General features: G+C 72.2%; 44 protein-coding genes (1 of these 44 cut by a window edge). 17 read left to right on the top strand and 27 right to left on the bottom strand.

What is annotated here, in order from left to right; genetic code table 11:
* Positions 1 to 40: 40 nt before the first annotated feature.
* Positions 41 to 781: a PIG-L deacetylase family protein gene (locus ABD299_RS05350; protein WP_344259280.1), complete on the bottom strand. Its 741-nt coding sequence runs from the start codon at positions 779 to 781 to the stop codon at positions 41 to 43.
* A gap of 193 nt (positions 782 to 974) precedes the next feature.
* Here ABD299_RS05350 and asnB point away from each other — a divergent pair, with 193 nt between their 5' ends.
* From asnB to ABD299_RS05320, 6 genes are all read left to right on the top strand, one after another.
* Positions 975 to 2798: an asparagine synthase (glutamine-hydrolyzing) gene (gene asnB, locus ABD299_RS05345; RefSeq protein WP_344259278.1), complete on the top strand. Its 1824-nt coding sequence runs from the start codon at positions 975 to 977 to the stop codon at positions 2796 to 2798.
* Positions 2795 to 3799 (top strand): PrpF domain-containing protein, encoded by a 1005-nt coding sequence (locus ABD299_RS05340; protein WP_344259277.1) that lies wholly within the window; start codon positions 2795 to 2797, stop codon positions 3797 to 3799. The genes asnB and ABD299_RS05340 overlap by 4 nt, the downstream gene beginning before the upstream one ends.
* A 101-nt stretch (positions 3800 to 3900) precedes the next feature.
* Positions 3901 to 4626: an SDR family oxidoreductase gene (locus tag ABD299_RS05335; RefSeq protein ID WP_344259275.1), complete on the top strand. Its 726-nt coding sequence runs from the start codon at positions 3901 to 3903 to the stop codon at positions 4624 to 4626.
* Between the two features lie 17 nt (positions 4627 to 4643).
* Positions 4644 to 6224, top strand: coding sequence for a class I tRNA ligase family protein (locus ABD299_RS05330; RefSeq protein WP_344259273.1), 1581 nt, complete (start codon positions 4644 to 4646; stop codon positions 6222 to 6224).
* 120 nt (positions 6225 to 6344) lie between these two features.
* Complete coding sequence (gene mshA, locus ABD299_RS05325; RefSeq protein ID WP_344259306.1) at positions 6345 to 7577, top strand: D-inositol-3-phosphate glycosyltransferase; 1233 nt, start codon at positions 6345 to 6347, stop codon at positions 7575 to 7577.
* A 321-nt stretch (positions 7578 to 7898) separates the two neighbouring features.
* Positions 7899 to 8168 (top strand): hypothetical protein, encoded by a 270-nt coding sequence (locus ABD299_RS05320; protein ID WP_344259271.1) that lies wholly within the window; start codon positions 7899 to 7901, stop codon positions 8166 to 8168.
* A gap of 86 nt (positions 8169 to 8254) precedes the next feature.
* Here the strand turns inward: ABD299_RS05320 and ABD299_RS05315 are convergent, their stop codons facing one another.
* The 10 genes from ABD299_RS05315 to ABD299_RS05270 all read right to left on the bottom strand — a co-directional run bounded on the left by ABD299_RS05315 (position 8255) and on the right by ABD299_RS05270 (position 17024).
* On the bottom strand, positions 8255 to 8677 hold the full coding sequence (locus ABD299_RS05315) for a Fur family transcriptional regulator (RefSeq protein ID WP_344259269.1): 423 nt from the start codon (positions 8675 to 8677) through the stop codon (positions 8255 to 8257).
* Positions 8678 to 8781: 104 nt separating this feature from the next.
* The gene (locus ABD299_RS05310) at positions 8782 to 9837 is read right to left on the bottom strand and encodes a helix-turn-helix transcriptional regulator (protein ID WP_344259267.1); all 1056 of its coding nucleotides are present in this window, start codon (positions 9835 to 9837) and stop codon (positions 8782 to 8784) included.
* Between the two features lie 100 nt (positions 9838 to 9937).
* The gene (locus ABD299_RS05305; protein WP_344259265.1) at positions 9938 to 10819 is read right to left on the bottom strand and encodes an SAM-dependent methyltransferase; all 882 of its coding nucleotides are present in this window, start codon (positions 10817 to 10819) and stop codon (positions 9938 to 9940) included.
* A 151-nt stretch (positions 10820 to 10970) separates the two neighbouring features.
* On the bottom strand, positions 10971 to 11477 hold the full coding sequence (locus ABD299_RS05300; RefSeq protein ID WP_344259263.1) for a GNAT family N-acetyltransferase: 507 nt from the start codon (positions 11475 to 11477) through the stop codon (positions 10971 to 10973).
* A 112-nt stretch (positions 11478 to 11589) separates the two neighbouring features.
* Complete coding sequence (locus tag ABD299_RS05295) at positions 11590 to 12465, bottom strand: M56 family metallopeptidase (protein WP_344259261.1); 876 nt, start codon at positions 12463 to 12465, stop codon at positions 11590 to 11592.
* Positions 12465 to 12830, bottom strand: a complete 366-nt coding sequence (locus ABD299_RS05290) for a BlaI/MecI/CopY family transcriptional regulator (protein ID WP_344259259.1) — start codon at positions 12828 to 12830, stop codon at positions 12465 to 12467. Before ABD299_RS05290 ends, ABD299_RS05295 begins: the two co-directional genes overlap by 1 nt.
* 61 nt (positions 12831 to 12891) lie before the next feature.
* Positions 12892 to 13173 (bottom strand): metal-sensitive transcriptional regulator, encoded by a 282-nt coding sequence (locus ABD299_RS05285; RefSeq protein WP_344259257.1) that lies wholly within the window; start codon positions 13171 to 13173, stop codon positions 12892 to 12894.
* A 106-nt stretch (positions 13174 to 13279) separates the two neighbouring features.
* Positions 13280 to 15556, bottom strand: coding sequence for a heavy metal translocating P-type ATPase (locus ABD299_RS05280; protein WP_344259255.1), 2277 nt, complete (start codon positions 15554 to 15556; stop codon positions 13280 to 13282).
* 144 nt (positions 15557 to 15700) lie between these two features.
* Positions 15701 to 16648, bottom strand: a complete 948-nt coding sequence (locus ABD299_RS05275) for a hypothetical protein (RefSeq protein WP_344259253.1) — start codon at positions 16646 to 16648, stop codon at positions 15701 to 15703.
* Positions 16649 to 16757: 109 nt separating this feature from the next.
* A complete protein-coding gene (locus tag ABD299_RS05270; RefSeq protein WP_344259251.1) occupies positions 16758 to 17024 on the bottom strand; it encodes a heavy-metal-associated domain-containing protein in 267 nt (88 codons plus the stop codon).
* A 103-nt stretch (positions 17025 to 17127) separates the two neighbouring features.
* Between ABD299_RS05270 and ABD299_RS05265 the strand changes: the two genes are divergently transcribed.
* A complete protein-coding gene (locus tag ABD299_RS05265) occupies positions 17128 to 17700 on the top strand; it encodes a cellulose binding domain-containing protein (RefSeq protein WP_344259249.1) in 573 nt (190 codons plus the stop codon).
* On the opposite strand, the gene ABD299_RS05260 is transcribed toward ABD299_RS05265, so the two are convergent.
* Both ABD299_RS05260 and ABD299_RS05255 read right to left on the bottom strand, forming a co-directional pair.
* On the bottom strand, positions 17585 to 17953 hold the full coding sequence (locus ABD299_RS05260; RefSeq protein ID WP_344259247.1) for a B12-binding domain-containing protein: 369 nt from the start codon (positions 17951 to 17953) through the stop codon (positions 17585 to 17587). The two genes, ABD299_RS05265 and ABD299_RS05260, sit on opposite strands and share 116 nt — an antisense overlap.
* Positions 17950 to 19542, bottom strand: a complete 1593-nt coding sequence (locus ABD299_RS05255; protein WP_344259304.1) for a PP2C family protein-serine/threonine phosphatase — start codon at positions 19540 to 19542, stop codon at positions 17950 to 17952. The genes ABD299_RS05260 and ABD299_RS05255 overlap by 4 nt, the downstream gene beginning before the upstream one ends.
* A 385-nt stretch (positions 19543 to 19927) precedes the next feature.
* Here ABD299_RS05255 and ABD299_RS05250 point away from each other — a divergent pair, with 385 nt between their 5' ends.
* A complete protein-coding gene (locus ABD299_RS05250) occupies positions 19928 to 20974 on the top strand; it encodes a LacI family DNA-binding transcriptional regulator (protein WP_344259245.1) in 1047 nt (348 codons plus the stop codon).
* A gap of 33 nt (positions 20975 to 21007) precedes the next feature.
* Here the strand turns inward: ABD299_RS05250 and ABD299_RS05245 are convergent, their stop codons facing one another.
* Complete coding sequence (locus ABD299_RS05245) at positions 21008 to 24103, bottom strand: glycosyl hydrolase (RefSeq protein WP_344259243.1); 3096 nt, start codon at positions 24101 to 24103, stop codon at positions 21008 to 21010.
* Positions 24104 to 24497: 394 nt separating this feature from the next.
* On the opposite strand from ABD299_RS05245, the gene ABD299_RS05240 reads away from it, so the two are divergent.
* From ABD299_RS05240 to ABD299_RS05225, 4 genes are all read left to right on the top strand, one after another.
* Positions 24498 to 25820 (top strand): ABC transporter substrate-binding protein, encoded by a 1323-nt coding sequence (locus tag ABD299_RS05240; RefSeq protein WP_344259241.1) that lies wholly within the window; start codon positions 24498 to 24500, stop codon positions 25818 to 25820.
* 34 nt (positions 25821 to 25854) lie between these two features.
* Positions 25855 to 26805 carry a carbohydrate ABC transporter permease gene (locus ABD299_RS05235; protein WP_344259239.1) on the top strand — a complete coding sequence of 317 codons (951 nt, stop codon included), beginning with the start codon at positions 25855 to 25857 and terminating at the stop codon, positions 26803 to 26805.
* Positions 26802 to 27713, top strand: coding sequence for a carbohydrate ABC transporter permease (locus ABD299_RS05230; RefSeq protein WP_344259237.1), 912 nt, complete (start codon positions 26802 to 26804; stop codon positions 27711 to 27713). The genes ABD299_RS05235 and ABD299_RS05230 overlap by 4 nt, the downstream gene beginning before the upstream one ends.
* 78 nt (positions 27714 to 27791) lie before the next feature.
* Positions 27792 to 29216 (top strand): GH1 family beta-glucosidase, encoded by a 1425-nt coding sequence (locus ABD299_RS05225; RefSeq protein WP_344259235.1) that lies wholly within the window; start codon positions 27792 to 27794, stop codon positions 29214 to 29216.
* 58 nt (positions 29217 to 29274) lie between these two features.
* Here ABD299_RS05225 and ABD299_RS05220 read toward each other — a convergent pair whose 3' ends face one another.
* From ABD299_RS05220 to ABD299_RS05170, 11 genes are all read right to left on the bottom strand, one after another.
* Entirely contained in the window at positions 29275 to 30522 is a 1248-nt protein-coding gene (locus ABD299_RS05220; protein WP_344259233.1) for an ATP-grasp domain-containing protein, read from the bottom strand.
* Positions 30519 to 31490 carry an ATP-grasp domain-containing protein gene (locus tag ABD299_RS05215; RefSeq protein ID WP_344259231.1) on the bottom strand — a complete coding sequence of 324 codons (972 nt, stop codon included), beginning with the start codon at positions 31488 to 31490 and terminating at the stop codon, positions 30519 to 30521. The genes ABD299_RS05220 and ABD299_RS05215 overlap by 4 nt, the downstream gene beginning before the upstream one ends.
* Before the next feature lie 97 nt (positions 31491 to 31587).
* Entirely contained in the window at positions 31588 to 32817 is a 1230-nt protein-coding gene (locus ABD299_RS05210) for an ATP-grasp domain-containing protein (RefSeq protein WP_344259229.1), read from the bottom strand.
* Positions 32814 to 34163, bottom strand: a complete 1350-nt coding sequence (locus ABD299_RS05205) for an MFS transporter (protein ID WP_344259227.1) — start codon at positions 34161 to 34163, stop codon at positions 32814 to 32816. The genes ABD299_RS05210 and ABD299_RS05205 overlap by 4 nt, the downstream gene beginning before the upstream one ends.
* Positions 34160 to 35494, bottom strand: coding sequence for an ATP-grasp domain-containing protein (locus ABD299_RS05200; RefSeq protein ID WP_344259225.1), 1335 nt, complete (start codon positions 35492 to 35494; stop codon positions 34160 to 34162). Before ABD299_RS05200 ends, ABD299_RS05205 begins: the two co-directional genes overlap by 4 nt.
* Positions 35495 to 35567: 73 nt before the next feature.
* Complete coding sequence (locus tag ABD299_RS05195; protein WP_344259223.1) at positions 35568 to 36881, bottom strand: ATP-grasp domain-containing protein; 1314 nt, start codon at positions 36879 to 36881, stop codon at positions 35568 to 35570.
* Positions 36882 to 37000: 119 nt separating this feature from the next.
* Positions 37001 to 37621 (bottom strand): mycothiol-dependent nitroreductase Rv2466c family protein, encoded by a 621-nt coding sequence (locus tag ABD299_RS05190; RefSeq protein WP_344259221.1) that lies wholly within the window; start codon positions 37619 to 37621, stop codon positions 37001 to 37003.
* 19 nt (positions 37622 to 37640) lie between these two features.
* On the bottom strand, positions 37641 to 39308 hold the full coding sequence (locus tag ABD299_RS05185) for a class I adenylate-forming enzyme family protein (protein WP_344259219.1): 1668 nt from the start codon (positions 39306 to 39308) through the stop codon (positions 37641 to 37643).
* A 71-nt stretch (positions 39309 to 39379) separates the two neighbouring features.
* Positions 39380 to 40294: a prephenate dehydrogenase/arogenate dehydrogenase family protein gene (locus tag ABD299_RS05180; RefSeq protein ID WP_344259217.1), complete on the bottom strand. Its 915-nt coding sequence runs from the start codon at positions 40292 to 40294 to the stop codon at positions 39380 to 39382.
* Positions 40295 to 40356: 62 nt separating this feature from the next.
* Positions 40357 to 42453 carry an aminodeoxychorismate synthase component I gene (gene pabB, locus ABD299_RS05175; protein ID WP_344259215.1) on the bottom strand — a complete coding sequence of 699 codons (2097 nt, stop codon included), beginning with the start codon at positions 42451 to 42453 and terminating at the stop codon, positions 40357 to 40359.
* Entirely contained in the window at positions 42450 to 42779 is a 330-nt protein-coding gene (locus ABD299_RS05170; RefSeq protein ID WP_344259213.1) for a chorismate mutase, read from the bottom strand. The genes pabB and ABD299_RS05170 overlap by 4 nt, the downstream gene beginning before the upstream one ends.
* Before the next feature lie 288 nt (positions 42780 to 43067).
* On the opposite strand from ABD299_RS05170, the gene ABD299_RS05165 reads away from it, so the two are divergent.
* Positions 43068 to 43235 carry a hypothetical protein gene (locus ABD299_RS05165; RefSeq protein WP_344259211.1) on the top strand — a complete coding sequence of 56 codons (168 nt, stop codon included), beginning with the start codon at positions 43068 to 43070 and terminating at the stop codon, positions 43233 to 43235.
* A gap of 10 nt (positions 43236 to 43245) precedes the next feature.
* On the opposite strand, the gene ABD299_RS05160 is transcribed toward ABD299_RS05165, so the two are convergent.
* Positions 43246 to 46299, bottom strand: a complete 3054-nt coding sequence (locus ABD299_RS05160) for an AfsR/SARP family transcriptional regulator (protein WP_344259209.1) — start codon at positions 46297 to 46299, stop codon at positions 43246 to 43248.
* A 326-nt stretch (positions 46300 to 46625) separates the two neighbouring features.
* On the opposite strand from ABD299_RS05160, the gene ABD299_RS05155 reads away from it, so the two are divergent.
* Positions 46626 to 47612, top strand: a complete 987-nt coding sequence (locus ABD299_RS05155; RefSeq protein ID WP_344259207.1) for a hypothetical protein — start codon at positions 46626 to 46628, stop codon at positions 47610 to 47612.
* A gap of 11 nt (positions 47613 to 47623) precedes the next feature.
* Entirely contained in the window at positions 47624 to 51517 is a 3894-nt protein-coding gene (locus ABD299_RS05150) for an amino acid adenylation domain-containing protein (RefSeq protein WP_344259205.1), read from the top strand.
* Between the two features lie 106 nt (positions 51518 to 51623).
* On the opposite strand, the gene hisC is transcribed toward ABD299_RS05150, so the two are convergent.
* On the bottom strand, positions 51624 to 52709 hold the full coding sequence (gene hisC, locus ABD299_RS05145; protein WP_344259203.1) for a histidinol-phosphate transaminase: 1086 nt from the start codon (positions 52707 to 52709) through the stop codon (positions 51624 to 51626).
* A gap of 307 nt (positions 52710 to 53016) precedes the next feature.
* On the opposite strand from hisC, the gene ABD299_RS05140 reads away from it, so the two are divergent.
* Positions 53017 to 55011, top strand: coding sequence for an FAD/NAD(P)-binding protein (locus tag ABD299_RS05140; protein ID WP_344259201.1), 1995 nt, complete (start codon positions 53017 to 53019; stop codon positions 55009 to 55011).
* On the top strand, positions 55008 to 55864 hold the 5' portion of the coding sequence (locus ABD299_RS05135; RefSeq protein ID WP_344259199.1) for a nitrosuccinate lyase. 634 nt of this gene lie beyond the right edge of the window; 857 of the gene's 1491 nt are visible here — the first part of the coding sequence; its start codon is at positions 55008 to 55010; the stop codon falls past the right edge of the window. The genes ABD299_RS05140 and ABD299_RS05135 overlap by 4 nt, the downstream gene beginning before the upstream one ends.

Here is a 55864-nt window from a genome sequence, read left to right as displayed (position 1 = left end):
GCCGGCCGGAGCACTCCGGCCGGCCTCTCCCGCGCTTCCGTCAGGCGGTGCTCACGATCTGGAAGGCCTCGGCGAGCCGGCCCTCCGGGAGTCCGGCCGCCCGGGCATGCTCGGCCAGCCAGCGGCGCAGCAGCCCCGCGAGATCGTCGAGGTGCGCGGTCTGCGAGGTGTGGATGCGCAGCGCCTCCACCTTGCGGCCGAACTCCGGTGTGACATCGACGAACTGATTGGGCGAGGGCCCGGTCATCAGCCAGGTCTCCGGGACGATCCAGGGGGCGAGCTTCTCCTCGCGCAGCAGTTCCGGGTAGGCGAAGGGGTTGCGGGCCTCCGGGTAGATGGCCCGCAGCGCGGCGTCGCCCACCGCGCGGTGGTCCGGGTGGGTGTCGGCGATCCGGGCCCAGTTGATCTCCGGGCTGGGGATGACGGCCCGCTGGGGCCGCACCCTGCGGATGACCCGGCACAGGTCCCGTCGCAGCTCGGGCCCGGCGGTCACCTGACCGTCGGGATGGCCGAGGAAGACCACTTCGTGCACGCCGGTGTGCTTGGCCGAGTGCGTCTGCTCCGCGCGGCGCAGATCGGCCATGGCCTGCCGGGGCAACTGCTCGTCGTAACCGCCCGCGTCGCCGTCCGTGACGATGCAGTACGTCACACGGGTCCCCTGGGCGATCCACCGCATGACGGTACCGCTGACGCAGAACTCGATGTCGTCCGGATGGGCCGCCACGACCAGCAGACTCTCGGGCGCCCCGCGGTCGGGCCTTCCGGTTCGGGAGTCGTCCATGCCACCAGCGTCGGACGCGGTCCGGAGGGCGGCAAGGTGTGGACGGTGGCGTAATGACGACATGACACTTACGCGTCAATCAAAGAATTGGTACCGTCAAATAACTGTGCGAACAAGCTCTGTTGCCCGGTTCGTCCACTGCTCCGGCCGGGCGCCACCGGCATCCGACTCCTACGGCCCCTGGAGTGACACCGTGTGCAGGATCTTCGGCACCATCGCAGCCACGGCGACCCGTCGCGAACTGGACGCGGTCTCCGCACGACAGCGCCACGGCGGCCCGGACGCGCACCGGGTGATCACGGGGCGGGGGTGGTCCCTCGGGGCAGGCCGGCTCGCCGTGACCGATCCGGCCGGCGGCGCGCAGCCCTACCGGCTGGACACCGCGCCCGGCATCGCCGTGGTACTCAACGGTGAGATCTACAACCACCGCGACCTGCGCCGCCGCCTCGCCGGCCGCGGCCATGTCTTCCCCGACTCCTGCGACGGCAGCGTCCTGCCCGCCCTCTACGCGGAGCACGGCGCGGACTTCGCCAGGCACCTGGAAGGGATGTTCGCGGTGGCCGTCATCGACCTGCGCGCCACGCCCCGCCTGGTGCTGGCCACCGACGACTACGGGATGAAGTCCGTCTACCTCCACACCACCCGCGCCGGCGGGGTGTACTTCGCCTCCGAACTCTCCGCCCTGCTGGCCTTCTCCCGGGTGCCGGCCGGCATCCGCCCCGAGGCCCTGGACGAACTGCTCTCCACCAAGGTCTGCCTGGGCAGCCGCACCGCCCTGCGGGGCATCCGCAGTCTCCCGCCCGGCACCACCGCCGTGGCCGACGCCGACGGCACCGGGCTCCGCCTGCGCCGCCGGCGTCCGGCGGCGCCGTCGCCCGCTCCGGGCGGGCTGCGCCCCGCACTGCGCCGCGAGGTCCGCCGGCTGGCCCGCGCCGACGTCCCGGTGTGCGCCCTCACCAGCGGAGGTCTCGACTCGGGGCTGGTCACCGCGCTCGCCGCGGAACGCGCCCGCGAGAGAGGCGAGCGGCTGCACAGCTTCCACCTGACCTACCGAGGTACCTGGCCGGCCGCCGAGGACGCGTTCGCGCGTTCCGTGGCCGCGCGCAGCGGCACCGTGCACCACACCGTCCGGCTCGACCCGGCCGACTTCGCCGAGCTCCTGCCGCGTACCGTCTGGCACCTCGGGCAGCCCAATGCCGACCCCATCACCCTCAGCACCTACGCCCTGTTCCGTGCGGTGCGGCAGGAGGGCTTCACGGTCGCTCTCACCGGGGACGGTGCGGACGAGCTCTTCGCCGGATACGCCCGCGTCGGCGCCGCGCTGCGGGCGCCCGCCGGCGACGGCTGGGTCCAGCCCTACATCGACTCGCTCGCCGCGGTCCCGGCGCCGCTGCGCCGGGTCCTCTACACCCCCGAGTACCGCGCCTTCCTGGCCGAACGCGGCAGTGTCACGGACCGGATGGCCGACCGGCTCCGCGGTGCAGGGGAGGACCGTCTGGACGTCATCGGCGGCTTCGAGACCTCGCAGCGGATGCCCGCCTACCATCTGCGCCGGCTCGACCACCTCAGCATGGCCTGGGCCGTGGAGACCCGCATGCCCTTCCTCCAGCCCTCGGTCGGCGCCTTCGCCCGGACTCTTCCCGGATGGGCGAGGACCGGCAAGAAGGCACTGCGCGGGGCGGCCGGTGAACTGCTGCCCCCGGAGGTTCTGGCCCGCCCCAAGCAGCCCTTCACCCTTCCGGTGACACACATGCTGGCCCCCGGCAGGCCGCTCATGGAACTGGCCCGGATGATGCTCGCGCCCGAGCGCATGCGGGCGGGCGGACGGCTGGATCCCCTGCGCGTCACCGGACTCCTGGACCGGCAGGGCCGTACGCCGTCCGCCGAGGCGGCGATGGCCATCTGGACACTGCTGGTCAACGAGCTGTGGGAACAGGAGATCCGTGCCCTGCGTCCGGCCCCGCTGCGCCCGGCGCCGGTGGAACGCCCCAGGGTGCCGGTGGGAGTGCCGGCATGACCACTCAGGTGGCTGCCCGGATCGCTGTCGCCGACGGGGCTCCCTGCCCCACCCTCGTTCTGGACCGCCACCGGCTGCCCCGGGAGGAACCGGCCCTGCGCGCCGAGCTCGCCCGGATCCGCAGGTGGCTCCTGCGGACCGGTCGCGGTCACGTCATGAAGTTCGCTCTGTGTTCCGCCTCGGACCGCCCCGGCTACGACCTGGAGTACCGCTTCGTCCAGTGCCTGCCCGGCCGGGCCCCGCACTTCGACCACCGCAGCCGTTGCGGTCACTCCCTGCTGGCCGGTGTCGTCGCGACCCTCCCCGGCACCACGAGATCCCGGCGGGTGCGGGACGGTGCGGCGGATGTCCACTGCGAGCCGGGCCCCGGGGGCTCGTGGAGCCTGCAGTACGCCCGGCTGCCGTCCCCGCCGCTGACCCGCCTGCTGCCGACCGGCAGTGGGACGGACCGACTGCGCACACCCGAGGGAGACCACGAGGTGTCCCTGGTCGACTTCGGCAACCCCTACGCCTTCGTCGCCGCGGAGAGCCTCGGTCTCGGCTCGGCCCGGGAGCTGTACGGCGCCGGAGCGGAGAGCCTGGGCCGGCTCAGGAGCCTGCGGGCCGCGGCCGCGCGCGCCCTGCGGTGTCCCGAGGACGGCGCACTCCCCAAGATCGCCGCGGTCGGTGCCTGGGAACCGGGCCACCTGACGGTCCGGTCGGTGACCGGAACCGGCTGGCACCCCACGCTCGCGGTCACCGGCGCGGTGTGCCTGGCCGCGGCCGTGGCCGCCGGGGACGTGGCCGGATCCACGGTGCCGGGCCGACTGGCCGCCCGCACCGGCTGCGGTCCGGTGGCACTGCGGCTGCGCACCGCCCGGGACACCGTCACGGTGTCCGCCGTCACCGGCAGGTCGCCGGCCGGGGAGACCTGCCTGCGTGCCGTGGGCGTCGGCCCCAAGCGGGCCCGGGTCCTGGAGGAGATCACGGAGCCGCTCTGGCGCACCCGCGCCAGTGCGTGAACCCGACACCGGAATCCTCTCCCGCATTCCCCGGAATCTGCCACTGTGGTGTGCACGATGACGTGTATCGACCACGGCCGGCAGTGGGGAGAACAACGCGGATGAAACTTCAGGATCTGCGTGTGGTGGTCACCGGCGCGTCGCGGAAGTACATCCGCGCACTCGCGATCGGATTCGCTCATCTCGGGGCCGAGGTATATGTCTCGGCGCGCACCGAGCAGGCGGCGGAAAAAGCCAGGGACGAGGTGGTCGGATCAGCCCGCGGCCGTCTGCACACATTCGGCTGCGACCTGAGCCGGCCGCAGGAGATCAGAGAATTCGCCCGGCGGGTGGGGGACCGCACCGACCGGGTCGATCTGCTGGTCAACAGCGGTGCCCGGTGGCTGGAGGGGACGGGCTTCGAGTCGGCCTCCGACGAGCGGATCGTGGAGACGATCGGCTCCACAGCCAGCGGAACCGTCCTGGTCGTCAAGCACTTCCTGCCGCTGCTGAAGGTGTCGCCCCGGCCCGACATCGTGCACATGATCCCGGTCGGCGAGGACGCCCGGCAGACACTCGCGCACGAGGCGTTCCACGCCGCGCGCAGTGCCCAGACCGGTTTCGCCGATGTCCTCGCCCGTCGGCTGAAACCCTTCGATCTCAGGGTTTTCTCCTTTCACCCCCCGGACTTCTCGGCGGCAGCCCCGCTGCACGCGGGAAGCGACGGCGACGCGGCCGTAAGGGCGCCCGGAGAGCCCACCACGCAGGCATTGTTCGAATGCATCGTCTACGCCATAGAGCAGCCCCGCGACTGCTTTGTGCGGTCGTTTCATTTCGAGCCCCGGTAGCATCGAGGAGCTCCCGCATGGATTCCCATCTCTGGATCACCACGACACCGCCGGCGGCGCACGGCGAACTCCACATCGGCCACCTGGCCGGTCCGTATGTCGCGGCCGACGTCATGCGCCGCTTCCTGCGGGCCGACGGCGAGCAGGTCACCTCCACCACGGCGATCGCCGGCCACACGGGCTCGGTGGAACTGCGCGCGCTGCGCCACAACCGCAAACCGGCCGAGGTGGCCGAGGGATACACCGAGGCCATCGGTGCCGACTGGCAGCACGCCCGCATCGAGTTCGACTCCGTCGTGCAGCCCGCCTCCGACCCGCGCTACCGCCACTGGCTGCAGGAGCTCTTCCTGGAGTTGTACGCCGATGGCGTCATCACCCCCCGCGCAGGACTGCTGCCGTACTGCGCGCCGTGCGAGCGGTGGCTGCACTCGGCCCACGTCTCGGGGACCTGCCCGCACTGCGGGGCGGGCTGCGACGGTGGCATCTGCCGCACCTGTGCCCGGCCCAATGACGGAGGGGACCTCATCGATCCCGTGTGCGCGGCCTGCGGCACCGCCGCCCGGCCGCGACGCTGCCGTCGCCTTCATCTCGCCCTGGAGTCCTTCCGGGAACACCTGACCGGACACTGGGCCGGTGCCGCGATGCCCCCGAGGATGGCGGCGCTGTGCGAAGGGCTCGCCGACGACGGGCTGCCCTTCCTCCCGGTCGGGCACCCGGGGGAGTGGGGCGTTCCGGTGCCCGTCGAAGGGTTCTCCGGCCACCGGATCGACGCGTGCTTCGAGGCCGCGGCCGTCCATCTCTACAGCTGGGAGGCCGGCGGCCGGCCGTTCCCGGAGCGCAGCGTCCATTTCTGCGGCTTCGGGCACTCCTTCTGCCAGGCGGTGCTCTTTCCCGTGCTGCTCGTCTCGCGAGGCCTGAAGCTGCCCCAGCGTTTCTGCGTCAACGAGCTCTACCGGCTGGACGGACAGGCGCTCTCCACCGGAGCCCGGCACGCCGTCTGGGTGCTCGATCTGCTCACCGAGTACGGTTCCGACGCGCTTCGCCGGCACGTCCTCCAGGCGCGCCCCACCGGGCGGGCCACCGACTTCCACCGGGGTGAGCTGGAACAGACCCGCCGACTGCTCGACGGCACCTGGAACCATTGGCTGAACGGGCTGTTCGCCGCTGTCCGGGAGGAGTGCGACGGACTGGTCCCCGACGGCGAGCCGGGTGGCTCCGGATGGCAGACGCTGCGGTCCCGGCTCGACCGGACCGTGGACGAGCTGCGTGAGACCTACGGCCCGGATCATTTCGATCCACGCAGAGCGGTGGCGCTGCTGGACGAGGCCGTCGTGTCGGCCTCCGACTTCGGGCATGTCAACGCGCACGGGCGCGGGCGGCCCGGCGGAAGGCCGGGGCACCGCTCGGCGCTGCTGGCCCAGCTCCACGTGGCTGCCGCGCTGGCGGCGTGGGCCTGGCCCGTGATGCCGGAAGGGGCCGGCCGGCTGGCCGCCGCGCTCCGCCTGCCGGCCGGCGAGCCCGTGCGGGCCGGGGCACTGGAGGGCCCGGCACCCGGTACCCGCATCGTCCCGCCCCCCGGTCCTGTGTTCGGCATCTGAACCGACGTCCCCCGCAGTCCGCCGCGTGCCTCAGCGCCGTGAGCCCGCGGCGGGGGCGGCACGCGGCCTTCTCCCCGAGGAGTCCACGTGTCCCTTGCCACCCGCCCGCTGCGCGTCGCCATGCTGACTGTCCACACCTCGCCGCTGCACCAACCAGGCACCGGTGACGCGGGCGGCATGAATGTCTACATGGTCGCCCTATCCCGGTGCCTGGCCGAACTGGGCGCCAGCGTCGACCTGTTCACCCGGTGCCGGGGGGAGGGCCGGCCGCCGGTCGTCCCGCTGGCCCCCGGCGTCCGGGTGCGGCACATACAGGCCGGCCCCAGAGGGCCGCTGCCGAAGGAGGAACTGCCTTCCCGGCTGACGGAGTTCTCGGTCAGCCTGCTGCGTGACGTGTGCCGGGACGGAGAGCGGCCCTACGACGTGGTGCACTCGCACTACTGGCTGTCCGGGCAGGTGGGACGGGTGGCGGCACGGCACTGGGGCGTGCCGCTGGTTCACACCATGCACACGCTGGCCCGGGTGAAGAACGGAGCGCTCGCCGACGGCGACCGGCCGGAGCCGGCACACCGGGTCGGCGGGGAGCACCGTGTGGTGCGCGCCGCGGACCGGCTGATCGCCAACACCGAGGCGGAGGCGGAGGCGCTGCGCGGGCTGTACGGTGCGGCGCCCAGGCGCACCGAGGTGGTCCGGCCCGGCGTCGATCTGCGGACGTTCGGGCCGGGGCCCGGGCGGGAGGCGGCGCGCGTCCGGCTCGGCCTCCCGGCGGGCGCGTTCGTTCCGCTCTTCGCCGGCCGCATCCAGCCGCTGAAGGCGCCGGAGGTGCTGCTGGAGGCCGTCGCCGAGCTGCTGGCCGTGGATCCCGGGTTGCGGCACCGTTTGGTCGTTCCGGTGATCGGAGGGCTGAGCGGCAACGGCACGGCCCGGCCCGAACGCTGGTACAAGCTGTGCGCCCGCCTGGGCATTCTGGATGTCGTCCGCTTCGAGCCGGCTGTTCCGCAGGATCTTCTCGCCCTGTGGTACCGGGCCGCCGACGTCGTGGTGATGCCCTCGCGCAGCGAGTCGTTCGGCCTGGTGGCTCTGGAGGCGCAGGCGTGCGGGACACCGGTGCTGGCCGCCGCGGTGGGAGGCCTTGCCACGGCGGTCCGCGACAATGTGACGGGATTCCTGGTGCAGGGGCACGACCCGCGGGACTACGCGGCCCGGCTGCGGCTGCTGGCCGGGGATCCGGAGCTGATACGCACCATGGGCGTGGCGGGGACGCGTCACGCCGCCCGGCTGAGCTGGCGTGTCACCGCACAGCGGACGCTGGAGGTCTACCGGGCCCTGCGCGGTGCTCCGGAGACTCCGTGAGCGCGAGGGAGGGCAGGGGCGGCGGCACGCCCCTGCCCCGGTGGCCTGCCCCACCCTGGAGGTCAAGGGGCGCCACCGGGAAATTCTAGCAGCAAAATTGGCTGACCCAAATATATGTAGGTGTCAAACGTCATGTGCGCGCGGAGGGTGCCCCCGGAGTGGCCGGATTCCCGGCCGAGTGTCGGGTGTGCGCCATGGCATGTCCGCGACTTATCGAGGCATGGATTCCGACGGGTGGATGCGAAATCATTCAAATGTCTTCGGGAGATCCCGGCGGCACGGGACCGGAAGACGAAGTCATCCATTCCACCTGGAGGAATCATGTCGTTCAACTCCGCACAGACCGGCTTCCGCCCCGTTCTCCGCCGTCTTGCTCTGGCGACGGCCCTGTGCGCCGCGGTGGCCGTTCCCGCCGGCGCCTACGCGGCCGAGAAGGCGTCCGGTCCGGCCGGTGGGCAGGTGCTGGACAACGACTGGCCGGCCAAGGGTGACGCGCGGGCCGAGGGGGGCAACGACTGGCCCGCCAAGGGCGGGACGTACGCCGGCGGCGACAACGACTGGCCGGCCCCCCCGGCGTCCGCCGGAGCGTGAGGCCCGGGCGGCGGACCGTCCGCCGCCGGGGCGGGAACATGGGTGCGGCTCCCCTCCGGGGGAGCCGCACCCATATCCGTTTCCGTTCAGTTCTTGCGGCATTCGGGACAGGTGCCCTTGTAGATCAATTCGCCCTCGTTCACCTTCCATCCGGAAAGGCCCTTCCGGGGCGGGGAGGGGGCGATGGCCTCCACGTTCGCGACCTTGCCGCACCGCGTGCACAGTGCGTGGTGGTGCGGACGTCCGGCGATTTCGAAGACGGCCGGCCAGCCGGGCCGCTCGAACTTGGTGACGAGGCCTGTCTCCAGAAAATTCCGGAGCATGTCGTAAACCGCCTGACTCGTGAGGGTGCCGAGATTCCTCCGCGCCTCCTCGGTGATCGATTCGACATCGAGGTGGGCCTTCGCGGCCAGGACCTGCAGAACCTCCAGCCGCGGGCCGGTCACGCGAAGTCCGACATCGCGGAGCTGCTGGATCACCGCTTCACGGTCCGCCGTCTCCCGAGCCATGTCCCCGCAATCTGGTCAAGCCAAAACAACTGCAGCATCATACATGCTGCGACGCCAAAGAAGGATCCTCGCGGGCCGGTGGCGCGAGTGCGACGGGGTGCCGGTCAGGCGAGCCAGCCCTTCTGCGCGGCGCGGACTCCCGCCTCGAAACGGCTGGACGCGCCCAGATCGTGCATCAGTTCGGAGATCAGGCGGCTCACCGTGCGCAGCGAGACGCCGAGGCTGCGGGCGATCTTCTCGTCCTTCATGCCGGAGGCCAGCATCCGCAGCGTCGCGCGCTGCTGCTCGGACAGTCCGTCCCCGCCCAGCTCCGGCTGGTCGTTCTCCCCGTAGGGCACCGCGGTGTGCCAGCAGTACTCGTACAGGGCCAGATAGGAGCGGACCAGTGCCGGTCCGGAGGCCAGGATGGCACCCGTGGGCTGGTTCTCCGGGTCGATGGGGAGAAGGGCCGACTGCTTGTCGGCGATCGTCATGTTCATCGGCACGACCGGGGAGAGCCGGATCTCCACGCCGAGTTCGGCCCTCCGCCGGAAGAGGTCGGCGGACTCGGGCACCGAGGTGAAGCGCTGATTGCAGATGACGCGGACCCGCACGCCCTTCTCCAGTTGCCGGCGGTCCCGGCTCAGCACCCGCTCGGGCACCTCGCGGGCAAGTGCCCCGGGGGACATGGAGGAGAGACTGTCCCGGACCGTGTCGGCGATGTCCTCGAGCACCTGCTGGATGCGCCGGTAGTCGGTCAGCACCTCCACCTCGACCTCCGAGAGGGTCAGCGAGTCGGCCCGCAGGAACCCGCTGGCCAGGGTCTCCAGCCGGCTGTAGGAGCGGTCGGCCTGGTGCAGGTGTTCACGCAGCCGCTCCTGCTCGTGCAGCAGCAGGCGAAGCAGCGCCACCTCGGGGGCGATCGCCGTGACGTGGTCGGGTGCGCCCTCCGGGAGGGTGCCGGCCTCCAGGTCCTGCCGGGTGGCGTGGGTGGCATCGACGGGGGCGATCAGTCCGAGCTGGATGAGTTCCGCCCGGCAGCGCTCGCCCTCTGCGACGTCGAGCCCCAGTGCGTCGACCGCCTCCGAGAGGCTGGCCGCGCCCCGGGACCGTAACTCCTGATACAGCGAGAGTGTCGGATGGCTGACCGCCGGCCGACCTCCCGCACCGATCTTCACCACGTGGCGGCGACCCCCGTTTCCGTCACTCTGCTGTTCCCCAACGTGACATTCACACAATTAGAGCAGAATGGCCAAGTTGTCGAGGTCGATGTGACGTGGGTCACGCGCGGCAGACCAGGAGTGTGCTGCGGGTCCGGTGGTCGATCCGGTGTTCCTCCCGCTCGGCGACCCGGAGTCCGGCGGTACGGAGGTCCGCGTCCAGTCCTCCCGGGTCCACGATCCACTTGTGGGTGGTCAGCACCGAGTGCCGGGTGCCCTCGCCGTCCTGCAGCCTGGAGTGGTAGCTGATCCGTTCGCTCATGGTACGCAGGTCGAAGGTCTGCCGGGCGAGTACCAGTTCGCTGACGCCGTCGAACCGGGGAACCTGGAAGGCCCAGGTGCGCGACGGCTCCTTCGCCAGGCCTGCCGGGGCGTGCGCGGTGTAGTCCAGGGCCAGTGCCCCGTCGTCCTCCAGATGCCGGGCGATCTCCCGGAACAGCCCCCGGCGGCGGTGCGGGGGGACGGCCGAGACCATCGCCCCGGCGAGGACGGCCAGATGGTAGGTGCTCCGCAGCCGCAGGCCGGCCAGTTCGGCCCGCACCGGCGTGAGGCGGGCCCGGACGTCCGGTCCCAGCCGGACGGCCCAGGACTCCAGGCGGGCCAGGCTGGGGGAGTCGCGGTCCACCGCCTGGACGCGGTGGCCGTGATGCGCGAAGGGCACGCTGAGCCGGCCGCTGCCCGCTCCCAGGTCCAGGACCTTCACCTGCCTCGACCCGGTCAGAGTCAGGTACTTGACGATGTCGGCGCTGTGGGGTCCCAGGAGGGTGTCGTGCAGCCATCCCGCTCCCGGGCCGTGTGCGGCCACGGATTCCAGACCGGGCAGCCACCGGGCTCCGCAGGCGTCGTGGGGCAGCCGTACGGGTGCCGTCGGCCGGCCGGCCGGTGCGTGAGGTGCGGGGGTCTCGGGCAGGGCCGGTGCGGCGGTGCTCAGTCGGGTGTCCATCGCTCCTCCAGGTGTCTCCCGGCCCTGCCGTGCGGACGGATGCCCGTGCCGCCGGGCTCCGTGCCGCTGAAGGGAATCCTGTCCCGCCGCGGGGCCGGCTGCCACCGATGCGGCCTGCGCGTCCACGCGATGGCGTGGATATGCCAGCAGGTCAGAGCTCCCGCAGGCACCGCGCGACGCCGGGCGGATCGTCGGCCGAGGGGGCACAGCGGGTGAAGCCGTGCCGCGCGAAGAACGGGAAGGCGGCGGGTGACCGGGGCCCGGGCAGGGAGACGTACTGGAGGGCCGCGCCGTGCCGGAGCTGGCGCGAGGTGAGGGCCCCCAGGAGTGAGCCGCCCACCCCGGTCCGCTGCCGCGCCGGCGCCACACACAGCACGTAGATCTCCCCCGACCCGGCGCAGGGCACCCCGCCCGCGGCGGCGCCTGCCAGGGAGCCGTCGCCGCTGTCGGCCACGAGCCAGCCGAGCCAGCCGGGAGCGCCGCCGGGAATGCCGATCTCGGCGCGGATCCGGGGAAGCGAACAGTGCTCGGCCGCCAGAAGCTCGGCGGCTCCCTCCCCGAGCAGCGGGGTGTACATGTCCCGTATGGCCTCGGCCACGATCCGGGACACCGGAGCGGCGTCGCCGTCCACGGCCGGCCGCACGTCCACCGCGCTCATCTCGATTACCTCCGAAGGGAATTGGCTCGGGAGTCGACAGTAGCGTCTTTGGGGAAGGGAAAAGGATCGAGAGGAAATTACGAAACTACTTAGTAATTCAGTAGTGGTTGGATTACGCGGAGGGCGTGCAGCAGGTTCCGAGCAGCGCCGCCCCGACGAGGACCGCGCACGTGAGGGTGGACGCCCCGCACAGCAGGCCGGGGAACCGCCGGGACGGCGTCAGAATCCGCCGCAACCGGAGCAGTACAAAGGATCCGCCCAGGCCGAAGGCGCCGGGAGGCGGTCCGGCCGTGGCCGTCCGGTACAGCGCCGTCGCCAATTCCTCCGGCGGACACCGCCGCATCGCCCGGTCGTCCGCCACCATTTCCAGCAGCAGCGGAATATCCTCCCGCAGCCGCCGGGCAAGGGGCAGACCGGGAATAGTGACGGCGCACGCGCGGGCCGCGGAGACCAGAAGGTGATGGCGGCCGGTGAGATGAGCCCGCTCGTGCTCAAGAGCCGCGCGCAGCTGTCCCGGTGTGAGGGCACTGAGCGCCCCCGTGCTCACCACGATCTGCGGGGAGAGGCCCGGCAGGCAGTACACGGCCGGGGTGGCGGAGTCCAGCACCGTGGCGGGCACCTCCGGGGACTTCCGTCCGACGAGCCGGAGCGCGGCCCGGTGCCGGGAGCGGGTCCTGCGGGTGCGCAGCAGCTCCCGCACCAGCGCCGAGCCCGGCAGCACGAACGCGAGGGCGAGCAGCAGGCTCCCCGTACCCCACGGGGAGCAGGCCAGCACCGCCCCCAGCGGTTCGGGAGCTCGGCCGGCCACCCGCAGCAGTTCGGCGAGAGTCAGCCAGCCCGCCACGACGAAGGTGCAGGCCAGAAGCAGCCAGAGGCTGACGGCCAGCCGTGGTGCCTGCTGCGGCCAGCGAATGCGGGCCAGGAGAACCGGTCCGAGCACACCCGTGCCCAGTGCGGTCCCCAGCGGCAGCAGGAGATGGTGAGCCACTACGTCGGGCCCTGCCCCAGGGAGCGCAGTGCGGCACTGAGGGCCTCCACGTCGGAGGGCTCCATGCGCTCGACGAAGTGCAGCAACGCGGCGGAACGGTCCGGGCTGCTCCCCAGGGCCTCACGCATCAGCCGCGCGGCGTACTCCTCACGGCTGCACACCGGCCGGTAGCTCCAGGCCCGGCCGACCTTCTGCCGGGTCAGCCAGCCCTTGCGGTGCAGGATGTCCGCGACGGTCATCACCGTGGTGTACGCGACGGGCCGGGTGCGGTTGATGTCATCGACGACCTCCCGTACCGTCGCCGGCCGCTGCCAGGTCCACAGCCGGTCCATGATCTCGGCTTCCAGCTCACCGAACTGGCGCACTCCGCCCCCTCGCCGGGCCTTCCCGTGTCCGCTCCCGGTCGCCCCACATGGTAGATGCTCCTCACGCCCGGACGAGCCGGGCGATGGCCCGGGACGCCTCGGTCACCTTCAGCCTGGCCCGCTCACCCCCGTGGTCCATGGCCTCGGCCACGCACGAGGAGAGGTGATCGTCGAGCAGGGACAGCGCGCACGACTGGAGCGCGGCGCTGGCCGCCGACACCTGGGTCAGGACATCGATGCAGTAGACGTCCTCCTCCACCATGCGCTGCAGCCCGCGCACCTGCCCCTCGATCCTGCGGAGCCGTCTGAGGACGTCCGCCCTGGCCTTGTGATCGCCGTTCACTGCTGCCTCGATTCATCGTCATGCCGACAGGGAGGGGAGCGGGTCGTACGGCGGGGGCGGGCCCCGGAGTGGGGCCCGCCCCCGGCAGGTTCGGTTGCGGAAGGGGTCAGTCGGCCGCGCGGAAGGCCCGCAGCCGCAGGCTGTTGGCCACCACCGAGACCGAGGAGAACGCCATGGCGGCGCCGGCCAGCATCGGGTTGAGCAGGCCCATCGCCGCCAGCGGCACCGCACTGGTGTTGTAGGCGAAGGCCCAGAACAGGTTGGTCTTGATGGTGAACAGGGTCTTGCGGGAGAGCCGGATGGCGTCGGCTGCGGCGCGAAGGTCGCCGCGGACCAGCGTCAGGTCACCGGCCTCCATCGCGGCGTCGGTGCCGGTGCCCATGGCCAGCCCCAGGTCCGCGGTGGCCAGGGCCGCGGCGTCGTTCACGCCGTCCCCGACCATGGCCACCGACTTGCCCTCGGCCTGGAGCCGCTGGACGACGGCGACCTTGTCCTCCGGCATGACCTCGGCGATGACCTCGTCGATGCCGACCTCGGCCGCCACCGACTCCGCGACCGCCCGGTTGTCACCGGTCAGCAGGATCGGGGTCAGACCCAGTGCGCGCAGCCGCCGGATCGCCTCCGCGCTGGTCGGCTTGATGGCGTCGGCCACCTCCAGCACGGCCCTGGCCCGTCCGTCCCATGCCACCGTGATGGCCGTGCGGCCCTGCTGCTCCGCCGCGGCCTTGGCCTCGGCCAGAGCCGGCGGCAGCACGATCGCCCAGTCCTCCAGCAGCTTCTCGCGGCCCACCAGCACGGCGTGGCCGTCCACGACACCCTGCACCCCGAGGCCCGCGATGTTCGCGAAGTCCTCCGGAGCCGGCAGCGTTCCGACCCGCTCCTGGGCGCCGGCCGCCACCGCCTGGGCGATGGGGTGTTCCGAGGCGTGCTCCAGGGCGCCCGCCAGGCGCAGGACCTCCGTCTCGTCCTCGCCTTCCGCGGTGCGCACCGCCAGGAGGGTCATCCGGCCCGTGGTGACGGTGCCGGTCTTGTCCAGGACGATGGTGTCCGCCTTGCGGGTGTTCTCCAGGACCTCGGGCCCCTTGATGAGGATGCCGATCTGCGCGCCGCGCCCGGTGCCGACCATCAGCGCGGTCGGCGTGGCCAGGCCCAGGGCGCAGGGGCAGGCGATGATCAGGACGGCGACGGCCGCGGTGAACGCGACGGACAGCCCCGCGCCGCTGCCGAGCCAGAAGCCCAGGGTGCCGAAGGCGATGGCGATGACCACCGGCACGAAGACGGCGGACACCCGGTCGGCCAGGCGCTGGGCCGCGGCCTTGCCGTTCTGCGCGTCCTCCACGAGCTTGGCCATCCGGGCCAGCTGGGTGTCGGAACCCACCCGGCTCGCCTCGACGACCAGCCGCCCGCCCGCGTTGAGCGTGGCGCCCGTCACGGTGTCCCCGACGGCCACCTCCACCGGCACCGACTCCCCGGTGAGCATGGAGGCGTCCACGGCCGAACTGCCCTCGATCACCACACCGTCGGTGGCGATCGTCTCGCCCGGACGGACCAGGAACCGGTCACCCACCGCCAGGTTCTCGGTGCGGATCAGCTCCTCCTTGCCGTCCCGCAGGACGGTGACCTCCTTGGCGCCCAGGTCCAGCAGCGCACGCAGCGCCGCTCCGGCCGTGCGCTTGGACCGGGCCTCGAAGTAGCGTCCGGCCAGGATGAAGGCGATGACGCCGGCGGCGACCTCCAGGTAGATGTCCCCGCTGGAGTCGGTCCTGGCGATGGTGAACTCGAACGCGTGGGTCATGCCCGGCTCGCCGGCCGTGCCGAAGAACAGGGCCCACGTCGACCACAGCAGCGCGGCGGTGGTTCCCACCGACACGAGCGTGTCCATGGTGGCGGTGCCGTGCCGGGCGTTGGTCCAGGCGGCCCGGTGGAACTGCCAGCCCGCCCAGACGACGACCGGGGCCGCCAGGGTGAGTGAGAGCCACTGCCAGTACTCGAACTGCCAGGCGGGGACCATCGCCATCGCGATGACCGGTACGGCCAGGGCGAGGGCGACGAGCAGGCGGTGCCGGAGCGGCCGCAGCTCGTCGACCTCCTCGGGGGCGGCCCCGCCCGCCGCGGCGTCGCCCGCGGAGGCCGGAGGGGCGGGCGGGGCGGCCGTGTAGCCGGTGGCCTCCACCGTGGCGATCAGGTCCTGGACCGCGATGTCGTCGCGGTAGGTCACCTTCGCCTTCTCGGTGGCGTAGTTGACCGTGGCCTCGACCCCGTCCATCCGGTTGAGCTTCTTCTCGATGCGGGCGGCGCAGGAGGCGCAGGTCATGCCGCCGATGGCGAGTTCGACCTGGGCCGCCGTGGCGGTACTGGTATCGGAGGTGCTTGGGGTCGTCATCACTGCTCCTCGGGCAGGAGTGGCGTCAAGAGCGGCCCGGCGGGTGCCGGGTGAGGCGTGCGGGCCACCGCACCGCTTCCGCCGCCCGCTTCCTGTGGCTCCAGGGTACGGGGGTGGGGTATCCGGTGGCCGGGGTGGCCGGCGTCAGTGGTCGTGGCCGTCGTCGTGTCCGCCGGCGGCCGGGGCCCGGCCGGAGGCGTCGCCGGTCACGGTGACGGTGAACTCCGCGGTGCGGACCTCGCCGTCGTGCCGGAAGTCCAGGTACAGCCGGTAGGTGCCAGGGCTGGGGGCCTGGGTGCTGAAGGAGATCTCAGGCCCGGCCTCCGTCCTGCCGTCACCGGGCTCGCCGTTCGGGTGGACGTGCAGGTAGGCGAGGTCTCCCTGGCGCAGCGCGACCAGATGGCCGTAAGCGCCGAGGTAGGGCTCCAGGTCGGTGACCGGTTCGCCGTCCCGGCTGACCGACAGGGTCACCTCGCCGGCCGATCCGGTGGTGGGCGCCCCCTCCAGCGTCACGGTGTAGCCGTCCACCTCCGCGGTGTTCCCCGGATCGGGGAGAGCGGCCGGCTCGTACGGCCCGGAGACCGCCACGTCGGCGCCGAGCGTGAGCCCGCCGACGGAGGGGTCGAGGGGGGCGAAGTCGGCGAAGACCCGGTAGTCGCCGGCGTTGCCGAATGTGATCGGGACGCTCCAGGTCCCCTCGGCGTCGCGTTCGGGGTGCAGGTGCTGGTAGCCGGACAGGTCCCTGCCGACCACGATGAGGTGCAGGTCCTCCTCGTGCGAGGGGGTGTACTCGGTGAGCGGCTCGCCGTCCGGGCCGGTGACGGTGAACCGGAAGTCGGTCTCCTCGCCGGCCTCCAGCGGTTCTGCCGGCGGGTGCAGGGTGTAGCCGCGGTCGGAGACCTGCAGGCCCCCGGCGAGGGCGGGGGTGCCCGTGGCCTGCTCGTCATGGGATTCGTGGCCGGATCCGCCGGAGTGATGGGCGGGGGCGGGATCGGACGGCTCAGGGCCCACGGTGTGCCCCGCGGCATACGCCCCCGCGAAGGTCAGGGCGACACCGGCGGCGAAGGCGCCGAGCTTGGTGAGAGTGTTCATCGCGTTCTCCTTCTGGTCCGCCTGCCGTGCCGGGCGGCCGACGCCTCGCGCGCTGGGATGTGCCGGGCCCGCGGTGCGCGCGCCGCGCCCGCGGGCCCGGGTGGCCGGGTCAGTGGCAGGTGCCGCAGCAGCTGGCGGCCGGCTCCTCGGGAGCGGAGGCCAGCTCGTAGCCGGCCTCGGTGACCGCCTCCGCCACCGCGGTGTCCTCGACGCCACCTTCGGAGGTGACGGTCAGCTTGCCGGTGGCCAGGTCGACGTTGACGCCGGTCACGCCGGCGACCTTCTCGACCTCCTGCGTGATGGACGTGACGCAGTGACCGCAGGTCATACCGGTAACGGTGTACTCGGTGGTGGTTCCGGACGTGGTGGTGCCCATGGCGAAGCCTCCTGGATTCGGGCCGCACGAGTTGGTGCGAGCGGCTCTCTCACTGCCTCCAACATACCCCCCCGGGGTACATTGTCAAGCGCGGCGGCCGGGCGTGCGGGGGCCGCGGGCGCGGCTGTCCCGGGGTGGGGAGCGGGGGGTTGCGGCGCAGCTACTGACCGACAAGCACTCCTGGCGCAGCGGCGGGACCCCGCTGCTGTTCGACGGCAACGACAACAAGAAGCCCGCCTACGACGCGGTGCTGTCTGCCCTCGGTGGCTCCGGCGGCGACAACGGCGGTGGGGACAACGGAGGCGGCAGCGGCGCCTGCACCGTGTCCTGCGAGGAGACGGACCGCTGGGGCGACAGCCTCCACGGCAGGGTGACCGTCCGGGCCGGCAACCAGCCGATCAGCAACTGGCGGGTCACCGTCACCGTGCGTTCCCCGCAGCGGATCTCCACGACCTGGAACGGCACCCCCAGCCGGGACAGCGGCGGCAACGTGATGACCATGAGGCCCAACGGCAACGGCAGCCTGCCGCCCGGAGCGGCGACGGGTTTCGGTTTCACCGTCATGGCCAACGGCAACTGGACCGCTCCCACCATCGGTTCGTGCTCGGCCGGCCGCCCGGCCGGTGAGCGGGCCGCCCGGCCGGCCACGCCGGGAGCAGACCGGGAAGGGCGGTGACGACCCGGTTGCTGACGGCGGTGGCAGCGTGCTCACGGGCGACCGTCAGGCGGTTGGCCGCCCACTCCTCACCGACCCTGCGCTGCACGGCGCCGACCATGTCCAGCAGCACGCTCTCCGCGGTGACCCCGGCTTCCAGGGCCGCGGCGGCACAGTTCACAGCCGCCGGCTCGTCGCCGGTGCCGACCACGTCCCACAGCTTCGACGCCCATGCGCGCACGTCCTGCCCGTCGGGCGGCGCGGTGGCGGTCATGAGTACGATCCTTCCGTTTCCTGGCTGCCGCTGTCCTTCCGGGCGCCGGGCGGTGCCGGGAGGAAGGTTCTCGGGGCGGTGATGGCCACGACCGCCATGTCGTCGTGGTGGCGGTTGCCCACCCAGTGCGAGGTGAGCATCTGCAACCGCTCCACGACCGCCTCGGCCGGCAGCCCGGCGCATTCGGACAGGGCAGCCCGCAGGCGCCGTTCCCCGAACATCGTGTCGCCCAGGGGGCCGCCCCTGGCCTCGGTGATCCCGTCGCTGAACAGCACGCACGTCTCGCCCCGTGCCAGGTGTACCCGGGCGGTGCGGGCGTCGATCTCCGGCAGCACGCCGACCAGGCTGCCGCCGGTGTCCGCCTCCTCGACCCGGCCGTCCGCGCGGACGATCAGCGGCGGCGGATGCCCGGCGCTGGTCAGCCGCAGCCGCACGCCCTCCCCCTCGCGGGCGGCGGAGGCGAGCACCAGGGTGGCGAAACGGGTGTGGTGCGAGTCGACCAGTGCGCCGTTCAGAAGCCGCAGCATGCCCCGGTGGTCGCCGGACATCGGCAGCAGGGCGTGCAGGGTGTTGCGTATCTTGCCGGTCAGCACGGCGGCCTCCAGCCCTTTGCCGCAGACATCCCCCAGCACCACCAGGGTTTCCTGGCCGGCTCCGGCGGCCGGGTGCAGATCGTAGAAGTCGCCGCCGATCCGCTCCCCCTCGCCCGCTGCCCGGTAACCGGCGGCGAACTCGACGCCGTCCACGTGCTCCAGCTTGGGCGGCAGCAGCTCCCGCAGCAGCGTCTCGGTGATGGACGCCTGCTCCGCGTAGAGCCGGGCCGCCGACATGGCCGTGCCCGCCCGGGCCGCGAAGATCCGGGCGAAGCCCTCCTCGTTCTCCGGGAACGGCTCCTCGGAGTGGCGCAGCAGGACCAGGGCACCTGCCGGGACGCCCTGGCCGGGCAGGGGGGTGATCATCATCGAGCCGACCTCGCCGAAGCCCTCAGGAACCATCCACTGCGGCGCCAGGGCCGGTTCCGTCCACCGGGAGGGGACCGGGGGGAAGCCCTGCAGCGCCTCTCCCAGCCCCGGCACGTCGTCCTCGCGCACCACCGGCGTACGCCGCGCGGGACTGCCGCCGCGCACGCAGAGCGTCACCGGAGTGCGGCGCCCCGAGACCGGCGCGACCACGATCGCGGCGTCCGCCAGATGCCGCGCCGCGAGCTGCGCGGTCACGTCCATGCAGCGGTCCAGGTTCAGCGAGGACAACAGCAGATCGGACGCCTCGGTCAGAAAGGCGGTGCGCTCACGCTCGATCCGCAGCGCCTCCTCGGCCAGCCTGCGGTCGGTGGCGTCGATCAGCCACCACACCACCTGGCCGGCGGCGGGCCGGGTGGCGTGCGCCTCGAAGAACCGCTCGCCCACCGCGCCCTCCACGGCGGCGGAGGAACCGCCGGGCGGCCCGGCGGCGGTGAACCGGCGGTGGCCCGTGACCAGCCACCCGGGCGCCGCGCTCGCCAGCGGGGTTCCCGGTGCCGCCGGGGGGAACAACGCCGCCGCGGCGGCGTTGGCCTGCTGGACGACACCGGCCGCGCTCACCGCGAGCACCGGATACGGGGCGGCCAGGAGCGGGGTACCGGCGTCCGCACCGGCCCCCGGTTGCTGTGTGCCACGGGTACGTCTTGCTGGGCTCACCACACGAACAGGCCTTCGGCGGCCATTCACCTCACTCGGGTCGATAGTGGAAGTTTCCTTCCGGCAACCATCCCCCATAAGCCGCGATGGAGCAATCACCCCCCAGGCAGGAGCCCCGCAGGGCCCTCGTCACAGGTGCGGCGCGACCGGCCGGCGGCCCTCCCGGGCTCCGGGCGGCACCGCGCCCCGCCGGCGGCCCGCCCTCCTGGGAGCGCTCTCGTAAACTGGGAGCAGCTATCGTGCCCGGGTACGTCCGACCCGTGGGACAGGCCCCGCACCATTGCCGAGGAGAGCGCCCTTGTCCGGATCGCCAGCCGGGACCCGGCCCACCCTGGAGGCTGTCGCGGCCCGTGCGGGGGTGTCCCGGGCGACGGTCTCCAGAGTGGTGAACGGCGGGTCGGGGGTGCGCCCGGCGCTGGTGGAGCGGGTGCGGGTGGCGGTGAACGAGCTCGGCTACGTGCCCAATCAGGCCGCGCGCACCCTGGTGACCCGCCGCCACGGAGCCGTGGCGGTGATCATCGCGGAGCCGGAGTTCCGGATCTTCACCGACCCGTTCTTCGCCCAGCAGATCCGCGGTATCAGCCGGGAGCTCACCGTCCACGACTCCCAGCTGGTCCTGCTGTGGGCAGAGGGACGCGACGACTACGAGCGGATCTCCCGTTACCTCACGGGCGGACACGTGGACGGTGCCCTGGCCTTCTCCGTCCACAACGACGACGCGCTTCCCACGGTGATCCTCCGGGCCCGGATCCCCGCGGTCTTCGGCGGCCGCCCCGGCTGGCCGGGCGCCGGCCGGCAGCCGTCCGTCCCCTATGTGGACGCCGACAACCGCGGCGGAGCCCGCGAGGCCGTGAGGCACCTGGTGGCCCTGGGCCGCCGGCGCATCGCCCATATCGCCGGGCCCGCCGACCAGACCTCGGCCACCGACCGCTTCGACGGCTACCGCGACGTCCTGCTGGACCCCGACCCCGCGCTGCTGGCCCAGGGGGACTTCACCGAGGCGGGCGGCGCCGCCGCCATGGCCCGCCTGCTGGAGCAGGCTCCCGATCTGGACGCCGTCTTCGCCGCCAGCGACCTGATGGCCTCCGGTGCGCTGCGCGTCCTGCGCGGACAGGGCCGCCGGGTCCCCGAGGACGTGGCACTGGTGGGTTTCGACGACATGCGGTCGGTGGCCGAGGCCACCGACCCGCCGCTGACCACCGTGCGCCAGGACATCGAGGGCATGGGCCACCTGATGGTCCGGCTTCTCATGCGCATGGTGACCGAGGACACCACCGAGCCCGGGGCACGTACCCCGGGCTCGGTGATCACGCCCACGGAACTGGTCCGGCGCGGCTCCGCGTGACCGCCCGGCCGCGCCGGGGCCCGCAGCCGCCGGTCAGGCGAAGGGGACGGTGAGGACCGAACCCGAGCCGACCCGGAGGGTGGACGGACCGTTGCCCAGCGCGCTCCAGACCTCCACGCGGATGGTTCCGCCCACCAGATCGCCCAGGGTGCCCGAGGAGGAGTGCAGTCCCTGCCGGGCGGAGGAGTACTCCTCCCAGCCCGGGACCGGGTCGGTGGCGAAGTAGCGGAAGGTCTCCGTCCGTTCGAACGTGCCGTCTCCGGTCAGGTCGTAGGACACCCGGACCTGCTGGGCGTGCCCGACGGAGGTGCCGGCGTCCACGAGGAAGGTGAAGGCCGTGCCGGAGCCCTGCTTCAGGGTGCCCTTCACGTTGTGCACCTCGTAGACGAGCGGATTCGCCGGCGTTCCGTCGTTGTTCGTGCCACCGGCGGACGGGATGGTGTCGGAGGACTCCGAGCCCTGGGCGGTGGTGAGTTCGCCGCCCGACCGCGGGTAGAAGGTGTCACCCGTGACGTACGGCGGGGGAGCGTCACCGGTGGTGGTGACCGTCAGGGTGCCGCTGGCCGGGCCGACCTGGCTGGCGGTGTCGCGGGCCCGCACACGGTAGGTGTACTCGGTGCCGGGGGTCAGCCCGGTGTCGGTGTACGAGGTCTCGGTCACCGTGGCCACTCTCGTGCTGCCGCGCAGGACGTCGTAGTTCCTGATCCCGTTGTCGTCCTCGGCGGGCTCCCACTCCAGGGTGACGGAGTCGTCGGTGATGCCGGTGGCGACCGGGGTGCCGGGCGCGGAGGGCTTCTCGTCGTCCGCCGGCGGGTCGCCCCCGCCGTCGCCCGGGGTGCCGCACAGCGTGCCGAGCTCCGTGTCGTCGCCGTCCCCGGACGCGGTGGTACCGGCCGGGACGTTCAGGACGCCGCCGTCGGAGAACCGCACCGAGCATTCCTCGTCGCCGTAGTTGTGCGCGGCGTACGTGCGGGTGCCGTTCTTCTCGAAGACCACGGCCGACGGCATGTTGGCCGTGACGGTCATCTCCGGTGCGCCGATGGAGTCCAGCGTGGCGATCCAGTGGTAGGTGTGGGCCTTCGTCTCGCCCTCCTCGGGGACGTAGCCGCCGTTCCACCGGTCCCAGAACGCCATGGCCCCGGCCGGGTCGTAGAGCGCCTGGACCTCCCACATGATGTCCCGCCACTCGACGGCCGGGCCGCCGTTCTCCCGCTCCATTTCCTCGATGCTGCGGCGGAGCATGTCCTTCTCCCGGGCCAGGTGCAGCGAAGCGCCGGTCACCGGGAGGAAGTTGATGCCGTGGATCTCCTCGGGATTGTCCGTCCACCAGGTCGCGTAGGCGCCGCCGCTGCTCCAGACCATGCCCACGATGTCGTGGGTGAAGTCCTCGGGGTAGACCTCCTGGTCGGCGTCGAACCAGTACTGGGCGATGGCCTCCGACTCGGTGGTCATCATGTAGACGCCCTGGTCGCGCATCTCCTTGTCATCCGTGGCGGAGCCCAGCATGATCAGCGCGGCGCTGAGGTTGACCGACTCCGAGGACGACTCCTGGTTGTTGCCCGCGGCGAAGGCGGAGTGACCGGCGGCCCAGCTGTGGCCGGCGTAGACGTCGAAGCCACGCAGGAACGGGTACGTGCTGTCCTCCCGGTCCGGACTGGCGGCGTCCCTGATCAGCTCCTTCACCATGCCGCCCCACTCGGAGTCGGCGACCCACACAGGGTCGTACTGCGCGATGATCGCGGCGGCCATCACGTAGTAGCCGTAGTGGAAGTGATGGTCGTTCAGCTCCGTGTCGCTGCCGTACGAGGCCGGGTAGCCGATGAGTGTGCGCCAGTCCTTGTCGTAGGAGAACTCGGAAGGCCCGCCGACGGTGAACCACTGCTCCATGCGCTCCTTGATCAGGTCGAGGAGCCTGTCCCGGTTCGCGGTCTCGCCGATCTGGTCGGCGATCGGCACGAGCTGGGCGAGCTTGCCCAGGGCCTTGCCGGTCCAGTAGGTGTCGATGGCGCCGCTGAACGGGTCGCCCTGTGTCAGGACCTCGTTGATGTACGTCCTGAGCCTGGCCTCGTCGACGCCGGGGGCGCTGGGCAGGCCGGGCAGGACGCCGTTGACATCCTGGACGGTCGTGAAGGAAGCGCCTTCGCGCACCTTCATCTCACCGCGCGAGGAGACGTAGGAGTGCTCGGTGAGCTCGTCGGTCGTGTGCAGCCACTGGTGGCGGTAGAGCGCCTGGAGGGTGCCCCTCTCCTCACCCTCCTTGGCCTCGGTGGTCAGGGAGTAGGTCGCCTTGACCTTGCCCTCGCCCTCCAGGTACTCCCAGTCGACGGTCGAGCCCGTCACGAAGCTGAAGGCGTACTTCTCGTAGTCGGAGAGCGCGTCCTCGGTGGGCAGGACCGCCAGCGAGAAGTAGCCGCCGGAACCGAGCTGGGCGCGGATCTCGTTGCCGGAGACCGTCCAGTCGCTGCCGGTCGGGGCGAACAGCGCGTAGTGATGGCCCGAGATGGTGACGCCCAGGACGTTGCCCCGGTCGGCGAAGACGGCCGGCGGGGCCGCCGCGGTGATCTGCGCCGCGCCACCCGTGCCCTCGGCGTACACGTAGGGCATGCCGTGGCCGATGGTCGCCCGCAGCGTGCGCGTGCCGTCGTTCCAGTAGGGGGTGACGGTCCAGTCGCTCCAGCCGTCCGCCTTGGCGTCGGGGGAGTTGAGGCCCGCCAGGCCGAGCGTCAGGTCTGCCTCGTGCGGGAACTCGTACTGGCGGCCCCCGCCGACGATCTGGTGGGTGGTCGGGTAGCCGATCTCCAGCCCGCCGGACACCGCCTTGTAGGTCAGGGGGTGTCCGTACATGTTCTCGGACCACGGGTTGGCGGAGAAGCGCTGGAAGACCAGCGAGGACCACCAGTCGTTGGTCGGCACGGGCTCGTCCGCCATGGCGGACGTGACCTTCGGCGTGACCGGCCGGCCGTCGAAGTCGGAGGGCCCCTGCCTTCCCGGTGGGCGAACGTCGCTGTAACTTCCCTTGCCCACCTCGACGGTGGCTGCCGAAGCGACACCGGCCCCGGTGGTCGTCGCCAGGCCTGTGGCGGCCATGGCGGCCGCCGCCAGGATGGCGAGACGTCTGCGGAATCTCATGAGCAGCCTTTCTGAGAGCGCTCTCAAGGATGCTCGTCAACGTAAGCGCCTGACGGTGGACGGTCAATAGTATGGACGGAGGCACCCGCGATGCCCGAGGTCATGCCGGGGTGGGGCGGGTGGTGGGCGTGCATGCCTGGGGCGCCTCTCGGTCCGGTTCTGGAAAACCGCCAACGGAGGGGCGCGTTCGGATGGGAGCGCTCTCATGGTCCGCCGGTGTGCGTGAGCAGGGCCTTTGGGTGCACCCGTGCAGGTCACGGGCGTGCGCGTGGGCTGCGGCGATCGATCCGTTACCTCTTCCGGGCTTGACGAGGGGTGGAGGTTCGGGCACGCTCGCCACCAGTTCTGAGAGCGCTCTCAAGCGCAGCTCCACTCGAAGCCAGGGAGGCTTCCCATGCCCAACACCCGAGCCGCCATCGGTTCCACGAGACGGACCGGTCTCCGCCTCGGCGCCGTGCTTCTCACCGGTACCCTGCTCGCCGCCTGCTCGGGTTCCTCGGAAGGGGCGTCCGGCTCCGGCGGCGACGGCGGCACCGTCACCCTCACCGTCGACCTCTTCGGCTCCTTCGGCTACGAGGAGGCCGGGCTCTACGACGAGTACGAGGACCTCCACCCCGGCATCACCATCAAGCAGACCGACACCCAGGACGAGCAGGACTACTGGAAGTCCCTCCAGACCCGGCTCGCGGGAGGCGGTGGCCTCGCCGATGTCCAGGGCATCGAGGTCGGCCGGATCGCCTCCGTCACCCAGCAGCAGGCCGACCGCTTCGAGGACCTCACCGCGTACGGTGCCGACGCCCTGGAGAGCGAGTTCGCCCCGGCCAAGTGGTCGGCCGCCACCACCCCCGAGGGGGCGGTCCTCGGACTGGGGACCGACGTCGGCCCGCAGGCCATGTGCTACCGCACCGATCTCCTCGCCGAGGCCGGCCTTCCCACCGACCGGGAGGAACTGGCGGGCCTGTGGGCCACCTGGGACGGCTACCTGGAGCTGGGCGAGCGGTACATGGATACCGCCCCCGACGGCAGCGCCTGGATCGACAGCGTCGGCAGCCTCTACGCCGTCATGATCGGCCAGGAGGAGGAGCGCTACTACGACGCGGCCGGCGAGCTGATCCATGAGGACAGCCCGGCCGTCCGCACCGCCTGGGAGACCTCCGCCCGCGCCGCCGGGGACGGGCTCAGCGCGGCCCTCGACCAGTGGTCACCGCAGTGGAACCAGGCGTTCTCCACCGGCGCCTTCGCCACCCTGCCCTGCCCCGCCTGGATGCTCGGCTACATCAAGGGCCAGGCGGGCGAAGCGGGCCAGGGCACCTGGGACATCGCGGCGCTGCCCGGCGACCGGGCGGGCAACTGGGGCGGCTCGTACCTGACCATCCCCGCCGCCGCCAAGCAGAAGGAAGAGGCGTACAAGCTGATCGAGTGGCTCACCGCGCCCGAGCAGCAGGCCAAGCTCTTCCGCAGCCAGGGTCACTTCCCCTCGGCCACCGGCGCCATCGAGGAGATCGCCGGCACCACCGACCCGTACTTCTCCGACGCCCCCATCGGCCGGATCTTCGGTGACGCCGCCCAGGAGGCCCCGGTCCAGGTCCTCGGCATCCACGACAAGAGCATCGCCGACCAGATCACCAACGCCCTCAGCGAGATCGAGCGGAAGGGCACCGAGCCCGGCAAGGCCTGGCAGAACGCCATGAAGGGCATCGACAACGTCCTCGGCTGACCCGCCCGTCCCCTCGATCACCCGAAGGTCCCCCATGACCCAGACCGCGCCGGCCGGTGGTGCCACCCGGTCCCACCGGCCGTCGGCGGCCCGCCGCGCCCGGCGGGCGGCCTCCCCGTACACCTACATCGCCCCGTTCTTCACCCTCTTCGCCGCCTTCGGGCTCTTCCCGCTGATCTACACCGCCTATGTGTCGCTCCATCGCGTACAGCTCCAGAACCCGGGCGAGATGGAATGGCGGGCACTGGACAACTACACCGCGATCTTCGCCGACGAGTTCTTCTGGACCGCCCTGCGCAACACCTTCACCATCGGGGTGATCTCCACCGTCCCGCAGCTGATGATGGCTCTCGGACTGGCCCACCTGCTCAACTACAAGCTGCGCGGGCGCACCTTCTTCCGGACCGCGATGCTGCTGCCCTACGCCACCTCGGTGGCCGCCGCGACCCTCGTCTTCGCCCAGCTCTTCGGACGCGACTACGGGCTGGTCAACCAGGCCCTCGGCCTGGTGGGCCTGGGACCGGTGGACTGGCAGACCGGCACGGTGGCCTCCCAGATCGCCGTGTCCACCATCGTCATCTGGCGCTGGACCGGCTACAACGCCCTGATCTATCTGGCGGGCATGCAGACCATCCCCAACGACCTCTACGAGGCGGCGGAGATGGACGGTGCCTCGCGCTGGCGGCAGTTCTTCCACGTCACCCTGCCGGGCCTGCGCCCCACCATCCTCTTCACCGTCGTGGTCTCCACCATCGGAGCCACCCAGCTCTTCGGCGAGCCCCTGCTCTACGAGGGCTCGGTCTCCGGCGGCATCTCGCACCAGTACCAGACCCTCGGCCTCTACCTCTACGAACAGGGCTGGGGCTTCTTCCACCTCGGCCGGGCCGCCGCCATCGCCTGGGTGATGTTCCTGCTCATCGTGGTCGTGGTCGGTGTCAACGCCCTCCTGCTCCGCCGCCGCGCCCGGAAGGAGACCGGCCGATGACCACCCTGACCGCACGCCCGGCCGGCCCCGCCCGTCCGCCCGCCGGCCCGCCGTCCCCGGACCGCCGTCGCAGACCGCCCCGGCACACCAGCGGCATGCGCGCGGGCAAGATCACCTACGCGCTGCTCATCGTCGCGCTGATCTTCTCGGCGTTTCCCTTCTACTGGACGATCGTCGCCGCCAGCCGCTCCAACGCCGAAATGGCCCAGGTCCCCCCGGCTCTGACGCCGGGGGAGAACCTCTTCACCAACTTCGAGGCGGCTCTGGCCGAGGCCGCCATCGGCAAGGCGCTGGTCAACTCCCTTGTGGTCTCCGGCTCCATCACCATCGGCACCGTGCTCTGCTGCACGCTGGCCGGCTTCGCCTTCGCCAAGCTGCGCTTCCGGGGCCGCAACGCGCTGCTCGCCCTCACCATCGGCACCATGATGATCCCGCCCCAGCTGGGCGTGATCCCGCTGTTCATGCTCATCGCCAAGCTGGAGTGGGTGAACCAGCTCCAGTCGGTGATCCTGCCGGGCCTGGTATCCGCCTTCGGCGTCTTCTTCATGCGGCAGTTCCTGGTGCAGACCCTGCCGGACGAACTGATCGAGGCCGCCCGGGTGGACGGCGCCTCCACCGCGCGGATCTTCTGGACGATCGTCGTCCCCGTCGCCCGCCCCGGCATGGCCGTGCTGGGCCTGCTCACCTTCATGACCGCCTGGAACGACTTCTTCTGGCCCATCGTCGCGCTGTCCTCCCAGAACCCGACCGTGCAGGTCGCCCTGCGGCAGCTCGGCGGCGGCTACGTCCACGACCAGTCGGTGATCATGGCCGGCACCCTGCTCGGCACGCTGCCGGTGCTGCTGGTCTTCGGCCTGCTGGGCCGCCAGATCGTCGGCGGCATCATGCGCGGCGCCGTCAAGGGCTGACCCCGCCCGGCGCCGCCCCGCCCTCACCCCCACGTGCCCCTCCCCGGACGGGGCCGCCCACACCACGGAGGAATCCGCATGACCGCCATCGACACCGGCCCGCACGCCGCCTCCGCGCCGCAGGACCGGTCCGCGCTCGGCTTCCCGGCCGGTTTCCGCTGGGGCACGGCCACCGCCGCCTACCAGATCGAGGGCGCGGCCCGCGAGGACGGCCGGGGGCCGTCGATCTGGGACACCTTCAGCCGGACCCCCGGCAAGGTGCACAACGGCGATACCGGTGACATCGCCGCCGACCACTACCACCGGATGCCCCAGGACGTCGCTCTGATGAAGAAGCTCGGCGTCACCGACTACCGCTTCTCCATCGCCTGGCCCCGCATCCAGCCCACCGGCCGCGGCCCCGCCCTCACCAAGGGCCTCGACTTCTACCGCCGCCTCGCCGATGAACTGCTGGACGCCGGCATCCGCCCCGTCGCCACCCTCTACCACTGGGACCTGCCGCAGGAGCTCGAGGACGCCGGCGGCTGGCCCCGGCGCGAGACGGCCGACCGGTTCGCCGAGTACGCCGCCGTGACCGCCGAGGCGCTCGGGGACCGCGTCACCACCTGGACGACCCTCAACGAACCCTGGTGCGCCGCGTTCCTCGGGTACGCCGAGGGCGTGCACGCCCCCGGCCGCACCGACCCGGCCGCCGCCCTGCGCGCCGCCCACCACCTCAACCTCGCGCACGGCAGCGCCACCCGGGCCCTGCGCGCTGCCCTGTCCCCCTCCGCCGAGATCTCCCTGACCCTCAACCTCCACGCCGTGCGTCCCCTCACCGGTTCGGAGGCCGACCTGGACGCCGTCCGCCGCATCGACGCGCTGGGCAACCGGGTCTTCCTGGACCCGGTCTTCCACGGCCGCCTCCCCGACGATCTGGTCGCCGACACGGCCGGGCTCACCGACTGGTCGTTCGTCCGGGACGGGGACCTCGGAGTGATCTCCGCCCCCGTCGACTCGCTGGGCATCAACTACTACGCCCCCACCGTCGTCGCCGCAGGCAGCCACGAGGCCCCCTCCCCGTGGCCCGGGGCCGGCCGGCACGTCCGCTTCGTGCCGCTGTCCGGCCCGCGTACGGCCATGGACTGGCCGGTGGACGCCGACGGCCTGTTCGAGCTGCTGGTCCGGCTGCGCGACGAGCTGCCGGGCACCGCTCTCCTCGTCACCGAGAACGGCGCCGCCTACGACGACTACGCCGACCCCGAGGGTGACGTCCACGACCCCCAGCGCGTGGCCTACCTCCACGCCCACCTCGCCGCCGTCCACCGCGCCCTGGCGGCCGGGGCCGACGTGCGCGGCTACTTCGTGTGGTCCCTGCTGGACAACTTCGAGTGGGCCTACGGGTACGGCAAGCGGTTCGGCATCGTCCACGTGGACTTCGCCTCCCAGCGGCGCACCCTCAAGGACAGCGCGCGGTGGTACGCCGAGGCCGCCGCCCGCAACGCCGTCCCCCCGCTGGACTGACCGGCCCCGGGGCGCCGCCACCCCGCACAGGGCCCGGACACGCCCGGGCGAGCGCAGGTCACAGTCGCGCGCCGTACCCGCTCTCCGAGCGGTCCAGCTCCAGTCCGTGGCCGATCCACCGCTCCAGCAGCCGCAGCCGGGAGAAGCACAGCGTCCGCCCCGGAGCGGTGACGTAGGCCGATACCGCGAAGTCCGTTGCGTCGGCCGGGCCGTTCAGCCGCAGACTCCGGTCGACGTGGGTACGGAAGCGGTCGACCCAGGGGAAGGGCGGCGGGCCGGGCAGTGCCCGTACCGCTCCGGCCGGCCTGACCAGCGTCAGCCGCGCGGCGATCCGCAGCGGCCGGTCCGGTCCGGTGGACCGTGGTTCAAGACCGAGCTGTACCCTGGCCAGGGCCTCGGCAGGATCGACACCCAGCGCGGCGCGGCACAGGCCCCGTCCGGCGTCCGGGCCGATTCCGTCGACCAGGTCCAGCAGCACCAGGCCGAGCGGGGTCCGGACGAAATCCGCGCGGATGACGTGGGCAGGGCCGGACGGCAGCACCGCCACGAGCCGTTCGGTCCGCTCCAGCAGTGCGAGGGTGAGCGGGTGGTTCGGGCTGAGTGTCGTCTCCGTCGTCCAGTCCAGGCCGCCCACCCGCCGGCTCACCCGGTCCGACGGCCAGGTCAGCACCGCCCGGCCGCCCAGCAGCAGGCCGTGCACCTGGTAACGGCGGCCGACCGGGAGCGCTTGGACCATCAGGCCCGGCCGGTGCGGGCCCGCGTCGTCGTCGAGCCACGCGGTCAGTTCCGCACGCGATGCGATGAGCCGGGAGGCCCCGGCGGCCTCCGGCCGGCGGGGGCGCAGCAGCAGAGGGAAGCCGTGCCGGGCCGCGAACGTCAGCACGTCGGTGGCGGAATCGACGGCCTGGCCGGGGGAGGTGGCCAGGCCCGCGGCGCGGGCCCGCTCCTTCAGCACGAGCCGGTCGTCGCAGGGCAGGAGTGACTGCGGGCGCGGTCCCGGCAGTCCGAGGATCTGGCGCAGCCGGGCGGCGCGCTGCAGGTCCCGTTCGTGGCAGGCGACGAGGCGCCGCACCCGGAGATCCCGGGCGAGGTCGAGGACGCGCGCTTCCAGCCGGCCCGTCGAGTCATAGCCGTCGAGGGCCTCCACGTAGCGGTAGCCCTCGGCCAGCGGAAGCTGTTCGTCCTCACGCTCCAGGTGTTCCCGGGAGGTGAGCAGCAGCGGGGGTCCGCCCCCCGCCTCCCGCGTCCAGCGGTGGTAGGGCGTGTCGGCCAGCGACCCGCGGTGGTGCAGGAACAGGACACTCATGCGCTCCGCCCCGCGCCGGCCGGGCAGGCGTCCATCGCGCCCTGGGCGAGGACCGCGGCTCCGGCCTCGGCCGGTGCCGGCTCCACGGGACAACCGCGTTCCACGGCACAGCCGGCCAGGTCGACGAGCCAGCCCCCGCCGGTACGTACCAGCTCCAGATGGCGGGAATAGCCGGGTGCGGCGGGCAGGGCAGCCGCGGCGGCCTTGGCCGCCTCGGCGAGCCCGGGGGCCGGTCCCGGGGACCAGTGCCAGTCGGCGTCCGGGCCGGGCGGACGGCAGGCCCGGTAGTGGTCCCCGGCCGTCCACGCCTCCGCGACGAGGAAGGCGGCGGGGTCGGCACCCGCCCCGTCCCGGGTGAACCGGCGCAGGTCGGCCTCACCGTGCAGGACGCCGGCCACCGGCCGGCCGGGCACCCGGGCCGAACGGACCCGCAGCGGATAGCCCCAGCGGTGGGCGAGCCAGTAGAGGTCTCCCGGAGCCTGGACCGGGGCGCGGCGGACGCACGGTACGCCGGCCCGTTCCAGGTGTCCTGCCGCGAGTGCCGGGTCGGTGTAGACCAGGGCGGCCTCGCGGCCCATGCCAGGCAGGCCGAGGTGATCGCGGAGCGCGCCGGCCCGGATGAGGTCGTCGAAGTCGAGCGCCACCAGGCCGCCCACGGGCGCCTGTTCGGCGTAGCGCAGCACCGCGCTCTCGGTCTCCGGGGAGGCGTAGTGCCGCACGGTGACGCGCCGCACGTGCCCGTCGTGCGCCCTTCCGTCCGCGCCGCGCCGGGTGACCGCCCCGGCAGCAGGGGCGGCAGCCGTCGCCGGGGACGGGCCGGAGACGACCACCAGCTCCCGGCCCGGCCCGGGCAGCAGCCGGGCATAGGGCGGCGCCGGTGCGCCGGGACGCGCCAGAATGATGATCGCGGGCTGGTCCGGCCGGCTCCGGGCCGACGGGTCGCCGAGTCCTTCGCGGTGCGGTGTCACGCTGCGCTCGCTTCCTGTCGCCGGTCCTGTCGGTCCTGAGGGGACCTGCCGGTCCCGCCCCCGTCTCTCCCTTCGAGTCGCTCTGCGACCACCTGCGCTAACCGTTCTCCGGACCGGTCGCCGTCCGCAGCAGAAGTGTTTCCCGGACGAACTTCATGGTGTCCTCCCGTTCCTCCCGCGTGCCGGCGGAGATCAGGACATGCCCCACCCGCTGGGCGGAGGACGTCAGCGGTCCGACGGTGTCCCCGATCCCTCTGCGCAGCCGGGCCCGGACCACTCCGGGGTGCTTCCGTACCTGTTCCAGGCCCTCGACGGCGGTGACCCGCCCGGGCGGCGCGGTGAGGAAGCAGGTGGCGGTCCAGGTCCGGGGGGCGCCGCCGGGGCGGGCCCGCCCTTCCAGCGGCAGTCCGAGTGAGAGCCGCACCGACGCCTCGTAGAGGTCGAAGCCGTGTGCCAGCCCGACCGCGTCGGCCAGGTAGTCGCCGGGGGTGCGTACCGCGACCTCCATCAGTGCCGGGCCGTCGGGCCCCACCCGGAACTCCAGGTGCACCAGGCCGGTACGCATCCCGATGGCCGCCAGCACCCCCCGGGTGAGCGCGCGGACCCGGTCCGCGAGGCCGGGCTCGGTGAACGCGTGCCCGCAGCGGTGCGAGAGTTCCACGAAGTACGGCGGCGGGGTGGTCTCCTTGGCCGTGATGTTCTCGAAGAGCACCGCACCGTCGCGGACCAGCGCCTCCCAGCTGTACTCGGGACCCTCGACCGCCCGCTCGACCAGCACCGTGCCTTCCCCTGCCCGGCGGGTCGTGATGTCCGCCACGGCGGCCGGATCACGGACCAGTTCCACGCCCTCGCTGCCGCTGAGGGTGAGCGGCTTCACCACGACCGGCAGTCGGTCGAGCATCCAGTCGCGGGCGGTGCCGATGTCCGGGGCGAGCAGGTACTGGGGCTGCGGGACGCCGCGCGCGGCGCACACCGCGCGTTGCAGAGCCTTGTTGCGGGAGATCACGGCAGCCTGCAGGGAGGGCCCCGGCAGACCCAGCCGTTCCTGGACGAGAGCGGCGGGGATCACCTGCGGCTCGGCGAAGCCGACGATCCCGTCCGGGACCCGCTGGGCGAGTGCCTCCTCGATGCCCGGCAGCCAGCTCTCCTCCGGCCCCGGGGGGACCATGTGGAAAGAGACGTGCCCGGGGACGCCGGGACCGGCGCCACTCCTGTCGCGGCCGGGGCCGGCGGCCTCCACCGCGCGGACCGGGACGCCGAGCCTGGCGGCGGCCTCCAGGTAGGGCTGCCCCATGACTCCGACACCGACAAGCAGAAGTTCCTTCATGACGTGCTCCTCGTGGTGTCCGGCGGTGAACCGGCGGGGGACCGGGTGCCGGCTGGCGGCGCCGGCACGACGGCCTCGGGGGCGGCAGGTTCCGGGACGACGGGGCCGGGGGCGGACGGGGCCGCCGCGGCGCCCCGCGCCAGGGCGCCGGTGGCCGGCCGGACGAGCAGCCCCGCCAGCAGGAAGAGGACTGCCAGACCCGTCCAGCCGAGCGGGCCGGTGGCGATCACCAGGCCGGAGATCAGCATCGGCCCGACGATTCGCTGGCCGGCCGCGCCGAGGCCGAACACGGAGAGGTAGGTGCCCATCCGGTCCTCGGGCGCATAGGTGTAGGAGAGTTCCCAGGCGCCGGCCGCCTGCCACACCTCACCGAAGGTCAGCAGCAGGCACCCGAGCATCAGCAGGCCGGCGGCGACCATGACCGAGGACGGCAGCGCGGCAGCGGCCAGGGCCAGGCAGCAGGCGGCCAGCGCCAGACCGCCGCGGCGCAGCGAACGGGTCGCACCCGGCGGGGTGTTCACCTTGCGGGACAGCGGTACCTGGATCAGGATCGCGAGCACCGTGTTGACCAGGATGAGTACCGGCACGAAGGCGGCCGGCACCTCGGTGGCCTCCAGCGCCCACAGCGGGATGCCGATGGTCAGGATCGTCATGTGCAGGACCAGCACCCCGTTGAGGCCGCTGAACGCAAGGTACGGCAGGTCACGGAACCCCCTGACGGCCGCCAGCGGGCTCATCTTGCGCGGGGCGGCCCGGTGGTTCAGCAACCGCAGCCCGGCCAGCAGCAGCCCGGACAGCAGGAAGGCGGCGGCGGTGCCCAGTACCAGTCCGCGGTAGGTCCATACGCTGTCGGCGGCCAGGAGTGGGGCGGCCAGCAGTGCGCCCAGCGAGAAGCCGATGTTGCGGACGGTGCGGACGATCGCCATCATCCGGGTCCGGTCGGATTCCTCGGTGGTGGCCGCGGAGACGGCCTGGGTCATGGGCTGGGTGGCGCCCTCGGCAGCCGCGAGGCAGCAGGCCACCAGCACCAGGGATCCGAAACCGTCGACGAGTACCAGGGCGGCGAACCAGCAGGAGCGCCACAGCAGAAGGGCGACGAGCGTGCGCTTGGCGCCCAACCGGTCGCTCAGCGCGCCGATCGGAACGGTGGCGAGGAAGCCCACCAGTCCGGCGAGAGTCAGGGCGAGGCCGATCTCTCCCGTCGACAGGCCGACCGAACGGCTGAAGAAGATGGCGGAACCGGCGATGAAGAGTCCGGTACCCATGGCGTTGATGAGGGAGATGCCGGCGAAGACGCGGCCGGCGCGAGTGGCCGGCAGATAGTCGCGGACGGAAGGCGGTCTCATGAGTTCGCTCCGTTCTCCGGGGCGTCCCCGATGCCTTCAGGGGGATCGGGACGGCTTCCCCGAGCGGGGGCGGTATGGATGCGTACCGCGGCGGCGGCGGCCTCCGCCCGCCGGCCGGCCTGTGCGGCGTCGTCGCCGGTGGCGATGACCGAGCCGGCCCGCTCCCAGGAACTGACGACCGGGCCGTTGGTCCGCCCGGGTGCGGTCTGCAGGCTGACTGCGTGCACCCCGGCGGCGGCGCGCGCCGTCTCCACGCCCTCTATCCGGGTGACGGTGCCCGGTGGCGCCGTCAGAAACCGGACGGCCGCACCGCGGACCGCGGTGGGCGGGGAGGGTGTTCCGCCGCCCTCCAGCGCGGCCAGCAGTCCGCGCAGGATGTCGGTGTCGTAGGCGAGGTCGATCAGCACGGTGATGCCGCCGCCGGGCAGCCGGCCCGCGCACTCCACCAGGTGCGGAACGCCGTCCTCGAGGATCCATTCGGAGTGCAGAACGCCGCTGCCGAATCCGGTGATGCCGATCAGCGCTGCCAGGGCGTCGTGCAGCGCGGTGGCCGTGCGTGCCGGAAGCCGGGCCGGCAGCGTATGCCCGGTCTCGACCGGATGGCGTGAGGGCAGTACCCGCTTGGCGGTGATGTTGCGCATTCCCACAGTCCCCGCGTGCACCAGTGCTTCGACGCTGACCTCCGGTCCGCGCAGCCGCCGTTCGGCCAGAAAGCGGGTCCGGTCCGCGCTCCGGGCGCGCAGCGTCGGTTCGTCGGCGGTGGTGGTGCGCAGCCAGGCGGTGGCGGAGTCGTCGTCGTCCGCGAGTAACTGCACCCCGAGACTGGCCTGACGGTTGGCCGGCTTGAGCACACAGGCCGGGCCGTGCTCGGCGCGGAAGGCGTCGAGGTCTGCCGGGCCGTGCACGGTCCGCCAGGCGGGCTGGGCCAGGCCGGCCCGCGCGGCGGCCTCGCGCAGTAGCGCCTTGTCGCGGAACACCCGGGCGGCCTTGACGCCGGCTCCCGGCAGTCCCCACGCCTCGGCGAGCGTGGCAGCCGCCAGTACGCCGTACTCCACCACCGGCACCACCGCCCGCACCCCGGGCGGGCGGTGGACAGCGGCGACCAGGCGTTCCGGGTGGTTCTCGTCCTGTGTCGGGGCGGGGACCAGTGCCGCCACGCAGCCGAAGCGGCGGATCTCCCGCTCCAGCCCGCGTGCGGCGATGACGTCGGGCTCTTCGAGAACGAGGAGGGAGCCGGGAGGGCGGAAGGCATCCAGCTTGGCGAGCATTACCGGGCTGTAGCCGGCCAGGACATGCGTGATGCCGGTCCGGGCCGCGGACTTCTGGGTCATGGTGGGGCTCCTGACGGCGGTACTCGGGCAAGAACGGTGGTTCGGCACAGGCGGGTGCGGGTGCCTGGCGGGCTCAGCCGGGGTCGGTGTGGATGGTCACTGCCCGCCGCACCCGCTGCTCCAGCCGGTCCAGCGTCTGCGGATCCGGAGCGTCGAGGAAGACCGATAGAGCGCGGTCCTCGGAGCTGCGCGGCACGTCCAGCCGGTCCCCCCGGTTCTTGTGCACCAGCACGGCCCGCACCGTGGCCGGATCGTCCGGACGGCCGGGGGCGATACGCGGCCACAGGCCTCCGGGGCCGACCCACTCCGCGGTGAGGCCCGGGAGTTCGGCCGAGATCTCCACCTCGCGGAGAATACCCGGTGTGTGTTCCAGGTAGATCTGCCGGGCGTAACGGGAGCACGCGGGGTAGCCGGCGGTCTCGCCGAGCGCGACCCGGATGATCTCCGGTTCCAGTGGTGCGCCGGTGGCCAGGTGGTAGAGCACGCACAGTCCGTCTCCCGGCGGGCGGGCCGCGACCTCCATCAGAACCGGCCGGCCCGTGGCGTCGATTCGCCATTCCGCGTGGCTGATGCCGTGCTCGAAGTCCAGCTCCTCGAGTACCCGCCGGGTGGCGTCCAGCAGGATGGCGTCCGCCCCGGAGGGGGGTGCGGGTACGGAGTGCGCCAGCTCGACGAAGCTCCGGCCGCCGGATGCCGCCTCGGTGGTCTCCTTGCGGGTGACGGACGAGAAGAGGATCTTGCCTTTCTGGACCAGGCTCTCCACCGAGTACTCCTGGCCGATGACCCGCTCCTCCACCAGTACGGTCTCGGACGCGGGATACCCGGCGAGGTGCTGCCGCAGGTCCTCCGGGCCGTCCACTGAGACCACGCCCGAACTGGAGTGCCGCCCGCACGGTTTGACGATGGCGGGATAGGGCACCGCGGTACCCGGTGGGAGGGTGTGCGAGCCGGACGGCAGCGCCAGCGACCGGGGGGCGAACTCCGGGAGATACCAGCGCTGCAGCAGCTTGCTGCGGCAGGTCCGGCTCGCCCGGAGGCCCGGCGAGGGCAGGCCGAGGGCGTCGGCGAGCAGGCCGGCAGGCTCGACCTGGGTCTCACCGGCGGCGAGGACGCCGGTGATCCGGTACCGCCCGCGCCAGGCGCGGGCGGCGTTCACCGCCTCGGTGAGAAAGGCGTCCTCCGTCCCGGACCCGGCGCCGACGAAGGCGAAGTCCTCGATGCCGGAAGCGGGGTGTTCCCGGTTCCGGGCGGCCCGGCGGGCCTGCTCCGCCGGAGACGGTGTGATGAGCAGAATCTTCAGGTCGCGGGCGTGCAGTTCCTCGAAGTAGGCGGGGGCACGGCAGACGGCCAGGAAGGACCCCGCCAGCACGAAGGCTTCCGGGTTCACGGTTTCTCCGTTTCCTTGTCGGTCCGGCGGCCTCGGCGGCCGGCGGGTCTCGGGGGCGGGTGGACCGGCCCGGGGCTGGCGGACGGCCCGCCCCGGGCCGTCCGCCAGCCCCGGCGGCGTCAGTCGTACCGGAGCTTTCCGGTACGAGTGCGCTTGAGCTCGAAGAAGTCGGGACAGGCGGCGAGCGTCCGTGCGCTGTCGAAGAGCCGGACTGCCTCCTCGCCCCGCGGGATCGAGGTGAACACCGGGCCGAAGAAGGCCACCCCGTCGATGTGCAGGGTGGGCGTGCCCACGTCTTCCCCGACCGGATCCATGCCCTCGTGGTGGCTGTGACGCAGGGCCTCGTCGTACCGGTCGCTGTCCGCTGCCGCCAGCAGGTCCTGCGGCAGCCCCTGCTCCTCCAGCGCCAGGCGGGCGACCTCGGGGAAGTCCTTGTTGCCGCCGGGGTGGATGCGGGTGCCCATCGACTCGTAGAGGCCGGCCAGCACCTTGTTGCCGTGAAGCTGTTCGGCGGCAGTGAGCACCCGGGCCAGGGTCAGCGAGGCGTCCACCAGCGTGCGGTACCAGTCGGGCAGTTCCCGGCCTTCGTTGAGTACGTAGAGGCTCATCAGCCGGAACGTCAGGTCCAGTTCGCGATGCTGTGCCACCTCCACCATCCAGCGGGAGGTGATCCAGGCGAAGGGACAGGCGGGGTCGACGTATATGTCGACCTTGGGGGGCGGGGTCGGTGCTGTGAGCATGGTCTGGGGCTCCCGGTCCTCAGAAAGCGGTGGCGACATCGGCGGTACCGCGCTCCAGAACGCGGCCGTCGAGGTCACCGTACGTCTCCCGGAGGTTACGCTTGAGTACCTTCCCGGTCACTCCCACAGGGAAGTCCTCCTCCCGGCGGCACACTTCCAGCATCCCGAGCGGGGGGTGCCCGGCCGCCCGCAGCACCTCGTTGGCACGCGTCAACAGCTTCCGGGGCTCGGTTCGGGACTCGCCGACGGTCACCACCGCCACCGGCAGGGTCTGTGCCCCGCGCCTGCCGGCGATCACCGCGGCGTCCACCACGTCCGCCACCTCGTTGAGGATGACCTCCTCCATCAGCACCGAGTAGCCTACGCCCCCCGCCGTCTGGACGGTGTCGGCGGCGCGGTCCACCAGGTAGTGATCGCCGGCCGCGTCGCGGAACGCCATGTCGCCGGTGAGCCAGTGGCCGAATCGCCGGTAACGGTAGGTGGTGGCGGAGTCGTTCCAGTACCCGGGGGTGACGGCCGGGCCCCGGGCCGCGAGGTAGCCGACCTCGCCGTCGTCCGCCGCGCTGCCGTCCTCGCGCAGCACCGCGACCTCGGCGACGCCGACCGGCTTTCCGGCGCAGCGGTCCTTGCGCTCGGTCTCCAGGGTGTGCACCCGCAGCAGTACGCCCCACCCCAGTTCGGTGGTGCCCAGCCGGTCGAAGAAGGAGGCCGGCGGCAGGTGCGGGCTGCGCCGGGAGAGCACCGAGGTGATGTGCGACTGGTGCACGGCGTCGCCGATGGATATCCAGACGTCGACCGAGTCCAGGGCGCCGTCCGGAAGGTCCAGTGCGGCCAGTTCGGCGTAGCCGTGCGCGAAGGACATGACCGCGGTGGGCCGGTACCGCTGGACGGCGGCGGCCAGTTCGCTGCCGCTGCGGTCCCGCAGCGCGACGATCGGGGTGCCGCCCAGCAGCGCGTACGCGGTGTAGGCGATGCACCCCAGGTGGGACTGCGGCAGCGCGGTCATCATCATCGCGCCCGGCATCTCCTTGTGATCCACCAGGCGGAATCGGGGACCGGCCACGATCGTGGAGTGGGTGTGCACGGTCGGCTTGGGACGGCCGGTGGTGCCGGAGGAGTGCAGAAGCGCGACCGGGGTCTCGGGGTCGTGCCGGAACCGGTCCGCGTCGGCCAGCGAGGCGGCAGGCGGGGCCGGCAGTTCCTCGGCCGTCACGGTCCAGAAGGAGCCGGCCGGGCCGCCGTCCACCGTGATGACGGCCTGCCGCTCCCGGTCGGTGTAGAGGCCGGCCGGGCCGGTCTGCTCGATCAGTGAGGTCGCGATCTCCCTGGAGGCGTGCGAGTTGATCAGAACAGCGATCGCGCCGATCTGCGCCAGGGAGTAGAAGTGCAGCGAGTACGCGATGGAGTCCTCCAGCCACACCGCGACCCGGTCTCCCGGCCGCACCCCCCGGGACAGATACCAGGCGGACCAGCTCTGTGCCAGCCGGTCGAACTGGGCGAGGCTGAAATCGTGCTGCAACTCGCCGTCGGTGTTGGCCAGGGGGCGGTGCGAGTGGATGAAGGGCGTGTGCGGGTCCGGACTGCCGGCCATCGCGACCTGCAGCAGATTGCCGCCCCCCAGGGTGGGATGCCCGGCAAGGGCCTCACGGTCGGCAGGGGGCAGAACGGTAGGGGCGGAAAGCGCCATGATGGAAGACCTTTCTCTGTTTGTCGGGCCGGAACACGCCGGGGAGTCCGGGGGAGGTCCGGCAGGGTCTGTCAGGTTGTTCCGGGAAGCGGGGCAGGCGTGGCCGGGGCGGGCCCACCGGTGGGAGCAAGCCTTTCGAACAGTGCCGCGCAGACCGCCCGGTGGCCGTCGAGGTCCGGGCCGAAGCGCTCGGCGAGCCGGGTGAGCAGGGCGTCGAAGCCTGCCCGGTCCTCGTTCCTGACCAGCGAGCCGAGCCCTGCGGCGGCGTCGGCAAGGGCGGTCCGGGCCGCCTCGGCGCCGGGGTTGCCGGCCTGGACGTCCCAGTACACCTCCGGGGTGCCGGAGACGATCCGGGCCAGTAGCGCCAGCAGTGCCGTGTGCGGCGGCGGGGCCACTGCGGCGAGTTCGGCGAGGTCGGTGTCCAGGGCCTGGAGCGCCAGCCCGAAGGAGAGCACCGCGGCGTGCGTCAGTGCCTGGGAGGCGGCCGTGATCCGGTCGTGCCGCTCGGCAGTGAGCGGCACGACCCGGGCGCCCCAGCTGCTCACCAGCCGCAGCAGTTCCCGGGCCCGTTCTCCGTCGCGGCCGACCACGGCGGCGACCGGGCGGCCCGGAAAACCGAGCGCGGGGGCGAACATCGGGTTGAGCCCGACCGTCTGTACCTCGGGGCCGAGCACCGCCTGCGCGTCCGCCATCGGCCGCTTGACGGAAAGCGTGTCGGCCAGCAGGACGCCGGGCCGCAGCACGCCGGCCAGTGCCGGCAGGGCCCTGACCGCGACCGGTTCCGGCACCGCGAGCAGTACCAGGTCGGCGGTGGCCAGTTCGGAGATCTCCCGCGGGCCGGGGCCGGTGATGTCGCCGCGCAGGGGGCGGCAGCCGTCCGGCAGCCCGGTCGCCGGCGCGGGGTCGATGGTGCAGACCTCGGCACCCGACTCCCGGAGCCGGGCGGAGAACAGCCGGCCCACCGCCCCGGAGCCGCCGGCGATCACACACCGCCGGATCGTGCCCGAGCCGCGGGCCACTGACCCGGGGCGTGCCCCGCAGTCCGGTGTCATGCCAGGGCCCTGGTCGGTTCGAGTGCGGTGGCCAGCACGGCGGCGATCATGACCCGGGACTTGACGTCGGTCTCCTCGAACTCCTCCGCGGGGTCGGACTGCGCCACGATCGCGCCGCCCACTCCGAAGGTGACCTGTTCCTCGTCCGCCACCAGAGTGCGGATCACGATGCTCAGGTCCGCCGCCCCGGAGAGCGAGAACCAGCCCAGTCCCCCGGAGTAGACACCGCGCGGTGCTCCCTCCAACCGGTCGATGATCTCCATCGTGCGCCGCTTGGGCGCACCGGTCATCGACCCACCGGGGAACGCGGCGCGCACGCAGGAGACCGCCGACTCGCCCTCGCGCAGGCTGCCTCGGATGGTGGAGACCAACTGGTGGACGGGGGCATAGGTCTCCACGTCGAACAACCTGGGCACATGGACGGAGCCGATCTCGGACACCGTGTTGAGGTCGTTGCGGATCAGGTCCACGATCATGAGGTTCTCGGCGCGGTCCTTCTCACGCGTCAGCAGGTCCTGCCGCAGTGCTTCGTCCTCCTGCGCGGTGGCGCCGCGCGGGCGGGTCCCCTTGATCGGCTTGGACTCGGCGCTCCGGTCGGTGCCCACGGTCAGGAAACGCTCCGGCGAGGCGCTGAGCACCGCGATGCCGGGAAAGTCCAGCAGGGCACCGTACGGCACCGGGCTGATGCGCCGCAGTACGGCGTAGGTGCTCAGCGGGTCGACGGCGGCGGGCAGGGTGACCTCGTTGGTGAGGCAGATCTCGTAGGACTCGCCCTGCCGGATCTCCTCCAGGCAGTCGGCGATCCGGTCCAGGTAGGCGGATTCGTCATGCCGGAGCCGGGCGATACCGGCCGCGGTCGGTCCGGTCATGCCCTCGCCGGAGAAGACCGGGCTCTCCCGGCCGGCCGTACCGGCGGCCGGCCGGGGCAGAGCCAGCAGGCGCCGGGCGGTGGTGTCCAGCCAGTTCTCGGCACCGACCGGGTCGCCGGCGGTGGTGAGGGCCAGCAGGTAGCAGACCTCCTCGGCGTGATCCAGGACGAGCATCCGGTCCAGGAACAGCATGGCCGCGTCCGGGTGCCGGGAGCGGTAGGCGGAGCTGCCACCGGTCTCGGCCTTCAGCTCGTAGCCGAGGTAGCCGGCGTAACCGAGGTTGAACTCGAAGGGCAGTCCGCCGGGCACCGCAACGGCTCGGGCTTCGAGTTGCTGGTCGAGGTAGTCGAAGAAGCCCTGGCGGATGTGCTCGACGCCGCCGCGCCGGTGCACGGTCACGGTCCGCTCGTCCGTGCGGTAGGTCAGGTACTCCGCCAGCGGACCGGTGCCGTCGCCCAGGTAGGAGAAGCGGGACAGACCGTCGATGACGCTGCTGCTGTCCAGCCAGAAGCTGTGGTCCCCGCCGGCGAAGAGTTCCCGGTAGGCGGCCTCCGCGTCCGGCAGGCCGGGCACGGTCCGGACGCGGACCTGGAAGCCGTTGCCGGTGTCGTCGGCGGCGGGCCGCTCGGCGCCGCCGGCGGGGGCAGCCCGGTGTGCGAGTGCCAGATCCCGGAAGTTCGCCAGAAGTTCACGGCCGTGCTGGGAACTGATGGACTCGGGGTGGAACTGCACACCCCACAACGGACGGGTGCGGTGCCGCACCCCCATGATCAGACCGTCCTCGGTCCAGGCGGTGGCCTCCAGCTCGTCGGGCAGGCCGGTGGCCATCAGCGAGTGGTAACGGACCACCTCCATCGGTGAGGGCAACCCGGCGAACAGCCCGGCACCGGTGTGCCGGATCGGTGATACGCGGCCGTGCATGGGCTCGGGGGCCAGGACGATCTCGCCGCCCAGCAGGTGGCACAGGCTCTGGTGGCCGAGGCACACACCCAGTACGGGCAGCCCGCTCTCGGCGATGACGCGTGCGCCGATACCGATGTCACGCGGGCGCTCGGGCCGGCCGGGGCCGGGGGAGACGACCACCGCGTCGAAGTCCTCGAGACGCAGCCCGTCCCACCCGGTGTCATTGCGCACCACCACAGGGGCCTGGCCGGTGACCTCTCCGAGCAGCTGATAGAGGTTGTAGGTGAACGAGTCGTAGTTGTCGACGAGCAGGGTTCTCACGGTGTGCTCCCGGCGATCACGTCGTCTTCCAGGCGGCAGGTCTCGGCGATGATGAGCTGGTACAAGCCGGACATGAACTCCCGGCTGAGTCCGTGCTCATCGGCGAAGGCTGCGGCCCGCCGCTGGACCGTGTCGATGCGGTGCGGCTGCATCATGGGGATGCCTTCCGCCCGCTTGACCCGGCCGATCTCCACGCAGCACTCGATGCGTGCCCGCAGCCGGTCGAGCAGTTGTGCGTCGATCGCGTCGAGCCGGTTCCGCAGGTCTTCGATGCCGTGCTCGGCGGCCGGCTCCCCGGAGTGGGGCCACAGGATCTTCTCGGGCATGGTCGGGTTCCTCCCTCAACAACCACCAGTCGTGGCCGCGGCTCCTGGGCCCGCGGTCGATGGGGCAACCCTCCCGGGGGGCGGAGCGCGCAACAAGCGGCTCGATGGCTCCGGTCTGCGCCCTGCAGGGACCGGAAGGAGGCGCCGGAACGGGGGCAGGCCCGCAGAGCTTCCCGGGCGGGTCGGGCGAACGGGACGGGCGCGGGACTGGGGGAGTAACCGCACGGGAAGGAGCTGCCACAGGATCAGGGTGTTCCCAGCGAGAACCCCCGAGACACTGGAGCCAAGATGCGCACACTGCCGGGCAAGGCGGCAATCCTGACGGTCATCTCCGCCGCGGCCACGCTGGCGCTGAGCACCTCCGTAGCCCTGACCGACCCGTTCGGCCACCGGTCCGGGGCGGAGGTCAGCGTCCAGGCCGAGGACAACCGGCCCCGGGTGGACCCGGGGCCGTGACCTCCTCCCGTCAGAAGATGCAGGAACGGTCCGTGGTGATGTTCATCTCCGCGGCGAGTGCGTCGGCCTCCGCCAGATGGGCGGCGGCCTCCGCGAAGCTCCCGCTTCCCGCGGCAGCGGCGGCCATGCCGTCCAGCGAGCGGAGCATTTCGTACCGGTGCATGACTCTGGCGGACACCGCGTACGCCTCCTTGTGGTGACGCAGCGCCTCGGCGTGGTTCCCGCGTGCGTCGGCGACCCGGCCGGCGGCGTTCCGGACCCGTGCCCGGTGCACCGGGGAACTGTTCGCCTCGGCCAGCCGCAGCGCCCGCTCCGCGTAGCCCGCGGCCCTGTCCAGCCCGCCCAGGCGCACCCATACGTCCGCCAGGTGGGCGAGGACCACCACGGTGTTCGCGGGCCGGCGCAGCATCTCGCACAGATCCTGCGCCTTCTCCAGGCACTCCAGCGCACGCTCGGGCCTGCCCAGTCCGAGGTGCGCTGCGGAGAGATTGGCCAGGGCGTCGATCTTGTCATTCGTCTCGCCGATGCGTTCTTGCACCGCGAGGGCCTCGGCAGCCGCCTCGGCGGACTTCTCGAACCGGCCCAGCCGGCCCAGGACACTGCTGATGTTGCTCAGGGCGAGGGCTTCCTCCGCGGGCGCTCCGAGTTCCCGGTGGGTCCTGACCGCTTCGGTGAGGCTGTCCAGTGCCTCCTCCAGCCGGCCCAGGCTGTTGTAGAAGGTGCCGAGTTGGCTGAGGCAGTAGGCCACGCCCTCCCGGTCCTCGATGCCGGCCGCGATCTCCCGGGCCTCCTTGAGCACCGTTGTCCCGTCGAAGAAGTTGCCGAGCTTCCAGTGCAGGTTGGCCAGATTGGTGAGAACGAGCACCAGCAGAGCGGGCTCGTTCAGCCGCCGCGCCGAGTCCACCGAGGTCCGGTACGCCTCCAGCAACTCGCCCGGGTAGTTGCGCAGATGAGAGTGGTAGCTCAGGCTTCGCGGCAGGCAGGCGGCGTGCCGGTGGAGCTGACGCTCCCCGGCCAGCCGCACCGCGGCCAGCAGCGACACCCGGTTGGTGTCGAGCCAGGCGAGAGCCTGGTCGGCGGTGGCGAACTCGGTGTGGTAGGCGGTGGTGGCGTCGGGCAGCAGGTGGCTGAGCCGGGGACGCTTGGGAAAGAGCAGATCGCAGGCGTTCTCCGCGGTGGCGATGTAGTAGTTGAGCAGGCGGGTCACGGCCTCGTGGTCATGCTTCTCGGTGTCGGGGCCGCACAGACTGCGTGCGAAGCTGCGCACCAGGTCGTGAAAGGCGTAGCGGCCGCGTTCGGCCGATCCGAGCAGGTGTACATCGAGCAGGGTCTCCAGGATCTCCTCGGTCCGCTCCGGGTCGGTTCCCAGCAGTGCGGCCGCGCTCGCCGGGTCGATGTCGCGTCCTGGGTGCAGCCCGACCAGCCGGAACGAGGACTGCAGATGGAGGTCCAGGGACACCATCGAGAGCCGCAGGGCTGCCGCCACGCTCCGGTCGGCGGACCGCAGTTCGCCGAGCTTCCGGCTCTCGTCCCGCATGCGCCCGGCGAGGAAGGACAGCGACCACTGCGGCCGGTTCTGCAGACGGGCGGCGGCGATCCGCAGAGCCAGCGGCAGGTGACCGCACAATTCGACCAGTTCGGCACCGGGTTCCGGTTCGGCGTCCACTCGTTCGGCGCCCAGGGCGTCGCGCAGAAACGCCACACTGGCCTCCGGTGGAAGCACTCCCAGGGACAGCCAGCGGGCTCCGTCCAGATCGACCAGCCGGGCCCTGCTGGTGAGCAGGGTCAGGTTCTCCGGCCCGCTGGGCAGCAGCGGCCGGGTCTGAGCGACGTCCTGGGCGTTGTCCAGGATCATCAGCATCCGGCGGCAGGCGGTGACGGCCCGCCACAGCGCGGTGCGCGCGCTCAGATCGTCGGGTATCTGTTCGGCGGGCAGCCCCGCCGAGCGCAGCAGGGTCTCCAGGCAGACGCCGGCGGTCAGCGGCTCCTCTCCGGGGGTGTGCCCGCGTAAGTCCACGAACAGGCGGCCGTCCGGGTAGCGCTCGGCCAGCCGGTGGGCCGCGTGCACGGCCAATGCGGTCTTGCCGCTTCCGCCCATGCCGTCGATGGCGACGATGCGGGTTCCCTCGGCGACCGCCCGCGCCAGCTGGCGCATCTCCTGGTCACGGCCGACGAAGTCGGAGAGGTCTCCGGGCAGTGAACTGAACGAGGTGGCGGTGCTGATGGCGACGGGTGCGGGAACGGGGGAAGGGACCGCGGGGACGGCCACTGCGGCCGACGGGCCGATCTCCGGTCGCTGCTGGAGGATCTGTTCGAAGATGCCGCCCAGCCGCGGCCCCGGATCGACGCCCATCTCCTCGGTCAGCAACAGGCGTATCCGCTCGTACTCGGCCAGGGCGTCGGCCTGTCGGCCGGTTCGGTAGAGGGCCAGCATCAACTGGCCGCGCAGCGTTTCGCTGAGCGGGTACTGCTCGGTCAGCTCCTTTATCCGGCCGACGAGTTCATTGGGGAGTTCAGCCGATTCGCCGAGCCGGAGGCAGAGCTCGAAGAACTGCTCGGCGGCGGCGAGCCGCTGTTCCTCCAGCACTGCCGAGACCGCGTCCACCACCTGCCCGCCGTACCCCGCCATGACCGGGCCGCGCCACAGCCGCAGAGCCTCGCCGAAGCGGCTGACCGCCGACTCCGGCTTCCCTTCCGCCACGGCCGCCCGCGCCGCCCGCACCCCGGCTCGGAACTCGGCGTGGTCGAGCTGCTCCTCCTCGACCACGATCCGGTAACCAGGTCCGGTCGTGGTGATCAGCTCACTGCCGCCGGGGATGCGCTGCCGGAGGTCGGCGACGGCCTTGCGGATCTGGTGTGCCGCGCTGTTCGGGGGAGCCTCGTCCCAGGCCGCCGCGACCAGCCGGCTGACGGGGAGCACCGAGCCTGTCTCCAGCAGCAGCATGACGAGAGTCCGCTCCCGCAGTGCGCCGCCCAGACGCAGCTGGCGGCCGTCGGCCCAGCCCTCGAATGGCCCCAGGATGTTGAACCTCAACCGGGTGACCGGTCTGTCGGACGGCGTCATGACCCCCTCGTTCGGCCGAAAGAGCCGGCTCCGCCATCCAGGGAAAACACCGCCTGAAGTCCCGTTCCACCCGGCGGCGCGGCCCCACCCGGACCAGCTCGCAGGCACGGTATCAGCAAGTCAGTGGATTCTGTGTGCGATTGCGGTCAGCTGGTGGAAGGCGTGGGGGGAACGCGCAGGAACGAACGGGAACGGATCGGGAAGCCCCGGCGGCACACTGCGGCCACAGCTCGTCAGCAGTCGTCCTCCTGCGACGCACCCGCCCGCCCCTCCTCGTGAGTCCGCGGCGGGCTGATGCCGTTCCCGCCCGAGAGCGAGGTCTATCGATGAACACCATCAACCATCCGCACAGCATCGCCGTCCTGCCCCGCACACGGACCCCGCATGCACCCCCGCACCCGGAGCGGACCGGACCGGACCGTCCGGCAGCGCCGGCCGCGCCGAACGGCCCATGGAGCGATGTGCTCCTGGAACTCTCCCGCCGGCTCGCCGACCTTGCCTCAGGACTCGACGGCACGCCGTCGGCCGGCGGCCGGCCCTCGGGTCCGGCCGCCCCCGCTGAGGCACCCGGCGTCACCGCACTGCCCGCACCGGCCGATCTGGACGCCGCGCTGCACCAGGCGCTGTCCGGCGCGGGACAGCAGGTGCTGGCGGGACTGCCGGCCGGTCCCCGGGACACCCCCGAGGGCTGGGACGCGCCCCGGGCGGTGCGGGCCCTGGCGGCGCGCGGAATCCCGGTGCACCTCCTGTACCGGCACACCACGCGATTCGACGAGGCCGCCAAGGACTACGCGCGGGCGGTCCAGGAGCGGATCCGTGACGCGGGGGGCGCGGCCTGCCCGGTACGCATCCGCACCCTCCCCGAGTTCTTCGAGGACATGATCGTGGTGGACCGGTCGGTGGTGTTCCTGCCGTTCTCCGGCCCCGGCGAACCCGCCGGACTGGCCGTCACCCACCCGGTGCTGGTCCGTTTCCTCGCCGATCTCTTCGAGCGTGCCTGGGGACGCGCGGACACGCTGCCCTACCGCCCCACGCACGCCGCCGAGGCGGCCCGCGAGGTGATGCCCGCCGTCCGCGGCACCATCCGCAGGCTGCTCACCGAGGGCTGGTCCGACGCTCCCATCGCCCGCCGGGTGGGCGTCAGTACCCGCACCCTCCAGACACACATCGCGGCGATGAAGGAGGAAACCGGCGCCGGCACCCGCGTGCAGCTGGGCTATCTGCTGGGCCTCGCCGCGGCCCGCACCTGCCACCACCCGGACACCGGCCCCGCCGCCCCGGTGCCCGGCGGACCGGCCGCGAGATCACTGTGAGGACACGACAGATGAACCGGCGATCCGCCGAGCCCGGCTCTCTTGCCGGAATGCTGGGAAGAACCGCACGGGAACGTCCGGAGGATCCGGCCGTGGTGCACGGCGAGGTGACCCTGAGCTACCGGCAACTCCAGGAAGGCGCCGCACAGGTGGCGCTGCGCCTGCGGCGCCTCGGGGTCCGCGCGGACGACTGCGTCGGACTGTACGCGGAACCCTCCACCGACCTGATGACGGGTGTGTGGGGCATCCTGCTCTCCGGCGGGGCCTACCTGCCGCTCTCCCCTGAGTATCCCGAGGAACGCATCCGCTACATGACGGAGGACAGCCGCGCGCGGGTCATCGTCTGCCAGGACACCTTCCGCCGGCGGCTCACTTCCCTCGCACCGGCAGGCACCGTGATCCTCAGTCTCACCGACCCCGGCACCGATCCCCCCGCCGGCTGTGTGCTCCCGGCGGGCGAGCCACCACGGCCCCGCCGTGCGATCCACCCGGACGATCTCGCCTACGTGATCTACACCTCGGGCAGCACCGGCCGGCCCAAGGGGGTGATGATCAGTCACCGCGCCGTCGTCCATCAGCTGCGCTGGCTGCACACCGAGCACGGTCTGAACGCGGAAGCCACCGTTGTCCAGAAGACCCCCATCAGCTTCGACGCGGCCCAGTGGGAAATTCTGGCCCCGGCCTGCGGCAGCCGCGTCGTGATGGGCGGTCCCGGTATGTACCGGGACCCCGAACGGCTCATCGACACCATCACCACCCACGACGTCACCTTGCTGCAGTGCGTGCCCACCCTGCTGCGCGCCCTGCTGGACACCGAACGGCTCGGCGCGTGCGCGTCGCTGCGCCGGGTCTTCAGCGGTGGGGAGGTTCTTCCCCGCGATCTCGCGCGGCGCTGCGTCGAGGAGCTGCCCGGGCGAGAGCTGGTCAACCTCTACGGGCCCACTGAGTGCACCATCAACTCCTCCGCCTTCCGCGTCGATCCGGCGGCCCTCGCGGACGAACCGCCGTCCGTCCCGATCGGGAGACCGGTGCCCGGCACCCGGTACGCCATCCTCGACGCGCGTCTGAGGCCCGTGCGCGCGGGTGAGACCGGCGAGCTGTACATCGGAGGTGCCCAGCTCGCCCGGGGATACCTGCACCGTCCGGAGCTGACCGCGGAGCGCTTCCGCCCGGTCGCACTGAGCCCGGACCGGGGTCCGGAGCGGATGTACCGGACCGGTGACCTGGCCTACGGCGGCGCCGACGGTACCGTGCACTTCGTCGGGCGCGCGGACAACCAGGTCAAGCTGCGCGGCTTCCGGGTCGAACCGGACGAGATCGCGCTCGCCATCGAGAACCACGAGTGGGTCACCCGGGCGGCGGTGATCGTCCGGGAGGACCCTCGCAGTGGTTCCCAGCACCTCATCGCCTGCGCCGAACTCAACTCCCGGGAAGCGGCGTTGATGGATCAGGGGGAACACGGTGACCACCACCGGTCCAAGGCCGGCCGGCTCCAGGTGCGGGCGCAGCTGTCGAACCCGGGTGTGCGCACACCGGCAGAGCTCGACGGCAGACCGGTCATCCCTCTTCCCGGCCGCACACCGGACGCCGCGCAGCGCCGCCGGGTCTTCGCCCGCAAGACCTACCGCCTCTACGACGGAGGACCGGTGTCCCGCGCGGACCTGCTGCGACTGCTCGCCGTCCCGCAGCCGGCGCGGGCTCCCCGGCCGCCGCAGCGGCTGACCCTCGGCCGGCTCGGCCGCATCCTGCGCTGGTTCGGCCGTTACACCAGCGAGGAACGGCTGCTCCCCAAGTACTCCTACGCCTCCCCGGGGGCCCTGTACGCCACCCAGATGCTTGTGGAGATCCCGCCTGAGGGACCGCTGCCGGCCGGCTGCTACTACTACCACCCGCTGGACCACACACTGGTGCGCACCGGTGAGCACACCGGAACACCGCACACCGGGCCGCGGATTCACTTCGCCGGGCGGCGCGGCGCGATCGAACCCGTCTACCGTGACAACGTCCGGGAAGTGCTGGAGATCGAGACCGGCCATATGGTCGGTGTGTTCGACGAGATCCTGCGCGACCACGGTCTGGCCATCCGCGAAGTGGGTTGCTTCCCCGAGGTGATGGACGCACTCGGCGCCGCCGGGGACGACTGCTGTCTGGGCACCTTCGAACTGGTCCCGGACCCCGGCCGGCGTCCCGCGGAGCCGGTCGACCTCTACGTCCAGGCCCACCCCGGGAGGATCGAGGGCCTGCCTGCCGGCCAGTACCACTACCACGACGGCCTGCTGGAACGCATATCCGACGACCTCGTCCTGAAGAAGCATGTGGTGGCCATCAACCAGCAGGCGTACACCGAGGCCAGCTTCGGCATCACCGTCGTCAGCCGTCCGCAGCGGCCCTGGCTGGAGTACATCGGCCTCGGCCGGGTTCTGCAGCGCCTCCAGTTCAACGACCTCGGCATCGGTCTGATGTCCAGCGGATACAGCTCGAAGAGCGGCCGTGACCTGCCGGCCGCCCGGCGTATCCGCGAGATCCTCCGCTCCCGCGGCAGGGACGCGCCCGCCTCCTACTTCTTCACCGGAGGCCGGGTCAGCGCGGAGCAGCGGCACAGCGAGGGCATGCGCGAGGACGCCGTCCACATGAGAGGGCCGGCGGAACTGATCAAGGACGACCTGGCCGCCTTCCTGCCCGACTACATGGTGCCGAACAAGGTCGTCATCATGGACCGCATCCCGCTCACGGCCAACGGCAAGACCGATCTGAGGGCGCTTGAGGAGTCGCCCGCGACGGCCCCCGGAACCGGCCTGCGCCCCCACGTCCCACCGCGCACGGTGGCCGAGAACAGGACCGCCGCGGTCTGGTCCGCAGCGCTGCGATACGAACCCGTATCGGTCCGGGACGACTTCTTCGAAGCGGGCGGCAATTCGCTGACCGCCGTCCTGCTGATCAACCGGCTCAACCGGGAATTCGGCAGCTCGCTCCCGGCACAGATCATCTTCGAGTGCCCGACCGTCGCACAGCTCGCCTCCCGCATCGACGAGGTTTCCGGGGCTTCGGGAACATCCGGGGTGCTCGCCGGGATCACCGCCTCCCGGCTGGTGCCGCTGCACCCCGGGGGCACCGGAAGCCCGGTGCACTGCTGGCCCGGCCTCGGCGGTTACCCGATGGGCCTGCGCCCACTGGCCCGGGACGCCGGGCTGGACCGCCCGTTCTACGGAATCCAGGCCCAGGGAATCAATCCCGGGGAGGAGCCCAGCACCTCCGTGCGGGCCATGGCAGCGGCGGACGTGGAGGCCATCCGGGCGGTCCAGCCGTCCGGCCCCTACACCCTGTGGGGCTACTCCTTCGGCGCCCAGGTGGCCTATGAGGCCGCACATCTGATCGAGTGCTCGGGGGAGCGGGTGGAGCAGCTGTTCCTGATCGCCCCGGGTTCTCCGCGTACCGGGAACAGTGCTTCTTGCGGCCGGCGCCGGGCCTCGTACGCCGATCCCGGGTTCCTGGCCATTCTGTTCTCCGTTTTCACCGGGACCATCACCGGACCGCTGCTGGCGGAATGCCTCACCGAGGGCACCGACGAGGCGAGCTTCACGGCGTTCATGAGCGCACGCCTCCCGGGACTCGACGCCGGCCTGGTCACCCGGATCAGTGAAGTCGTGCGGCGCATGTACGAGTTCACCTACACCCCGGACGAACTGGCCGAGCGGCGGGTACAGGCGCCCGTCACCGTGTTCACTGCGAACGGCGACACCCGTTCCTTCCTGGAGGACCACGGACGCTACGGCGTGCCCCCGGACGTGATCCGCCTGCGGGGCGGCCACTACGACATCCTGCGCTTGCCCGGCCTGACCGAGCTGGCCCGGGCTCTGGGCGCCGGCCGGACGCCGGACACCCGCCTGCGGAGCCCCGCGGTCTGACCGCGGGAGACCGGCCGCGGCTGTCCGGCCGTCGCGGGCAGCGGCAGCCGGACAGCCGGCCGGCGCGGTGTGCCGGCGTGGTCATGTCCGGCGAATCACCAGTGGCTCAGCCGGGAGCGGCCGCGTCGGCCCCGGCAGCCGCCCGCAGCACCAGGTCGTTCTCCTCCGGCAGGCCGAGGGTGACGCGCACGCCCTCACCCGGGAACGCGCGCACCAGGACGCCCGCCTCGGCGCAGGCCGCCGCGAAGCAGACGGACCGCTCGCCGAGCCGCAGCCAGAGGAAGTTGGCCTCGGAGCCGGGCACGGAATACCCCAGGGCGCGCAGGCCGTCGGTGACCCGCTTGCGCTCCGACACCAGCAGATTCACGCGTTCCATGAGTTCGTCCTCGGTGCGCAGCGCGGCGAGCGCCGCGTACTGGGCCGGCCCGCTCACGCCGAAGGGCACGGCACAGGCCCGCAGCGCCGCCGCGACCGGCGCGGCGGCGACGGCGTAGCCGACCCGCAGGCCGGCCAGACCGTATGCCTTGGAGAAGGTTCGCAGCACCGCCACGTTGGGCCGGTCCCGGTAATGCTCCAGACCGTCCGGCACGTCCGGATCCCGTACGAACTCCCGGTACGCCTCGTCCAGCACGACCAGCGTGCGCTCCGGGACCCGGTCGAGAAAGCGCTCCAGTTCGGCGCGGCGGACGGTGGTGCCGGTCGGATTGTTGGGATTGCAGACGATGACCAGCCGGGTCCGTTCGCCGACCGCGTCGGCCAGGGCCTCCAGGTCGTGCCGCTCGTCCCGGAGCGGTATCTGCCGCACTCGGGCGCCGGCGACGGCGGACAGGTGCGGATACGCCTCGAAGGACAGCCAGGCGTAGGCGACCTCGTCCCCTTCGTGCTGGACAGTGCTCTGCAGCAGCTGCTTGAGCAGCCCCACCGAACCGGTGCCGGTGGCCAGGTGCTCCATCGGCACCCGCAGCCGTTCGGCGAGCGCCTCGGTCAGCTCTCTGCTGCCCCTGTCGGGGTAGCGGTGGGACCAGAGCGCGGCCTCGCGCAGCGCCTCGGCGACCGAGGGCGGGGGCGGCCAGGGCGTCTCATTGGCCGCCAGTCTGCGGAGCGCGGACGACGTCCCGCCGGGCGCGTGGTGCGGAACGCGCGCGACAGCGGGACGCAGAAAAGGGCCGCCGGAATATCCGGAGTCGGTCATGGAATCCCCTTCGCAGGTATCGCCGGAAGCCTAGGAACCGGCCCGGACCACTGGCAAGAGCGATTCATCCCGAACCCCCGGTGGCAGTGTCCGTTTCGTGAAGGTCCGTAACGCTTCTCATCCTTCTCATTTATGTGCTGCGCCGACGCGAAGTATCCCGTGCCTTTCAGGCATCCAGGGTGCCGTGAATGCTGAGGGCTGCCGGTGTCCGGGGAATTCCCCTGCCCGGTGGTCCGCTTGTGCGTTCTTCAGAAGGAGGGGATGTCGCTGTGAAAGGACTCATTCTCGCGAGTGCCGGGGGTTCGCCATGACCGGTACCACCCGGGCTCTGCGCCGGGAGATCTGCCTGGTCGGTGCGGGTCCCAGAGGACTTTCGGTGCTGGAGCGGCTGTGCGCCGCCGAGGCCGCGCACCCGTCAGCGGGAGCTCTGGTGGTCCGCCTCGTCGATCCCTCGCCCCCGGGGCCGGGCCGGGTGTGGCGCGTCGACCAGTCACTGGTGTTGCTCATGAACACGGTTTCCTCGCAGATCTCGCTCTATCCCGACAGCAGCGTGAGGCTGCGCGGGCCGCTGGTCCGCGGGCCCAGTCTGCACGAGTGGGCCAGGATGCTGGAGGACGGCCGGGCGGAGCTTCGCGGGACCGGCCCGGCGACCGGCCCTCTGCTCGCCCAGGCCGCTGCACTGCAACCCGACGACTACCCCTCACGGGCACTCTACGGAGCTTATCTGACCTGGGTCTTCCGCCGGATCGTGGAGTCCGCGCCGGCGCACCTGGAGGTGGTGGCGCACCAGGCGCGGGCGGTACGCCTGGACGACGAGGGGCCGGCCGGCGAGGACGGTGGCCAGCGACTGCTCCTGGACGACGGCACGGTGCTGCCGGGCCTGTCCGCAGTGGTGCTGGCCCAGGGGCACACCGCGCTGCTGCCTTCCGCGGAAGAACGTGCCCTGGATGCCTTCGCCCGGCGGAACGGCTTGCGGTACTTCGCTCCGGCGAATCCCGCGGATCTCGATCTCGACGCGATACCGCCGGGCGGACAGGTCATCGTGCGCGGCTTGGGCCTGACCTTCTTCGACCACCTGGCTCTGCTCACCGTCGGCCGGGGCGGGTCCTTCGAGCGCTCCGGCCGGCGGCTGGTCTACCGGCCGTCCGGGCGTGAGCCCCTGCTGTACGCGGGTTCCCGGCGCGGGGTTCCTTATCACGCGCGCGGCGAGAACCAGAAAGGCGCCTTCGGGCGGATCGTCCCCCGCGTGCTGACCCCGGAACGGATCGAGGCGCTGCGTGCCCGTTCCCGGGCCGGGAAATGGGTGCGCTTCGATACCGACATCTGGCCGCTGATCAGCAAGGAGGTCCGTGCGGTCTATTACGAGGCGCTGCTCGCCGGACGTACGGGCGCACGCGGCGGCGAAGCGTTCGCCGAAAGATTCCTCGCCGCAGGATCGGAGGCGGACGAGAACGCCGTGCTGGACGCCTCGGGTGTCCGGCAGGAAGAACACTGGGACTGGCAGCGGATATCCCGGCCCACCCGCGATCGGAACTTCCGGAATTCCGGCGAGTACCGGGAATGGCTGCTGGAGTATCTCCGGGAGGATGTCCGGCAGGCCGCGCTGGGCAATCTCCACGGCCCGTTGAAGGCGGCCCTGGACACCCTGCGCGACCTGCGTAACGAGGTCCGGCTGCTGGTGGACCACTGCGGGCTGGAAGGCGACTCGCACCGGGACGACCTCTACGGCAGGTTCACTCCGCTGAACGCGTTCCTGTCCATCGGCCCGCCGTCCTCGCGCGTCGAGGAACTGATCGCGCTGATCGAGGCGGGCGTGGTCGAAGTGGCCGGACCCGGCCTCCAGGTCCGGCCGGACGAGACGGCCGGGGCCTTCACCGCCCGGTCGGCCGAGGTGAACGGCCCGCCGGTGCGCGCCACCACCTTGATCGAGGCCCGTCTCCACGAGACCGACCTCCACGGTACGGCCGACCCGCTGATGCGGCACCTGCTGGAGACCGGGCAGTGCACGGCACACCGGGTGCCCAGGGAGGACGGAACCGACCTGGAGACGGGAGGACTGGCCGTCACCCGCGTTCCGTACCGGGTGATCGGCCAGGACGGCCGGGCCCACCGCCGCCGCTTCGCCTTCGGAGTGCCCACCGAGTCGGTCCACTGGGTCACCGCGGCGGGCATCCGTCCCGGCGTCGGCTCCGTGACGCTGGAGGACGCGGACACCATCGCCGCCACCGTCCTCGCCCTGCCGCCTGTGCGGCTTCCCGAGATCCCGCCGGCCCGCCGGCCCGTTGCGGAGGCAGTGGTATGAACGCCGAGGACATCCTTCCCGCCGACCCCGACACCGGGCTGCTCTCGCCGGTGCGGGCCGGCACCTCCGCAGAGGCGGCGGTCTCCGACACCGCCTGGGTGCAGGCCATGCTGGACGCCGAGGCGGCCCTGGCCCGCGCCCAGGCCCGGATCGGCACCGTGCCCGAGCACGCCGCGCGGACCATCACCCGCGTGGCCCGCGCGGACGAGCTGGACATCCGCCGGCTGGCGGTGCTCTCCCGGGAGACCGCCAACCCCGTCGTCGGCCTGATCCGCGACTTCACCGGCGTGGTGGCCGCCGCCGATCCCGCAGCCGCCCCATACGTGCACTTCGGTTCCACCAGCCAGGACGTCCTGGACACCGGCGCCATGCTGGTCGCCTCCCGGAGTCTGGGCCTGCTCGCCGGCAACCTGCGCCGCACGGCCGATGCCTGCGGACGGCTGGCCGGCCGTCACCGGGACACCGCGATGCCGGGCCGCACTCTGGCTCTGCACGCGGTGCCCACCACCTTCGGACTCAAAGCGGCCGGCTGGTACCGCACCGTGCTCGAGGCCGCCGAGCGCACGGAAGCGGTGCGCGCCGCGCTGCCGGTCTCGCTGGGCGGCGCGGCGGGCACCCTGGCCGGCTACCTGGAGAAGGCGGGCGTCGCGGCCGGTTCGGAGCCTCCCGCCGACTACCCCGACCGCCTGCTCACCGCGTTCGCCGCGGAGGCCGGCCTGGCCCGGCCCGTGCTGCCCTGGCACGCACTGCGTGCCCCGGTGGCCGACCTCGGCTCGCTGCTGGCGCACGTCACCGGGGTGCTCGGCAAGATCGCTGTGGACGTGCAGGTGCTTGTCCGCACCGAGGTGGGGGA

Origin of the sequence: Streptomyces sodiiphilus, assembly GCF_039529215.1 — a bacterium.
GTDB classification, from domain to species: domain Bacteria; phylum Actinomycetota; class Actinomycetes; order Streptomycetales; family Streptomycetaceae; genus Streptomyces; species Streptomyces sodiiphilus.
This window is presented reverse-complemented; position numbering and strand designations above follow the sequence as displayed.

Bases quoted from the DNA above. Each gene is read 5' to 3' on its own strand.
- ABD299_RS05350 (WP_344259280.1), bottom strand. From the start codon at position 781: ATGGACGACTCCCGAACCGGAAGGCCCGACCGCGGGGCGCCCGAGAGT.
- ABD299_RS05340 (WP_344259277.1), top strand. From the start codon at position 2,795: ATGACCACTCAGGTGGCTGCCCGGATCGCTGTCGCCGACGGGGCTCCC.
- ABD299_RS05335 (WP_344259275.1), top strand. From the start codon at position 3,901: ATGAAACTTCAGGATCTGCGTGTGGTGGTCACCGGCGCGTCGCGGAAG.
- ABD299_RS05330 (WP_344259273.1), top strand. From the start codon at position 4,644: ATGGATTCCCATCTCTGGATCACCACGACACCGCCGGCGGCGCACGGC.
- mshA (WP_344259306.1), top strand. From the start codon at position 6,345: ATGCTGACTGTCCACACCTCGCCGCTGCACCAACCAGGCACCGGTGAC.
- ABD299_RS05320 (WP_344259271.1), top strand. From the start codon at position 7,899: ATGTCGTTCAACTCCGCACAGACCGGCTTCCGCCCCGTTCTCCGCCGT.
- ABD299_RS05315 (WP_344259269.1), bottom strand. From the start codon at position 8,677: ATGGCTCGGGAGACGGCGGACCGTGAAGCGGTGATCCAGCAGCTCCGC.
- ABD299_RS05305 (WP_344259265.1), bottom strand. From the start codon at position 10,819: ATGGACACCCGACTGAGCACCGCCGCACCGGCCCTGCCCGAGACCCCC.
- ABD299_RS05300 (WP_344259263.1), bottom strand. From the start codon at position 11,477: ATGAGCGCGGTGGACGTGCGGCCGGCCGTGGACGGCGACGCCGCTCCG.
- ABD299_RS05280 (WP_344259255.1), bottom strand. From the start codon at position 15,556: ATGACGACCCCAAGCACCTCCGATACCAGTACCGCCACGGCGGCCCAG.
- ABD299_RS05275 (WP_344259253.1), bottom strand. From the start codon at position 16,648: ATGAACACTCTCACCAAGCTCGGCGCCTTCGCCGCCGGTGTCGCCCTG.
- ABD299_RS05270 (WP_344259251.1), bottom strand. From the start codon at position 17,024: ATGGGCACCACCACGTCCGGAACCACCACCGAGTACACCGTTACCGGT.
- ABD299_RS05260 (WP_344259247.1), bottom strand. From the start codon at position 17,953: ATGACCGCCACCGCGCCGCCCGACGGGCAGGACGTGCGCGCATGGGCG.
- ABD299_RS05245 (WP_344259243.1), bottom strand. From the start codon at position 24,103: ATGAGATTCCGCAGACGTCTCGCCATCCTGGCGGCGGCCGCCATGGCC.
- ABD299_RS05240 (WP_344259241.1), top strand. From the start codon at position 24,498: ATGCCCAACACCCGAGCCGCCATCGGTTCCACGAGACGGACCGGTCTC.
- ABD299_RS05235 (WP_344259239.1), top strand. From the start codon at position 25,855: ATGACCCAGACCGCGCCGGCCGGTGGTGCCACCCGGTCCCACCGGCCG.
- ABD299_RS05230 (WP_344259237.1), top strand. From the start codon at position 26,802: ATGACCACCCTGACCGCACGCCCGGCCGGCCCCGCCCGTCCGCCCGCC.
- ABD299_RS05225 (WP_344259235.1), top strand. From the start codon at position 27,792: ATGACCGCCATCGACACCGGCCCGCACGCCGCCTCCGCGCCGCAGGAC.
- ABD299_RS05220 (WP_344259233.1), bottom strand. From the start codon at position 30,522: ATGAGTGTCCTGTTCCTGCACCACCGCGGGTCGCTGGCCGACACGCCC.
- ABD299_RS05210 (WP_344259229.1), bottom strand. From the start codon at position 32,817: ATGAAGGAACTTCTGCTTGTCGGTGTCGGAGTCATGGGGCAGCCCTAC.
- ABD299_RS05205 (WP_344259227.1), bottom strand. From the start codon at position 34,163: ATGAGACCGCCTTCCGTCCGCGACTATCTGCCGGCCACTCGCGCCGGC.
- ABD299_RS05200 (WP_344259225.1), bottom strand. From the start codon at position 35,494: ATGACCCAGAAGTCCGCGGCCCGGACCGGCATCACGCATGTCCTGGCC.
- ABD299_RS05190 (WP_344259221.1), bottom strand. From the start codon at position 37,621: ATGCTCACAGCACCGACCCCGCCCCCCAAGGTCGACATATACGTCGAC.
- ABD299_RS05185 (WP_344259219.1), bottom strand. From the start codon at position 39,308: ATGGCGCTTTCCGCCCCTACCGTTCTGCCCCCTGCCGACCGTGAGGCC.
- ABD299_RS05170 (WP_344259213.1), bottom strand. From the start codon at position 42,779: ATGCCCGAGAAGATCCTGTGGCCCCACTCCGGGGAGCCGGCCGCCGAG.
- ABD299_RS05165 (WP_344259211.1), top strand. From the start codon at position 43,068: ATGCGCACACTGCCGGGCAAGGCGGCAATCCTGACGGTCATCTCCGCC.
- ABD299_RS05160 (WP_344259209.1), bottom strand. From the start codon at position 46,299: ATGACGCCGTCCGACAGACCGGTCACCCGGTTGAGGTTCAACATCCTG.
- ABD299_RS05155 (WP_344259207.1), top strand. From the start codon at position 46,626: ATGAACACCATCAACCATCCGCACAGCATCGCCGTCCTGCCCCGCACA.
- ABD299_RS05150 (WP_344259205.1), top strand. From the start codon at position 47,624: ATGAACCGGCGATCCGCCGAGCCCGGCTCTCTTGCCGGAATGCTGGGA.
- hisC (WP_344259203.1), bottom strand. From the start codon at position 52,709: ATGACCGACTCCGGATATTCCGGCGGCCCTTTTCTGCGTCCCGCTGTC.
- ABD299_RS05140 (WP_344259201.1), top strand. From the start codon at position 53,017: ATGACCGGTACCACCCGGGCTCTGCGCCGGGAGATCTGCCTGGTCGGT.